Origin of the sequence: Gordonia sp. McavH-238-E, assembly GCF_022348225.1 — a bacterium.
GTDB lineage: Bacteria > Actinomycetota > Actinomycetes > Mycobacteriales > Mycobacteriaceae > Gordonia > Gordonia terrae.
Window position 1 is genome coordinate 1 of the sequence record NZ_JAKRFE010000026.1, and the last position, 48,293, is coordinate 48,293.

Below are 48,293 nucleotides of genomic sequence, written 5' to 3' on the forward strand. Positions count from 1 at the left end.
AGACTTGCATGTCAACCAACCAAGCCACCCCGTCTCCGAGGCAACTCTTCCAGCCTACCAGACCCAAACCGCAGTCCGCAACTCCGAAAAATTTCGGACTCAAGGAACCTGGCAACCCTCACCATCCCACCCGAGACACAAACAGTCCCAACCAGAACAAACAAGGGGCGGCCAACGACAAACCCGGTCTCCACTCCCCGCCATCAGACCCTCTCAGGCCCTCCGGGGCGGCGCCGTGGCTCGCTGACTCGACATAAGTTACGCACCGCGCCCCTCGGCGTCAAATCGCCTGGTCAGCAGGGGTCGTGAGCAACCAACCGAGGTTCGTCTGCGCAGACTCCATCGGTTCTGCCGGCGGCCCTGGTCCGGGTCGACTCCCGGGATGCCGGCCGGGCATTTACGCGCCGTCGACTCTCCCCCGTCCCCACCTCCGCACGCATGGTGCCGGCGGCTCTGAAAACCAGGCTTCGAATATTGACGGTGTGAGATCACGCGGATCGGGGACCGACGATGTGAAGAGCTGACAGCTCGAGGACCGACGCCGACCCGGCCGGCGGCTCTTCCTCGCCGGCGGTCGTTCGCCGAGAGGCGCCCTCGGTCACCGGCCCCGACACAAAGCAAGAACCCCCGCCCGGGCATCCCGGGCGGGGGTTCTTGGTGTTGGTAGCGGGGACAGGATTTGAACCTGCGACCTCTGGGTTATGAGCCCAGCGAGCTACCGAGCTGCTCCACCCCGCGTTGGTGAACACAACGTTACACACCGGTTCGTCAGCGATGCAAATCGATACCCCAACCCGCTGCGACCTGGGCAAATGGCAGTGACGGCGGTCACTCGCACACGTGTAGCCGCAGGTCGGCGGTGGCCCACTGACCGATGCCCCATCACCTGTCGATATGTGATGCCCATCACATCCGGCGTACACTCGGCACACGAGAAGCCACCGCCGAGGAGGAACCATGAACACTCACCGCTTCCACCACGAGAGTCACGGCAACCACCCGATGAGCTTCGTCGGTTTCATCCTGGCTCTCGGCGGATTCGCGATGGCCGCACTCTGGCTGGTCCACATGGCGGTCGGCAATGTCGGTCCCGCCATTCTGTGCGGCCTGCTGATGGTGGCCGCCTTCGCCACCGCGGTGTCGATCTTCTTCTCGCTCGGCCATCGCCATCACCACAGCCCCGTCCTCCCCGACAACACCCCCAACGAAACCGAGCGCTACCTGCGGAAATACCGCGGATAGCGGCACTTCGCGCAGACAGCGCTCGGTGTTCGGGCAGCCCGTGACTAGTTCGGGGCGGCCAGCGACTCGTACCTGGCAACCGCCTGACTCAACTGGTCGAGCGCCTGACCGTACGCGGCGAAGTCGCCACCCTGCTGGGCCTCACGCAGGGCCGTGATCGCATCGCCGATGGCCTTGGCAGCGGCATCGCGCTCAGGCGAATCACCCTGCTGCGGAGGTTCATTCGGCGTCGGCGTGTTGGTGTCCGGCGTCCCGGCCTGGTCCGGCTCGGTCGGCTGCTGATCGTCGGGCACCACGCCGGCGGCGGGCGTGATGCCGACCTGCCGAAGTGCCTCGCCGGTCGTCGGCGCATACCCGATCCGGGCCTCCCGCTCGGCGGGCTCATACCGGGTGATCACGCGGAAGAGTCGGGGGAACGCTTCCTCACCCTGGGCCTGCGCGTACATCGGGACGACGTACAGGATGCCGTTGTCCCCCACGGGCAGCGTCAAGAGGTTTCCGAAGGTCACCGTCGCCGTGTTCTCCAGCGACTTCAGTGATTCGGCGACACGTCCGTCGGTCCGCATCGGGTTGAAGGCCTGCTTCGGACCCGATCGTTGGGCATTGCCGGGCAATTGTTTGACCGTCATCTGCCCGTAGTTCTCAGGGTTCGACGAGACCGTCACGTACGCACCCAGGATCGGCCGGTTGAGGCGGGTGAGCACCGAGGTCAGCTGGAACGTCGGTTGTCCGCTCTCCGGATCGGACGCCACGAAGTAGTACGGCGGCTGATCGAGACCGCGCTGGTCGGCATCGGGATCGGTCGGGTCCGAGGGAACCGACCAGAAGTCGCTCGCCTGGAAGAACGTCTGCGGCGAATCGACGTGGTAGCGCGTCAGGAGTTGCCGCTGGATCTTGAAGATGTCCTCGGGGTAGCGGACGTGATCCCGCAGCGAGGTCTGCGCGTCGAAGTCGGCACGCGACTTCACCGTTCCGGGGAAGACGTCCATCCAGGTCTTCAGTACCGGGTCCTCGGTGTCGAACTCATAGAGCTCCACCTCACCGGTGTACGCGTCGACAGTCGCCTTGACCGAGTTGCGCACGTACGACACGGTCTTGTTGATCTGCGTGCGTCCGGTCTGCCCCGGGTTGAGGTCCTGGGCGTCGGCGGTCGCGCTCTGCAGCGAGGTGGGCTGCGAGTACGGGTAGTTGTCGAGGGTCGTGTATCCGTCGACGATCCACTTGATCGAGCCGTCCTCCATGACCGCGGGATACGTCTTCGAGTCCACGGTCAGCCACGGTGCCACCTGTTCGACACGGTCGCGGGGGTCGCGGTTGTAGATGATCTTCGACGCCGAGTTGATCTCACCCGACAGCAGGAAGTTGCGCTCGGCGTACTTGCCCGCATAGAGCACCCGGTTGAACCAGTTGCCCAGGGACACCCCGGCCGGCCCCTGATAGGTGTACTTGTCGTCACCGATGTCGTGCTCACGTGCCTGACCGTCGTCGGAGCCGACGATCGCGTAGTCGGGGTCGATCTTCGCGAGCAGCTCGCCGAAGTAGATGCGGGGCTGGCTCACCTGGATCGGTGCGTCGCGCTTGTACTCCTCGGACTGGTAGTTCGAGGTGTCGCTGACGTAGTAGAACGGGTCGCCACCGCCGTCGATGTCGTTGACGTCGCGCGACTCGTTGACCCGGTTGGCCGGAGCTGCGACGAACCCGTCGCCGTGGGTGTAGACGAGGTGCTTGTTCAGCCAGTTCTGCTGGTTCTCGAGGTAGCGGCTGGGGTCGAGTTCACGGACCGCGACCACGAAGTCGCGCAGTTCACCGTCGATGCGGTAGCGGTCGACCGCCAGCTGCGTGGGGAAGCCGTAGAAGTTCTGCCGCTGCTGCTGCTGGATGAACGTCGGCGACACGACGTTCGGGTCGAGGATGCGTACGTTCGACAGCGTCGGTACGTCGCTGTTGACCAACGCAGGCGTTGCCGGCCGGGCGGTCCAGTCGTTCTGGGTGACGACCTTGTCCGGCCCGATCCCATACGCCTCACGTGTCGACGTGATGGCGCGGTCTATGTACTCGGCTTCCTTCTGCGCGGCATTCGGCTTCACCGAGAACTGCTCCATCGTGAGCGGCCAGCCGACACCGATGAGCAACGCGGAGAACAGCATCAAGACGGTGGCGAGTGCCGGCACCCGTAGGTCGCGCAGCACGATCCCGGCGAAGAACGCGACCGCACAGATGATCGCGATCGCCATCAGGATGAGCTTCGACGGCAGCACCGCGTTGATGTCGGTGTAACTGGCACCGGGGAAGATCTCGGCTTTCCGCTGACTCGAGAGCAGCGAGTACCGGTCGAGCCAGTAGGCGGCCGCCTTCAGCAGGAGGAAGGTCCCGGCCAGGACCGCGAGCTGGATACGTGCCGCGGTGGTCACCGAACCGCCGCCCTGCCCCAGCCGGATACCGCCGAAGAGATAGTGGGTGACGAGGTTCGACAGGAAGGCGACCACGACGACCACGAACAGCAGGTTCAGCACGAACCGGTAGAACGGCAGGTCGAAGGCATAGAAGCCGATGTCGAGATTGAACTGGGGATCGGTCCGCCCGAACGACTGCCCGTGCAGGAACATCTGGACGGTCGCCCACGAACCCTGCGCGACGAGGCCGGCCAGCGCGCCGATGATCACCGCGGGGACGATCGCGAACCAGCGGACCTTGCCCATGATGGCGGTGCGGTAGCGCGCGAGCGGATCATTCGGGCCCGCGGTCGGGACGAACACCGGACGGCTGCGGTATGCCAGGGCCACCGCGCCGAAGATGATGGCACCGACGACGACCGTCGTGATCAGGAACAGGATCACGCGCGTCCAGATCACCTTGGTGAAGACGCCCGAATACCCGACGTCGGAGAACCAGAGCCAGTCGGTCGCGAGACCGATCAGGCGCGGTCCGACGAGCAACAGCACCAGGACGGCCACACCGAGCCCGATGATGATCTTGCTCCTGCGTGACAGTGTCGGCATTCCCGCCGGCCCTCGGACGCCCACCAGACCCACTCTCCAAAGCTCTCAATCCGGACACCGCCCGCACACGACTGCCTGCTGGGCGTGGTGCCCACTGTACTGGCACCACCCGGGTGACCTTCTCACTCGGGGCGCCCGCTCAACGATCGCGACACGTCTGCGGTTCCCCACCGGCACCGCGGACTCGTCGTCGTACCGCGCCCCGGGGCAGGATGAGCACGTGGCCGACCAATCGAATGCCCCGCGTGTCTACTCAGCCGACGACCTCGGCAGCGCCCTGAGCGAGATCATGGAACATGTCGACACGCGCGGTTGGGGACAACAACCCTCGGTGTTCGCGCTGGCACCCACGGACCTGCTCGCCGAACGGCTCCCCGACGTGATCTCCGCGGACGGCCCGGCCCTCACGCCCGTGGAAGAGGACGTCGACGACCTCGACGAGTTCCTGGCGTCGGCGGTCTGGCCGCGAGACGTCGTCGGCGCGGCGGTCGCGATCGAGATCCTCGTCGTGGAGCCCGAAGACGACGACCACACGCCTCGCTACGTCGTCACCGAGACCGGCGACCAGCATGCGGACGAGGAGGTCGCCCGCCTGGTGGTCGGGGTGCTGCGCAGCGGCGCGGACCTGGCGTTGATGCGATTGCGTCCGGGACCCGACGAGGAACGCGAGCTGCTGACCCATCCTCAACTGGCCCTCGAACTGCGTGCCGCGCTCCGCGGCACCTTCGCTCCCGACGTGCCCGAGGAGTCTGCGCGGGGCTGACCCCACGCGTCCGGGACCGCGTCAGCAGGTCGGCGCCGGACGTCCGGCGCCGATCGCACCCAGCGCGTCGACGGCGCCGTCGAGGGTGTCGACCTTGACCAGCTCGAGCCCGTCCGGTCGCTCGGAAACAGCTTCGGCACAGTTGCGGGCAGGCACGAGAAACACGGTCGCACCGGCGTCGCGCGCGGCTCGGGTCTTGTGGGTGATGCCGCCGATCGGGCCGACCGCGCCCTCGTCGGTGATGGTGCCGGTGCCGGCGATGAACTTCCCGGAGGTCAGCTCGCCGGGACTCAGCTGGTCGATGACCGCCAATGCCAGCATCATCCCGGCCGACGGCCCGCCGATGTCGCCCACCGTGTAGGTGACCTCGAGCCGGGGATCGGCGTTCACGACCTCCGGGACGACGCCGAGATAGCCGGCCTCGGGGTCCGCGGGATGCTTGCCGAGCGTGACCGACACCGTCTGCTGTGCGCCGGCCCGGACGATCTCGAGCGGCAGCACCGTTCCGGGCGGATTGTCACCGACGACCTTCCGGAGCTGTTCGCCCGTCTCCACCGGTACGCCTCCGGCCCGCACGACCTCGTCGCCGGCGCGCACCACCCCGACGGCCGGTCCGTCGGGTCCGACGCTCGCGATGCGCAGGGCCGTCGGACGGTCCAGGTAGCGGAGTGCGGCGACCGTCGCGTTCTCCTCCGAACCCGTCATCTGCTGGGCGTTCTCCTGCTGTACCTGTTCGGTGGTGCGATCCGGCGGATAGACCTGATCACGGGGAGTGAGCGAGTAGGTGCCCGACAACCACATCCCCAGGGCGTCGAAGAGCGACAGCCCATCTCGGACGGAGACGGTGGTGAGATTGAGGTGGCCGGTCGTCGGATCGGTTGCCGCACCGTCGATCTGCACGACCTTGCGCTCGACGACCGCGCCGTCGTCCTCCACCTTCGTGGTGCCGAGGGTGTTCAGCGTCGGTCCGGGTCCGAGCGCGGCGTAGGGCACCTGCACCTGTGTGCCCAGGACCAGCAACGCCAGCAGGACCACGGTGGAGACCGCGGCCGCGGCGATTCTACGGAAGCGGGGGCTCGAACTCATTCCGCACACGATAGTGCCCCGCGGCGGGGCCGAGCGGGTGCGCCGAGGACGCCGGCGGCCACGCCGGGCAAACCATGAGCCGACTACGCGCAGGGCGAACAGTCGTCGCCGTTCACGTACCTCACCGGGCGGTACGGTGGAACCCATGAGTGATCTGCCCTTCGGCTTCTCGTCGTCCGGTGACGGCGACGACGACCGCGACAAGAACAGCGGTGACAAGAACAAGCCGGGCGACAATCCCGGTGGCAACCCGTTCGGCGGGTCCAACCCGTTCGGATTCGGGGGCGCCCAGGGATTCGGGGGCGGCCCGGGCGGCGACTTCGACCCGTCGAAGTTCGATCCCAACATGATCGGTCAGATGTTCTCGCAACTGGGCAACATGTTCAGCGGGATGGGCGCCGGTATGGCCGGTGGCGGGCAAGGCCCGGTGAACTACTCGGTGGCCACCAACCTCGCCCGGCAGCAGATCGGTTCGTTCACCCCGATCCTGGAGAAGGAGAACACCGCATCCGCCGACGCCGTCCGTCTCGCCGACGTCTGGCTCGATGACGCGACGAACTTCCCCAGCGGGGTCACCCAGACGGTGGCGTGGACCCCTGTCCAATGGCTCGAGGAGTCGATGGACACGTGGAAGGGACTGTGCGATCCGGTTGCCGAGCAGCTCGCCCGGACCTGGCAGGACAACCTCCCCGCCGAGGCCGCGCAGTTCGCCGGCCCCATGATCGGGATGCTGACGCAGATGAGCGGCATGGCGTTCGGCACACAGCTCGGACAGGGCCTCGGCCAACTCGCCAAGGAAGTGCTGACATCGACCGACGTCGGCCTGCCGCTGGCACCCGAGGGCATCGCCGTCCTGCTTCCCGAGGCGATCGCGAAGTTCGCCGAGGGACTCGAACAGCCGGCGCAGGAGATCATCGTCTTCCTGGCCGCGCGTGAGGCCGCGCACGTGCGCCTGTTCACCCATGTCGGCTGGCTGCGTCAGCGGCTCCTCGCCACCGTCGAGGAGTACGCCCGCGGGATCAGTATCGACTTCAGCGGCATCACCGACGCCACGGCCGGGATCGACCCGACCCAATTGCTCTCCGACCCTTCGAAACTCGAAGAGCTCATCAGTTCGTCGACGACGTTCGAGCCGACGACGACGCCGGAACAGAAGGCAGCACTCGGCCGCCTCGAGACCCTGCTGGCGCTCATCGAGGGCTGGGTCGAGCAGGTCGTGACCCGAGCACTGGGCGATCGGATCCCGAGCACCGGGGCACTCACCGAGACGATGCGGCGCCGACGCGCCTCGGGCGGTCCGGCAGAGCAGACGTTCGCAACACTGGTCGGTCTCGAGTTGCGACCCCGCAAGGTCCGTGAGGCCTCGGAGTTGTGGCGTCGCGCGCTGGAGGCGACCGACGTCGCGACCAGGGACGGCGTGTGGGCTCACCCCGATCTGCTGCCGGATTCCGACGACCTCGACAACCCCGCCGGTTTCATCGACCGACTCCTGGGCGGCGACGAGCTCGACGACCCGATCGCGCAACTCGAGAAGACCATCGCCGACGAAAGGGCTCGCGGCAAGGGCGATGACCGCGAGAGCCCCGATGGCGAGGGTGACAGCGGTGACGGCTCCGCCCGAGGCGGATCGTAGAAGTCCACACCCCCGGTGGATCCGGCCATGTTGTGGATAACCCGCTCGCCGAGCGTCCGTGAGGGCGTCCGGCTGGCACAGTTGCCGCATGTCGCCAGTCCGGACGAGTGCCCGCGCCCTCTCGGCTCCCATCGTCGCGGGGAGTCCGTTCGCGGTGCCACGGCTGCGTCCGGGTACCCCGATTCTCGTCCAGCCCGGGAACTCGGTCCGCGTCGGGATAGATCCGGCCGACAGCCTGCTGCTCGATCTCGACGCCTCGGTGTCGGCGCATTCAGTTGCGGCGCTGCTGCGTTCGCTCGAGGACGCATGTACCTCGGACACGTTCTCTCGCCGAGCACGCCGGGCGGGTCTGCAGGACGACGATCTCGTCCTCGTCCTGAGCAGTCTGGTGTCCGCCGGTCGGGCGGTCGCCGAAGTCGTGCGCCGCAGCTCGGACTTCCACGTCCTGATCCACGGGCAGGGACCGCTCAGCGAGCATCTGACGAGTTCGCTGGCCGGATCGGGCACGTCGTCGGCCCGGCACACCATGCGTCGGCTCCCCGACGGCTCGCTCGACGCCATCGACACCGACCTGGTCATCCTGACCGACTTCGTCGTCCACGACCCGCAGGTGGTGTTCGCGCTGACCCGCGCCGGGATTCCGCACCTGCTGGTGCGAGTCCGAGACGGGGTCGGGATCGTCGGTCCGCTGGTGCTGCCCGGGCTGTCCGGTTGCCTGATGTGCGCCGATCGTCACCGCTCCGACGCAGACCCGGAATGGCCGGCGTTGGCTGCGCAGCTGATCCGCACGTCGGGACAGGCGAGCGCGACCGTTCAGGCGATGACGGCCGCCATCGCGTACTCCCAGATCGAGTGGCTGGTGGCCGCCGTGCACAGCCGTCGGTCCGGGTCGGACTCGCCTGCGGCCCCGCAACTGCTGGACCGAGTTCTGGAGGTGCGAGATGACCCGACTCGACTGGACATCAAGCGGTGGTCGCCGCACCCGGACTGTGATTGTCGTGCCGTACGAGATCAACGAGCCAGGTCGTCTATTGTGTGACGCGGAAAGGATGCTATGACCGACATCACCAAAGGACAGGGTCGCCGCAACGCGAAACTGGCTTCTCTTCCGATCGGTATGGCCGGTCGGGCCGCTGCCGGCTTCGGCAAGCGCATGGTCGGCAGAGACAAGGACGAGGTCAACCAGGAGCTCCTGGAGAAGTCCGCCGAACAGCTCTTCGCCGTCCTCGGCGAGCTGAAGGGCGGCGCCATGAAGGTCGGGCAGGCGCTCTCGATCATGGAAGCCGCCATCCCGGACGAGTTCGGTGAGCCCTTTCGCGAAGCCCTCACCAAATTGCAGGCCGACGCTCCCCCGATGCCGGCGGAGAAGGTCCACAAGGTGCTCGACCAGCAGCTCGGCACCCGCTGGCGCGAGCGTTTCCAGGAATTCTCCGACGTACCGGCCGCCTCTGCGTCCATCGGGCAGGTCCACAAGGGTGTCTGGTCCGACGGCCGTGAGGTCGCGGTCAAGGTGCAGTATCCCGGCGCGGACCACGCACTGAAAGCCGACCTGAAGACCCTGTCCCGCATGTCCGGACTCCTGCAGCGGCTGTCTCCCGGCACCGATGTCAAGGCGATGATGGACGAACTCATCGACCGGACCGAAGCCGAACTCGACTACCTCGGTGAAGCCGACAACCAGCGCGCTTTCGCCAAGGCCTACGACGGACATCCTGACTTCCTCATCCCGAAGGTCGTCGCGAGCGCCCCCAAGGTCGTCGTCTCGGAGTGGGTCGACGGCGTCCCGCTGTCGAAGATCATCACCACGGGCGATCAGAAGACGCGCGACGATGCGGCCGCGAAGATGGCCGAGTTCGAGGTCAGCTCCCCCTACCGGGTCGGACTCCTGCACGGCGACCCGCATCCGGGGAACTTCTTCGTGGCGACCGATGGACGTTTCGGCGTGCTCGACTTCGGCGCGGTGGGTCACTACCCGGAGGGGCTCCCGCCCGAGACCGGTCCGATCCTGCGGCTGGCGCGTGACAAGAAGTACGACGAACTCAAAGAGCTCATGATCTCGGCCGAGTTCATCCGCCCGTCCCACGCGAACAAGGTGACGAGTGCCGATCTCGAGGCCTACCTTCGTCCGTACGTCGATCCGCTCTACTCCGAGTCCTTCCACTTCACCCGGAAGTGGATGCAACGAGCCGCGGGCAAGGCCACCGATGTCCGCGGCGACGTGTACAAGACCTCACGAAACCTCAACGTGCCCAAGCGTTTCGTGATGGTGTTCCGTGTACTCGGGGGCTGCGTCGGCATCGCCTCGCAACTCGAGGCACACGCCCCCTACCGCGCCATCATGGAGGAGTGGGTTCCCGGCCTGGGCGACTGACACCACTCCACAGACACGACACCGACGCCGCGAGCATTTCTGCTCGCGGCGTCGGTGTTGTCGTCACGCAGCGTTCTTGCGCGGACGGCCGCGGGGACGCTTGCGCGCGATGACGGCGCCACGCTCGAGGATCTCGCCGCCCCAGACCCCCCAGGGTTCGGACCGGTCGAGCGCGGCCTGCAGGCACTGGGCCCGCAGCGGGCACTCGGCGCACATCGCCTTCGCACGCTCGAGGTCACGGGGGTCTTCGGCGAACCACAGATCTGCGTCGGCGACCTGGCAGGGCAGGTCGAGCCGGGCGGTCGCTGCGCGGTCCGCCGACATACAGGACTCGAGTACGCATTCGACAGTCATTGGGATTCTCCACATCTGCTCGTTTGGGGTGTTGAACCCGAGTCCTCGATGTGGCTCTGTGTCCGAGACCCCGGAACGGGGCGGAGATTCGGATGACAGAAAAAGAGGGCCACGGGTGTCGCCTCTGCGATTCGCCCGTGGCCCGGATTGTCTCGGAGATCTAACTCCGGGAACTTCGGAACAGAACGGGGAACCGACGCGGCGCGGGTGCTACTGCTGCTGCGGGCGGTGCGATTCGCGCTACGCGCGCTTCGGCTGCCAGGTGCAGAGCCGCCGGAGGGAGGGCGACCGGGCGTGCGAAGCTGGTGCACGCTCGGGCGACCGGCATCCAGGAGCGGGTGCGACCGGTACGCGCGATGGCGGGCTGATTGCGCTTCGTGCCATGCGATGTCGTCGCATGCGTGTTCGCCGCACTCAGTTTTGCCGCAGACTGGCAGGTGCCGGCCTGGCGCACGATGATTCCGTTCACTGATCCACTCCCTTCTGGTCTCGTGGCTTTCCGCGTTGTCGTCGGTCGTCGGTGACTGTGGGGCCGCGTGACGGACGCACTCGACCCATCCCCGTACTGACGGGAATCAGACTAGACGCTGGGCCGAAACCCGCACAACCTATTTTTGACCTGCAGTTTTGACGAGTTCGAGGATGTCGTCGCCGTAGTCGTCGACCTTCTTGGCGCCGATTCCCGAGATCGCCACCAGCGCAGCGGTATCGGTGGGTCGTTGCTCGGCGATCGCGGTGAGCGTCTTGTCGGAGAAGACGACGAACGCCGGCACCTTTTTCTCCTGCGCCCGCTCACGACGCCATTCCTTCAGCGAGACCAGCAGCCCTTCGTCGAGATCCGAGGGGCACCCCGCGCAGCGACCGAGCAGTGTCGCGGTCGAGTCCATCAGCCGCGAACCACAGACCCGGCACGTCGGCCCACGACGGGGTGCTCGCTCCTTCGCGATCGGCGAGGCCGGCGAGTCGTCGGGAACGAGATCGGCAAGGAAACGTGACCGCCGACGAGCGCGGCCACCCTCGTTGCGGGCCAGCGCCCACGACAGATGCAGATGCTCGCGGGCGCGGGTGACGCCGACATAGAAGAGGCGTCGCTCCTCCTCGACCTCTTCCCACGACCCCTTGATCGCCTGGCTGATGGGCAGGGACCCGTCGGTGAGTCCGACGAGGAACACCGCGTCCCACTCGAGTCCCTTGGCCGCGTGCAGCGACGACAGCGTGACACCCTGCACGGTCGGTGGGTGACGAGCCTCGGCGCGCGACGCGAGCTCGGCCGACAGCTGCGGCAGCGTCAGCTCGGGATTCTCGGCCACCATGTCCTCGGTCAGCTGGACCAGCGCTTTCAGCGACTCCCAGCGGCTCCGCGCCTGGGCGCCAGACGGCTCCTCCTCGGTGAGTCCGAGTTCGCCGAGGACCGCGCGCACGACGTCGAGGATCTCCACGTCGGGCCTGACCTCCCGGCCGGCGACCGTGGCGAGCTGCCGCATGGCCTGCCGAACCTCGGTGCGCGCGAAGAACGCCTCGCCCCCGCGGACCTGGTACGGGATACCCATCTCGGTGAGCGCCTGCTCATAGTTCTCCGACTGCGCGTTGACCCGGTACAGGATGGCGATCTCCGCGGGTGCGACCCCGGCGCGGAGGAGGTGCTTGATCTCGATGGCGACGGCAGTCGCCGCAGCGGGCTCGTCGTCGTACTCGGCGAACTGCGGCGCCGGACCGGCGGGGCGTTGTCCGACGAGGCGGAGCCGGGTTCCCGCGATCCGGCCGCGGGCCGCACCGATGACCCGGTTCGCGAGGTCGACCACCTCGGGGGTGGACCGGTAGTCCCGCTCCAGCCGGACGACCGTCGCCTCCGGGAACCGGCGACTGAAGTCCAGCAGGTGGTTGGGGGACGCGCCGGTGAAGGTGTAGATCGTCTGGTTGGCATCGCCGACGACCGTCAGATCGTCGCGCTCCCCCAGCCAGGCGTCGAGCAGACCCTGCTGCACGGGGGTCACGTCCTGGTATTCGTCGACGACGAAACACCGGTACCGCGAACGGAACTCATCCACCGCGCCGGGCTCGGCGGTGAGGATCTGGGTCATGTAGATGAGCATGTCGTCGAAGTCGAGCAACCGGTCACCATCGGGCGAGACCTTGGCGTCCTCGTAGTGTCCGTACACGGCGGCGACCTTCGCGGGCGGCGCCGGCGACTCCCGGCCGAGCCGGCCCACGGCCTCGACGTAGTTCTCCGGCGAGATGAGCGAGGCCTTGGCCCACTCGATCTCCGACGACAGGTCGCGCAGGGTGTCGGTGGCGGTGTCCAGACCGGAGCGTCGGGCCGCCCGCGAGATGAGCGGGAACTTGTTGTCGAGGAGTTCCCAGCGGGCGTCACCGAACGCGCGCGGCCAGAAGTACCGCAGCTGCCGCATGGCGGCGGCGTGGAAGGTCTGGGCCGCGACGCTGCCGCCCGAACCGCCGCCGACACCAAGACCGCGCAGTCGGGTCCGCATCTCCCCCGCGGCCCGGGCGGTGAACGTGACCGCGAGAACCTGACCGGGGTTGACCTGGCCGGTATCGATGAGGTGGGCGATCCGGCGGGTGATGGTCCGGGTCTTGCCCGTGCCCGCGCCGGCCAGTACGCACACCGGTCCGCGCGGCGCGAGGACGGCGGCGCTCTGTTCGGGATCGAGCCCCTCGACCGCGCCACGACTCACCGGCGCCGAGGCGCGACGCGAGGACTCGGGATTCGCGGCAGAAGTCGGGTGAGGCACGGCGTCCACTATGTCACCAACCACCGACGCCGCCCCCAGATGGGAACGGCACAGCAGCGAACAGCACAGCAGGGAACAGCTACGGGCGAGAACGATGTCGGCGGGAACAGCGGGCCCGGACATGGTGTTATGGGACCCATGAGCAACGTGATCGACGACGAGGCCGGCGCCCGCACCTCCGACACCGGCGAACTGACCATGTACACGACGTCGTGGTGCGGATTCTGCGCCCGCCTCAAGCGCGGCCTCAAGAGCAGCGGAATCACCTGGCAGGAGATCGACATCGAGCTGAACCCCGACGCCGCCGAGTTCGTGGGCAGTGTCAACGGCGGCAATCACGTCGTGCCCACCGTCCTCTACGCCGACGGCACCACAGCCACCAACCCGTCGATCGCCGACGTCAAGGCCAAGCTGGGCGTCTGAGACGCATCGGGTCTGCTCGGCGCGGGTTACCCGGCCGCCCAGGCCTCGATCATCGATCGCGCGATGGAGATCGACCCGGGAAGACGCAGACGATCCGCGTCGTCGGCGCCCGGCGCCTCGGCGCGTGACCAGCCGTCGCCGCGGGCAAGAGCCTCCCGGACCTCATCGCGGTGGAACCACTGCGCGTCGCCGATCTCGCCGTCGAGGAATGCCAGCTCGTCGGTCGGGTCGCCGATGGCCGCGAAACCCAGCATGAGCGACCGCGGGAACGGCCAGGGCTGGCTGCCCAGATAGCGCGGTTCGCGCACCACGATGCCGACTTCCTCGTGCACCTCGCGGAGCACGCACTGTTCGAGCGACTCCCCCGGCTCGACGAAACCGGCAAGCGTCGAATACCAGCCGTCCGGCCACACGGCCTGCCGACCGAGCAGGATGCGGTCGGCACCGTCGTGGACGACGGTGATGATCGCCGGGTCGGTACGCGGGAACTCGTCTCGTCCGGAGTCGACGCTGCGCCGGACCCACCCGCCGCGAGCGGGTTGGGTGGGCGAACCGTCGACCGGTGAATGACGGGCGGTCTCATGCCAGTTCAGGATCCCCAGTGCGGTGGCGAGCAGGCCCGCCTCGTCGGCGGACAGCCGCGTCGCACCACGCCGGGCGTCGTCGGTCGGGCCGTCGATGTGGTGCACACGACGCGTCCACAGGTCGGCGCCACCGTCGGCCGCGTCGAAGCCGAGGATGACCGCGTCGGCCGGTGGAGCCTCCGCGACAGTGGTGGCGGCGACCCAGTGCAACGCACCGGCATCGGTCACCGGGTACCGACCGGCCGCGTCGATCAGCAACACCTTCGCCGTCGGCCATCCGGCGGCCATCCGGTGCGCGTCGTCGCGGATGGCGTCCGCGCGGTCGAACACCGCACGCGACAGCAGGGGCGGTTCGGGCAGCTCGAAATGCACTGGCGCACAAGCCTTTCTCAGAAGCGGCGGATCGGTCAGTCGTCGTTGGGGCTCTTGCGGACATACAGCAGGCGGTCGCCGACCTCGATCTGTTCGACCTCGCTGTCGTCGACACGATGCAGTACGCCGTTGCGCACGACGCCGAGGACGATGTCGCGGGTGTGGGCGGGCGACCCGCCGGTCTCGGTCGGATCGACCTCACGTTCGGCGATGGCGTAACCGGCGTCCGGGGTGAGAAGGTCCTCGATCACCTCCACCACCGACGGGGTCATCGTCGCGATGCCGAGCAGGCGACCGGCGGTCTCCGACGACACCACCACCGAGTTCGCACCGGACTGCCGCATCAGGTGGGTGTTCTCCGATTCCCGGATCGACGCGACGATCTTCGCCCGCGGGTTGAGTTCGCGGGCGGTGAGTGTGGCGAGGACCGCGGTGTCGTCGCGGCTGGTGGCCACGACGATGCTCGCGGCGTGGGCCACGCCGGCCAGCCGCAGCACATCCGACTTCGTGGCGTCGCCGCGCACCGTGACCAGTCCGTCGGAGGCGGCCGCCTCGAGGACGGTGGCGTCGGCGTCGACGACGACGATCTCGGAAGGCTTGATGCCGTCACCGCGCATCGCGTCCACCGCGGTGCGGCCCTTGGTGCCGTAACCGATGACCACGGTGTGATTGCGCACGGTATTCCTCCAACGCTGGATCTTGAGCGCCTGTCGAGACCGTTCGGTGAGCACCTCGAGGGTGGTACCGATCAGCACGATCAGGAACAGCACGCGCAACGGCGTGATGATGACGAGGTTGATGAAACGGGCGAACGGCGTGATCGGCGTGATGTCGCCGTAGCCCGTCGTGGAGAGGGTCACCGCGGAGTAGTACAGCGCATCCAGGTACGACAGCTCGTTGTCCTGTGCGTCGCGGTAGCCGGCGCGATCCAACCAGACCACGACCGAGGTGAACAGCAGCGCCAGGGTCGCCCAGAAGACGCGTCGGCCGATCGCCCGGCTCGGACTCTGCTGGAGTTCGGGGATACGGACGACGCCGACCAGTGCATGGTCGGGCCGGTTGACCAGATCGGTACCGCCGAAGCGTCGGCGCAGGCGGTTAGCCACCGGCGCGCTCGCGCTCGTCGAGTTCGCTCACACGCTGCAATGTAGCCCACCACGGCGCCCCACAACTCATCTGGCGGGACTCCCCTCGCGTCACGGGCCGGCTCATCGGGCGAGCTTGGCGGCGAGGGTCGCCTCGTCGGGCAGGTCGTCGGCCTCCAGCGTGTGCCCGTCGCGCACATAGTGGAAGGCGGCCCGGACCTTCGTCGCCTCCACCCCGGCCAGCTGCGCCCACGCCAGGCGGTACGCGGCGAGCTGGATGAACAACGATTCCCGGCGGGCGGGTTCGGGGATGACACCGGTCTTCCAGTCGACGACCGTCCACGAGCCGTCCTTCTCGGCGAAGACCGCATCGATCCGTCCACGCACCACGATCCCGCCGATGACGGTCTCGAAGGGCACCTCCACCTCGGTGGGACTGCGATTCGCCCAGGGCGAGGAGAGGAACGCCGCCCGCAGTTCCTCGAGATCGGCGTCCGGGCTCGCGGTCGCGTCTGCGGCACCGGGCAATTCGTCGATGTCGAGGAGTCTGGTCGCGCCGAACCACCGTTCCACCCACGCGTGGAACGCGGTGCCGCGCCGAGCCATCGGGTTGGGCCGGAACGGCGTCGGGCGGCGCAACCGACGGGCGAACTCGGCTTCGTCGGCGTCGAGTTCGACCAGCTGGCTGACGGACAGGTGGGTCGGCAGCGATACCTCGACGAGCGCCTGATTCGCCTGGTGATGCTCGGCGAGCAGGGCCGACACCTCGGCCTCCCAGGCGCCGATCTCGTCCGCCGGATCGGCCGGAGGCGTGGTCGCGGTCTCCGAGTTGACGGCCGGTGCATCGAACAGCGCGGGTGCTGCGCGGGTGGCGATGGCGTCGGTGACCAGGTCGGCCGCTCGCTGGACCGAGTCGCGGCGGCCGCCGAGCGGATCGCGCGGCCACGGTGCTGCGATCGCACGCTCGGCCAACGGATTCGGGCTGTCCGGCTCCGGCGGCGGCGTGCGCACCGCGATCGACAGCCCGGTCGAGTCGACGCTCGGATCGGTGATCGCCTCGTCGATGCCGACCATCAGCTCGTCGAAGAAATCCGAGCCGCCGCGCGGTTTGTCGCCGGTCTCCGACCAGTGGTGCGCCGAGATGAGCAGATCGTGCCGAGCGCGGGTGAGCGCCACGTACAGCAGCCGCCGATCCTCTTCGAGGCGACGCTCGCCGATCGCGGCCTTGTGGTCGGTCAGGGCGTCCTCGAGTTGTTTGCGGTCGGCGACCGTGTCGATCGTCAGGATCGGAAACCCTTCCGGCGCACCGTCGGCCGCCTCGGCCGGGATGGCCAGATCACCGCGCAGGTCGGCCGGGAGCTCGCGTGCACTGCCCAGCCACGTGGTGTCGGCCTTGGCGCTGGGGAAGATCCCCTTCGCCAGGTGCGGTATCGCGACGACGTCCCATTCGAGTCCTTTGGCCGCATGCACGGTGAGGATCTGTACGCGCTGTTCGGCCACCTCGATGCGCCCCGGCTCCAGACCCTTCTCGATCGTCTCGGCGGCGTCGAGGAACGCCAACAGGCCGGGCAGGTTCGCGCCCGGGCGATCGGCGTAGTGGCTGACGTAGTCGGCGAAGGCGTCGAGATGCTCCCGGCCGGTGATCGCGCCCCGCATGCGGCGCGCCCGGATCTGGGCCTCGACGCCGACCCCGATCGTGTTCTCCACGTCGGCGACGAGTTCGGGGAGCGGCTGTCCGATCCGACGCCGCAAGGACTCCAGCTGCGCACCGAACGCCCGGATGCGCGCGTACCCCTCGGGGCTGTAGTCGGTGGGTTCGCCCGGATCGACGACGGCGTCGGCGATTCCCGCCCGGTCCACGATCTCGGTGGGCAGCACGGCGTCGAGTGCCGCGTCGAGCGCCTCTCGGCTGGTGACGACGCCGCCCGCCTCGGCGAAACTCTCCGCCGCGAGAGTGGTGGCCCGGCGCCACAGCGCGGCGAGGTCCTTGGCGCCCAGCCGCCAGCGGGCCCCGGTGAGCAGACGCATCACCGCGGTCCCGGCCATCGGGTCGGCCATCACGCGCAGGGTCGCGACGATGTCCTCGATCTCCGGGACGTGCAGCAGACCGCCGATGCCCACCACCTCGGTGGGGATGCCCCGGCTCTCGAGTTCGGCGGCCAGCGGTGCCGAATCCTCGTTGCGGCGCACCAGGATCGCGGTGGTCGGCGGTGCCTCGTCCGCGGCCTGGGCCGCACGGTAGCGTTCCTCGATCGCATCGGCGATGACGTTCCGTTCGTCGACGACGGTCTCGGTCAGCGCGATCGTCGCCGTGCCGTGGGGGGCGTCGGGACGGGGCCGGAGCACGCTGACCGGGATGCCGCGGCGTCGGAGCTCCTCGGAGATCTGATTGGCCAGCCGCAACCCCTGGGCCGCGTTCCGCCAGCTGGTGAGGAGCTCCAGGCGACGGGCGGGAGTCCCGTCGGGACGCGGGAAGTCGCGGGCGAACCGCGGCAGATTGGCCGCCGAGGCACCCCGCCACCCGTAGATGGACTGGATCGGGTCGCCGACCGAGGTGACCGCGACCGGGGCGCGCCCGTGCCCGCCGAACAGCGTCGACAGCAGCACCCGTTGCGAGTGACCGGTGTCCTGGTACTCGTCGAGCAGGACCGCGCGAAACGCGGTGCGTTCGGCGGTGACGACCTCGGGGTTGGACACCACCAGCCGTGCCGCGAGTGACATCTGGCTGCCGAAGTCGAGCGCGGACTGCGCCCGCATCGTCTCGCCCAGCGCGATCACCATCGGGATCAGCTCACGCCGTTCGTCGATGACCTCCTGCACCTTCAGCAGCGCCTGCGTCGGCTTGTCGCGCTGTTTGGGACCCTTCGGAAGGGTGTCGACGAGGTCGTACAGCGTCGAACCCGCCTGCGCGAGGTCGGTGATGTCGACCAGGTGCTCCGACATCTCGCCGTACAGCTTGAGCACCGCCTCGGTGACACTCGCCGGCACCTTCTTGGTGTTCAGTTCGCCCGGCCATGCCGAGACGAGTGAGAACGCCAGCTGCCAGAGCTCGGTCTCGGTGAGCAGCGTCGACGACGGTTCGACCGGCAGGAGCAGCCCGTAGTCGGCGATCAGCCGCCCGGCATAGGCGTGGTAGGTGCTCACCTCCGGATCCGCACCGCGTAGCCGGGCGGCCAACGCGCCGTCGGGATCCCAGTTCCGCAGCGCCGACGACCCGGCGAGCATCGAGAGGCGCCGCCGGATGCGGGCGCCGAGTTCGCTCGCGGCCTTGCGCGTGAACGTGAGTCCGAGGATCTCGTCGGGGGCCACGAGCTGGTTGGCCACCAGCCACACCACGCGCGAGGCCATCGTCTCGGTCTTGCCCGCACCCGCGCCGGCGACGACGAGCATCGGTTCCATCGGCGCCTCGATCACCGCGACCTGCTCGGGCGTGGGGTCGGGCAGTCCCAGCGCGGCCGCCAGCGACTTCGCCCCGACGATCGGCCGGTCGATCCGGTCCTGCAGATCAGTCATCGGTCACCGCCTTCCCCGGGATCTGTGCGGGACAACTCGTGGTGAGAGTGCAGTGCACACAACCGGGATTGGGTGTCGCGCTGTACGTCGGTCCGACGCTGGCCCGGGCCGCGCGGCGCACCACCCCGATCCACTCGTCGAGCAACTCCGGTGTCAGCGGCGACTGGACGCGTTCGGCCGCACCGGAATTGCGGTTCGCGGTCGACACGTAGACCAGTCGCGCACCGCCGGGCGGGGTGTCGCCGAACTGCGGCACCCCGCCGTGCGCCAGCGCCACCTGATAGGCCGCCATCTGGGCGTGCTCGTCGGCGTCGGCCTTGGTGATCGGCGTCTTGGAGGTCTTGACGTCGACCACGACCGGCCTGCCCTCGGCATCGGTCTCGAGTCGGTCGACGCGTCCGCGGAGGCGGACCTCGAGCTCGTCGGGGCCCGCGGCGGGGTCGGCGGGAATGGTTGCGTCGACGGGCAACTCGACGCCCACCTCCTCGAGTTCGGAGCGCGAGATGCGCAGCCACTCCCGGAAGTGCCCGAGCATGCCCTCGGCGCGCTCGAGTTCGCGGGCCGAATACCAGCCGGCCCCGGTGTCGACACGTTCCCAGATGTCGCGGAGCGCCGCGGTCACCTCGGCCGGATCGAGTTGGCCGGCGACCGCCTGGACGAGCGTGTGCACGAGGCTGCCGGTCAGTGCCGGGGTGCCGTCGCCGTCGCGCCCGCCGTTGCGTTCGAGAACCCACCGCAACGAACAGCGGGTCAGCGCATCGACATTCGACGGCGAGAGGGTCAGCGGACCCGACTCCGGCGTCCACAACGGAGCGTCGGTGCTGGGTGCGGCGAGCCCGAACCAGTCGCGCGGATGCGCACCCGGGATGTCGGAGTCGGCGAGTTCGGCCAGCAGACGCGCCGCGGCCCTCGTCCGGGGCGCATCGGGTTCGTCGGCGCCGGCGATCACCGCCGATCGCAGCGTCGCGACCAGTGAGGGCAACGAGAGCACCCGGTCGACGCCGGGGTCGAGCCGGACCTCGGCGCGGGCCGACTCCGCCGGATCGTCGGGATCGTTGACCAGATCCGCGAGTTCGGTGATGAAGCGCGACGGTGACGCGTCCCCGCTGCCGTCCTCGACCGCGGTCACGAGCAACCGGCTACGGGCCCGCGTGCAGGCGACGAGGAACAGCCTGCGCTCGTCGGCCAGTGCGGTCGCCCCGCGGGCGACGGTGTCCACGGCGTCGGCGTCCATGCCGTCGAGGATGTCGACGAGTTGTCCGGTGGCCAGAACGCCTCCGCGACTTCGCAGCGACGGCCACAGCCCGTCCTGGACGCCCGCGACGGCGACGACCTCCCATTCGCGTCCCACCGCGGCGTGTGCGGAGAGCACCGTCACCGATTCGGTTGCCGCCGTGGCCGTCCGGCTGTCGCGCGGGATCTGCAGCTGGGACAGGTAGTGCACGAACCCGGCCGGCCCGGCCGCGGGCAGCGTGTCGGTGAAGTCCGCGGCGGACTCGAACATCGCCATGACCGCGTCGAGGTCGCGGTCGGCCTGCTCGCCCGCCGGGCCGCCGCGAACGGCCGACGCCGCCCACCGCCGCTCGAGCCCGGTGGCCTGCCACGCCGCCCACAGGGTCTCCTCGATCCCGCGCCGCGCGTCGTGCACCCGTTGGGCCGCGCCGACGACGTCGAGCACGCGCGCCAGCGGCATCGCCTCGGTCTCGGTGAGTCGGCGACGGTAGCGCGCGCCGACCTCGGGGTCGAGGATCGCGCGGGTCAGGGACGTGAGCGAATCCGGTTGTCCCGCCGGGTCGTCGGCGTCGTCGAGGCGGCGCACACCGCGTCGTAACCGGCGCATCGATCCCGGATCGGCCGCACCGATCGGACCGGACAGCAGCGTGAGCGTGTCCTCGGTGGTGAAGTGGTCGGGCGTGTCGGTGGAGTGCGCGTCCGGCGAAGCCGGGCCCGCCGCGCGCGCGGCGACCGCGCGCAGCACCAGCATCAAACCGATGACGGCACGTTGCCGATGCAGCGGCAGGTCACTGGCGGGCGTCGTCAGGGGTACGCCCGCGGACCGGAAGGCCCGTCGCAGCGGCGGCAGCGCCAGCGACACCGACCGGACGACGACCGCCATCTGCGACCACGGCACCTCGTCGAAGAGATGGGCACGCCGCAGCAGGTCGGCGATGGCGGTGGCCTCCTTGGCCGCGGACCCGTACACCCGCACGGCGGCCGCGCCGCCCCCGTTCGCGGGGCCCGGCCCCTCCGACTCCGGCTCGGCGGCATCCACATCGGTGACCGGCCGGGGATAGGGATGCGGGCGGGCGCCGGGCAACCGGGCGGCGATCGCGCGTCCGAGCCGGGACAGCTCGGGCCGGGACCGGAAGTCGTCCTCGAGGAGGATGTCGAGCGGGCTGCCCGGTTCGGCCAGCCCGTCGGCGAAGCGCGGACTCGCACCCCGGAACCCGAACACGGACTGGTCGGTGTCGGCCGCGATGATCGTCGAGAGGGTTCCGGTCCCGACCAGCGTGATGAGCTGCGCCGCTTGCGGATCGAGATGTTGCGCATCGTCGACCAGCAGGTGCCGGATGCGGCGGCGCTCGCCGCTCAGCAGGTCGGGATCGGTGGCGAACGCCGACAGCGCCGAACCGATCAGCTCGGCCGCGTCGACCGCGGGCGCCGAGGCACCCGGCGTCTCGAGGCCGACCGCCCCGCGCAGCAGCATGTTCTGCTCGTACTGGGCGTACGCGCGAGCGGCCGCGGCCCACTCCGGCCGTTTGTGTGTACGTCCCAGTGCGGCAAGCTCTTCGGGGCCCACGCCGCGTTCGGCGGCACGCATCATCAGGTCGCGCAACGCCTGGGCGAAACCGTCGGTGCCCAGCGCGGGCCGCAGGTGAGCCGGCCAGTAACCCGCGCCGTCCTCGATGTCGCCGGCGAGGAGCTCGCGCAGGACGACGTCCTGTTCGGAACCCGTGATGAGCCGCGGCGGCGGATTGTTGTGGGCCTGGGCCTGCAGGCGCAGGATCGCAAAGGCGTAGGAGTGCACGGTCCGCACGAGCGGCTCGCGCAGCGCACCGCCGAGGACCCGGCGGCCGCTCGATCCGGCGGACAGGACGCGCCGGGTGATCTCCTCGCGCAGGGCGACGGCCGCGCGCCGGCTGGACGCCAGGACGAGAACGGACTCCGGATCGGTGGCCGGGTCGAGCAGTCGGGCCACCGCGGCGTCGACGATCAGCGCAGTCTTCCCGCTCCCCGGACCGCCGTGCACCCGTACCGGGCGCCAGGCCTGTTCCTCGTCGGCCGGGCGGCTCGTGGGCGGCTCGATGACCTCGGCCACCGCAGGCGGCCAGTGCCGGGGACGATCCGTGGAGTCGGGGGCCGCGACAAGTCGCGCGCGCAGCGCGCTGCGCGGGGTCTGGGCACCCGGTCTCCGACTCATGCACCCATCGAATCACGGCCCACCGACGCTCTCGGCGGGGCGCCGCCACCTGCGTCGGTTCCCGTCCGCCACCTGCATCGGTTTCCGCCGGGGGCCGTACGGCAGGATGGACGGGTGGCAGCTCTCAACACCCATGTCTTCGGCAGCGGTCCTGCGGTTCTCGCGATCCACGGGCTCACCGGCCACGGCCGTCGCTGGGCAGCGCTGGCCGACCACCTCCCCGGTGTCCGGCTCGTCGCACCGGACCTGATCGGTCATGGCCGGTCACCGTGGCGCCCGCCGTGGAGCATCGAACACCAGGTGCGGGCGCTGTCGGCGGTGATCGACGACCACATCCCCGCCGACGAGCAGCCGGTCGTCGTCGTGGGGCACTCGTTCGGCGGCGCGCTGGCGCTGCACCTGGCCAACCGCCGCCCGGACGCGGTCAAGGGCCTGGTGCTGCTCGATCCCGCGCAGGGCCTCGACCCCGAGTTCGCGCTCGAGGTGGCCACCGACAGTCTCGACAACTGGGACTACGCCGACGCCGACGCCGCGCGCTCGGCGAAACGTGCCGAGGGCTGGGCGGCCGTTCCCGACGCGCTCATGGAGAGCGAGCTCGCCGAGCACCTCGTCCCCCGGCCGCGAGGGCGGGTCGGCTGGCGGGTCAGCGCCCCGGCCGCCGCGGCGTCGTGGAGCGAGATGGCAAGACCCGCAGTGCTTCCGCCACCCGGCACACCAACCCATGTGGTGGTCGCCGATCAGGTCCAGCCGCCGTTCGTGCGGCCGGCCTTCCTGGATGCCTGCGCAAGCGAACGCGGCACCGAGGTCACCGTCCACCACGCCGACTGCGGTCACATGGTGCCGTTCCTCGAACCCGGGCTCAGCGCCACCCTGATCCGATCGCTGCTGTAGCGCGGATCATCCACGCGGCTCGCCGAGTCGGGCCCGACGAGAACGACGGGAGGTCTGCGCCGATGGCGGCCATCACCGAAGAGCAGGTGGAACGGGTCCGCGCACTGGTGTCGGCGATCCCGGTGGGGCAGGTGAGCACCTACGGCGACCTGGCCGTGGCAGCCGGATTGTCCAGTCCCCGGATCGTGGGCTGGATCATGCGGACCGACACCGCCGACCTGCCCTGGCACCGCGTGGTACCCGCCGGCGGCCGGCCGGCGCCTCACCTCGCGACCCGGCAGCTGGAACGCCTACGGGCGGAGGGTGTTCCGATCACCGACGGGCGGATCCGACTGCGGGAGTGCCGCTGGGACCCCTCCGCCTGAGGGGTTGCCTACCTCAGACGCGCCGCGGCGGTCCGCCGATACGGACTGATCGCCGCGCGCATCCGCGTCACGATCAGGTCGACGATCCGCGGGTCCGGCCCCAGCGGTGCGGCCACCGCGTCCGCACCGTAGGTGTTCAGCCGCTGATGGAACAGGCCCGGTGCGAGGAGGTGGCTCGCGATCACGACCCGGCGACCCGTTCGCCGCGCTCGTTCGACGGCGTCGGGCACGCTGGGCGTCGCTGTCGTGATGAACCCGACCTCGACCCGCCCGCCGATGAGCGATTCCAGCTGCCGGGCCGCGAGATGCACCTGGCCACAGGCACTCTCGTCCGACGAACCGGCAGCGGCGAGCACGACCGCGTCGCCCGGTTCCCAGCCCGCTTCGGCCAGGCGGAGTCGCGCGACCGCGGCGATGGCCGGGTCGGGTCCGAGCGCCCGGGTGACCACGGTGTCCTCCCGGCCGGCGGCCGCGACGTGTTCGGGTAGGTCCTTGCGGACGTGGTAGCCCGAGGCGAGGAACGCCGGGACCAGGACGGCGGGGCGATCCAGGTCGGCGATGACCTCGCTCGGTGTGGGCCCGAGGACGTCGACGAACGCGGTACGGGTGAGACCGATCCGGTCGCTGACGGCCTCGGCGATCTGGGCGATGACCGAGACCCCGTGGGGATTGCGGGTCCCGTGCGCGACCAGGACCGGGCTGTACCCCTGTAGACGGTCGCCGTGCGGAAGCCGTACATGGTTGTCGTGCATGTGTTCTCGCTCCTTCCTCACTCGTCTTCGGCGTCGTACTCGAGGTCGACGGCGAGTCGGTACCCCCGTTTGACCACGGTCTGCACCATCTTCGAATCCCCCAGCGCGGCACGGAGTCGCGCGACGGCGACCTCGACCGCATGGGTGTCGGAGCTGTCCCCGGGCAACCCCGCGAGCAGCTCCTGGCGGGAGACCACGCGGCCGGGATTGCGGGCCAGCAGCTTGAGCAGGAGAAGACTCGTCGCCGACATCTCGCGGAGCTCGCCGTCGACCACCACGGCCTGTCCGCGGATGGCGGTGTCGTGACCGGCGACCCGCAGCAGATGGCTGCGGCGCGGCAGTTCGTCGGTGATCAGCCGCGCCAGCGCACCGAGCCGGAACCGGCGCGGGTAGATCGTGGGGATCTGCAGTGCCTCCAGCGGACTGGCGGTCACCGAGCCCACACACATGACCGGCACCGCGGTCCGCAACGCATGGACGAACTGCTGCAGCTTGCCCAGCTCCTTGGCGCGGGTCAGGATCGATGCCGCCGCCGGCGCACTCGTGAAGGTGATCGCATCGAGATCGCCGCGGAGCACCGCCGCGATCATCTTGTCGATGCGCGCCACGTCGGGATGCATGTTCCAGCGGTACACCGGGATGGGCACCACCTCCGCACCGGCGGCGCGCAGAACCGTGCAGAAGTCCGGCAGTGGCTCCCATTCGCTGGTGGCGCCGTGCAACTGCACGGCGATCCGCACGCCCTCGACGCCCTCCTCCAGCAACCGGTCGAGCACCTCCGAGGAGGACTCGCTCTCCGGCGACCACTCCTCGCGCAGACCCGCCGCCCGGATCGCACCCTTGGCCTTCGGACCGCGGGCGATCAGCCGGCTCGCGGACAGCGCCCGCAACACGGCTTCGGCGTTGCCCCAGCCGTCGGCGGCCTCGACCCATCCGCGGAACCCGATGCCGGTCGTCGCGACCATCACCTCCGGCGGGTTCCCGATCAGTTCCTCGGTCACCCGCTCGAGCTCGGTGTCGTCGACCAGCGGCAGGATGCGGATGGTCGGGGCGTGCATCACCTCGGCACCGCGTCGTTCCAGCAACACCGCGAACTCTTCGGCGCGCCGGGCTGCGGTGATGCCGATGGTGAATCCGGCGAGCGGCAGCGGATCCGCTCCCGGGGGGCCTGAGCCGGCGGGGTCTGCACCGGTGGGGGTCATGGTGTTCACGCCGGGAAGTACACCTCGACGATGCGGTTGATCACGCGTACTCCGTAGCTCGGGACCGACACCGTCTCGTCGTCCAGGCAGAGTCCGGTCCGGAGCGCGAAGACCTGCTTGCCCAGCGGCGAGGCGACGGTGGGTTCTCCCCCGCGATCGCCGGTGAGCCCCCGCGACAGAACCGCGGCACGGCCGAACGGATCGATGTTGCCGATGGCGTACAACCGGGAGCGGCCCGGTGCCGCCTCGCGGTCCGACTCGGCGGCGGGCAGCCGGAACAGGGCGGCCTGGACGCCGTCGGGACCGAGCACGGCGACCCCGCGTCCGACGATCAGATCGTCGATGGAACAGGCGCGCACCCAACTCCCCTCGCGCACCCCGACGGCGGTACCGGTGGGTGTGGTCTCTGACATGGTGTCGGCCTCCCCTGGCGCGATGGTCATGTGGGCACTCCTTCTCTCACCGGTGCGGTGTTCGACGCCTCCGGGCTCGACACGTCCGCTCCCGGGCGGACCGACGGCATGTCGAGCAACACCGGCGCCTTCCGTTCGTGGTCGGCGAACCGGATGGTCGGGTCGACGACATCCGGCGCGTTCACGAACGAGACGAACCGCTTGAGCTTGTCCTCGTCGGCGAGTACCGCCGCCCACTCGTCCTGATAGCCGCCGACGTGGCGGGCCATCGCGTCCTCGAGTTCGGCGGCGAGGCCGAGGCTGTCCTCGCAGACGACGTCCTTCAGATGGTCGAGGCCACCTTCGAGCGACTCCAGCCACGGCGCTGTGCGCTGCAGTCGATCGGCGGTTCGGATGTAGAACATGAGGTACCGATCAATGTAGGCGACGAGGGTCTCGTCATCCACTCCGCTCGCGAGCAGGACCGCATGCTTCGGGCTCTGGCCGCCGTTGCCGCCCACGTACAGGTTCCAGCCGTGCTCGGTGGCGATCACGCCGACGTCCTTGCCCCGGGCCTCGGCGCATTCACGGGCACACCCCGACACCCCGAACTTGATCTTGTGAGGCGAGCGCAGACCCCGATATCGCTTCTCCAGCAGCACCGCCATGCCGACCGAGTCCTGCACGCCGTACCGGCACCACGTCGAACCGACGCAGCTCTTCACCGTCCGCAGACTCTTGCCGTACGCCTGGCCCGATTCCATCCCGGCGTCGACGAGGCGCCGCCAGATCTCGGGCAGCTGGTCGACGCGCGCCCCGAACAGGTCGATGCGCTGGCCACCGGTGACCTTTGTGTACAGCCCGAAGTCGCGGGCGATCTCGCCGATGACGATCAGCTGTTCGGGGGTGACCTCGCCGCCGGGCATCCGCGGCACCACCGAGTACGACCCGTTCTTCTGCATGTTCGCCAGGAAGTGGTCGTTGGTGTCCTGCAGCGCGGCCTGCTCGCCGTCGAGGATGTGCTCGCTGGAGGTCGACGCCAGGATCGACGCGACCGTCGGCTTGCAGATCTCACATCCCAGGCCGGTGCCGTATCGCTCGATGAGCTCGGAGAACGTCCGGATGCCCGTGACCGCGACGATCTCGAACAGTTCGGCGCGCGACTGGGCGAAATGATCGCACAGCGACTTGCTCAGTTCGACCCCCGACGCGGCGAGCAGCTGCTTGATGCTGGGCAGGCAGCCGCCGCACGTGGTGCCGGCCGAGGTACAGCCTTTGACCGCGGCGATGTCGCACGCCCCGTCGGCGATCGCCGAGCAGATCGAACCCTTGGAAACCCCGTTGCACGAGCAGATCTCCGCGTCGTCGGGCAGTGCGTCCATACCGACCGCCGCACCGCCCTCGGGTGCGATGAGCGCCGCCGGGTCGCCCGGGATCTCCCGGCCGACCATCGGCTTGAGCATGGCGTAGGCCGATGCGTCGCCGACGAGGATGCCGCCGAGAAGCGTCTTCGCGTCGTCGCTCACGACGATCTTGGCGTACTTGCCGGCGACGGCGTCGTGATAGGTGATCTCGAGCGCGTTCGCGGTGGCGCCGAATGCGTCCCCGAAGCTGGCGACATCGACGCCGAGGAGCTTGAGCTTGGTGGACAGGTCGGCACCGGGGAACTCCGACGTGCCGCCGAGCAGACGGTCGGCGACCACCTCGGCGGTCGAGTACCCGGGGGCGACGAGGCCGTAGCAGCGGCCCTCCACTGCCGCGACCTCGCCGATGGCATAGATGTTCTCGTCATCGGTGACACAACCGGTGTCGACGAGCACGCCGCCCCGCTCACCCACCGCCAGTCCCGATTCCCGCGCCAGCTGATCGCGCGGCCGGACACCCGCCGAGAAGACGACCAGCGAGGCGTCGATCGTGGACTCGTCGGACAGCGTCACCCGCAGGCCACCGCCTTCGGCGTCGGCGATCTCCGATGTCCCGACCCCGGTGTGGACCTCGAGTCCGAGATCGGTCACCAGGTTCTTCAGGATCGCGCCACCGCCCTCGTCGACCTGCATCGGCATCAGGCGCGGGGCGAACTCCACCACGTGCGGGGTCATCCCCATGAGCTTGAGGGCGTTGGCCGCCTCGAGCCCGAGCAGTCCACCGCCGACGACGACGCCGGTCGCCCCGGGACCGGCCGCCTCGGCCGCGGCCCGGATGTCGTCGAGGTCGTCGAGGGTGCGGTAGACGAAGCACCGGTCGTTGTCGTGCCCGGGAACCGGCGGGACGAAGGCGTAGGAACCGGTCGCGAGAACCACGGCGTCGTAGTCGATCTCCCGGCCGCCCGAGGTGACGACCCGCCGCGCCTCGCGGTCGATGCCGGTGACGGTCTCCCCGAGATGCGTCACCACGTGGTCGTCGCCGGCGTACGTGTTGCCCTCGAGTGCGAGTGAATCTCTCAGCCAGGCACCGACATACGAGGACAACCCCACCCGGTCGTACGCCGGGTCGATCTCCTCGCTGACGATCTCGATCCGCCACCGGTCGGTCGCGTCACGCGCGCGGAGCGCCTGCACGAAGCGGTGACCGACCATGCCGTGGCCCACCACCACCACTGTCTTGGTTGTGCGCGTTGCGGTTTCGCTGTTCACTGCTTTTGACTCCCTTGCCTCGCCGGACCCGTGCGGATCAGGCCAGCGCTTCGTTGGTTGCCTGCTTGTCGGTGCCCTCGGACGCGACACCGGTCGGTGCGCCCTCGTCGCCGGTGGAAGCCCCACCCTCCGGGGTGCCGGCCACCGACAGATCGGTGGTCTCCGCGAGGACGATCGGGCGTCGGGCGTAGAACCACCAGGTCACGACCGCCGCCAGGACGTAGAAGAGCATGAACACCCAGAAGGCCATCGTCGCCGACTTGTTGGTCTGGTAGCTGGCCCGCAGCACCAGGTTGATACCCACGCCGCCGAGACCTCCTGCTGCACCGGCGATCCCGATGAGAGCGCCGGACATGCTCCGCGACCACTTCGTCTTGCCGAGTGAGTTCAGTCCACTCTGCGTCCGCGCCTTGTGCTCCCAGATGGTCGGGATGATCTTGTACACCGACCCATTGGCCAGGCCCGACAGCAGGAACAGCAGGATGAAGCCGATGATGAAGGCCGTCAACGTGGCGCCGGTGATCGTCTTGCCGTTGTTGTCGGCGATCGTGCCGGCGACGACGAGGATCGCCGCGGAGAAGACCATCGCGATGAAGGTGTACAGCGTCACCTTGCCACCACCGACGCGATCGGCCAGCTTCCCGCCGTAGGGGCGGATGACCGACCCCAGCAGCGGGCCGATCCAGACGATCTGCGCTGCCGCCAGCGCCGGCTTCGCCACTCCGGCCTCGGTGAAACTGATGTTGAGGACCTGGCCGAAGGCGAACCCGAAGCCGATGAAGGAACCGAACGTGCCGATGTAGAGCAGGCAGATGAGCCACGTGTCGCGGTACTTGAGGCAGTCGATCATCGCCCGACCGCTGGCCGTCTGGTGGTCCAGGTTGTCCATGTAGATGGCGGCACCGATGCCGGCGACAGCCAGGGCGACGAGGTAGATGGCGCACACGATCTCCGGCTGGTCGGCGAAGAGCCAGATGACCAGCAGACCGATGACCTGGACGACCGGCACGCCGATGTTGCCGCCGCCCGCATTGAGGCCCAGGGCCCAACCCTTGAGCCGCTGCGGGTAGAAGGCGTTGATGTTGGTCATCGACGACGCGAAGTTGCCGCCACCGAAACCGGTGATGGCCGCGACGGCGAGGAACCAGCCGAACCCGAACTCGCCCGGGTTCATCATCAGCATCATCGTCAGCCCGGTGGGGATGAGCAGCACGACGGCGGAGAAGATCGCCCAGTTGCGCCCGCCGAACCGGGCGGTGGCCTGGGTGTAGGGGATCCGCAGGCAGGAACCGACCAGGGTCGCGGTGGCGGCGATGACGAACTTCTGGTCCATGCTGATGCCGTACTCGGGGCCCATGAACAGGGCCATCACCGAGAAGAGCGACCAGATCGAGAAGCCGACGTGCTCGCAGATCACCGACCAGATCAGATTGCGTTTGGCGATCGCGGCGTTGCCGTTGTCCCAGGCGACCCGATCCTCGGGATCCCAGTCGGTGATGGTGTGGTCGCGTTTCAGGTTGGCTGTGAGGTCTGCGAATGCCAAGGCTCCGCCTCCGATGGTTGCTGGTCTACGTGGTGTCACTGCCGTGCACGGGGCCGGACGCGCAGTGGTGGCTGTCGTGGAAGACGCCGACACCGATGTCGTGCGACTCGAGACCAAGTGTGGAGGGGGTGTGTTGCGCGGATTTTCCGCGAGGTGACCGCATGGTCACGTTGTCCTCACTCCGTCACAACGACGGTGTGAGAACCCTGTCAGCTCTCGATCAGGGCTGTGAACTGCGGTTATACGAGCAAACGTACATGTTCGACGACTCGCTGCAACCCGGGCAGTGCGCCCGAGGTCGACCGCGGGTGCAGGGCGTGGACGGCCAGCCGGAACATCGTCGCCCGCAGCATCATCTGCGGCCACTCGGGCTGATCGGACCAGCGCTGGATGAGCTCGGTGTCGGCACCGCCCCAGGCGAGGGCGTCGACCACCGCGACCGCCGCAGCCCACGGCGCGGGCCGCCAATACGGGACGATGTCGGTGATGCCGGGGGCCGCGGCCCCCGCGAACAGAACCGTGCCGAAGAGGTCACCGTGCACGACCTGAGACGGCAGATCCACCGGTTTGCGAAGCTTTGCAAGGGTTTTCAGCATGTCGACGCTCTGCACGCCGTCCGGCGCGGTCGGTTCGGCCATCCCCGCGGCACGGGCCGATCGCAGCGGCACCTCTTCCCACGCGGCGCGGTCGGCGGCGGTGAAGACATCGACATCGGTGTGCGGCGGGGCCGGCGGCTGGAGCAGGAACCGGGGCCGTTCGAGCGAGGCGGTCGCCTCGTGCAGGCGGTCGGCGACCAGCACGACCTCGTCGTGCCTGGGTTCGGGGGTCCCCGCGATGTAGGTGTCCGCCCGCCACCCGGACACCACGTACCGCCCGTCGGTGGCGCGGAAGGGACGCGCGATGCGCATGCCCTCGACGAACAGGGACTCCCGCACCGACGCCGACCACGCCGCACGCGCGTGGTCGGGAACCAGGGACAGCACGACTTCGCCGACACGCCACCCGCCGACCCACGATTCCCCCATCGCGATGGGCGGGTGGGCGGTGAGCCCGAACGTGTTCAACACATGTTCGGGCGGCTCGACGGTGTTCACGTTGGCCAGATTACCGAGCGCGGTTGCCCGGTCACGGAAGGCACGCGGCAGCCATCACGCGCAGACGGCCGAGATCAGTAGACCGGAAGCGTCTTGTCGACCTGGTTGGCCCATGCGGTCACGCCGCCCTGCAGGTGTGTCGCGTCGGCGAATCCGGCTCGCTTGAGCGCGGCCAGTGCCTCCGCGGAACGGATACCGGTCTTGCAGTACAGGACCGTGGGGCGGTCGTGGGGTACCTGCGCGAGCCCCTCACCGGAGAGGATGTCGCCCTTGGGCACGAGTGTGGCGCCGTCGATGCGGACGATGTCCCATTCGACGGGCTCCCGGACGTCGATGATCGCCAGCTTCTCTCCGGCGTCGATCTTCGACTTGAGTTCGACGGCGGTCAGCGTCGACCCCGCTGCGGCATCGGACGCCTCGGAGGAGACGACGCCGCAGAAGTCGTCGTAGTCGATGAGGCCGGCGATGCGTTCGTCTTCCGGGTCCTTGCGGATCTTGATGGTCCGGTAGGTCATGTCCAGCGCGTCGTACACCATGAGACGGCCGAGGAGGGGTTCGCCGATCCCGCAGATCAGCTTGATCGCCTCGGTGCCCATGATCGAGCCGATCGAGGCGCACAGGATGCCGAGGACGCCGCCCTCGGCGCACGACGGCACCATCCCGGGCGGCGGCGCCTGCGGGTAGAGATCGCGGTAGTTGAGCCCGCGACCGTCGGGGGCGTCCTCCCAGAAGACCGACGCCTGACCCTCGAATCGGTAGATCGACCCCCACACGTAGGGCTTGTGCGCGAGGACCGCGGCGTCGTTCACCAGGTACCGGGTCGCGAAGTTGTCGGTGCCGTCGAGGATGAGGTCGTACTGCGAGAACAGTTCGATCGCACCCTCGGGCTCGAGGCGCTGGTCATGCAGGTTGACGGTGACGAACGGATTGATCTCCAGGATGGAGTCCCGCGCGCTCTCGGCCTTGGGCCGCCCGATGTCGGACTGGCCGTGGATGACCTGGCGCTGCAGGTTCGATTCGTCGACGATGTCGAACTCGACGATGCCGATCGTGCCGACCCCGGCCGCGGCGAGATACAGCAGTGTCGGCGAGCCCAGTCCGCCGGCGCCGATCACCAGCACCTTGGCGTTCTTCAGACGCTTCTGACCGTCCATGCCCACGTCGGGGATGATCAGGTGACGGCTGTAGCGGGCCACCTCTTCGTTGCTCAGTTCCGCGGCCGGTTCCACCAGCGGCGGCAGCGACCCAGTGGGCGACCCTTGCGACGACACGAACGCCTCCATTGTTCAGGCTGACTACGGACTCCTGACACAACGGCAGAGCTCGCGGCCGCATTCCCTCAGCGGGTGGGGAACGGCCACGGGTTGGGGCGGCACACGAAGGTGCGGTTGGCCTTCATCTGCGGGTCGAGGGCCATGATCTCGGCGTTCGCGACGCCGAAGGACTGCTGCATCATGATCGGCGCGAGCGCGCCGTCCTCGCGGCACGCCTCATGGGATTCATAGCCGATGCCGTGCCCGACCTCGTGATTGATGAGGTACTGCCGGTAGGCGACGTCGTCGCCCTGATACGACAGGGCCCCGCGCACCCAGCGCGCCTCGTTGAGCGTGACCCGGGCCTGCGGCGGGTAGTAGCACGACGTCTCCAGCCGGATCTGGTAGCCGCAGAGCTCACGGGTGGTGCCGGTGGAGGTGAGGGTGATGCGCAGGTCGGGCTCGCCACGGTCGACCCTGCGGAAGGACACCCGTCCGTCGCCGATCCAGCTGCGCGGGTTGGCCAGCGTGGTGTCGACCATCTTCGCGAAGGTCGGGTCACCGCCGTAGTCCTGCGGGTCGAGACCGTTCTCGACCTCGACCGTGTAGGTGTAGACCTGACCGCCGGTACCGACGGGCGGACCGCCACCGCGCAGCACCCGGAAGGTCTTGCGGGCCCGCTCGGTGAACGGGCCACCCTGCGGCAGCGTGCCGGCCGGCAGCGCGGCCGCCTGGATGTCGCCGGTCGGCGCTCCGATCGGGCGGGTCTCCTTGCTGATGTCGGTGTTGCGCGCCGCGGAGTCGGGGCTGGCGGCAGCAGCCGGTTCGAGCGCATCGGTGCGGCCGTCCCGGACGGTGACGACGATGAGCGCGATCGTCAGGATCGAGAGCACCGGGATGGCGTACGCGCGCCAGCCGTAGGTCGAGACGAACCGCCCGAGAGCGGACTGCTTCTTGTATTCCGGCTGTGCATCGCGGTCGACGCGGGGACGTCCGCTGTCGTCGGTCGGATCCCAGCGCGCTCGAAGCGGCTGGTCCGGTCTGGGGCGTCCCGACGATCTCGGGCCGACGTCCTTGGCACGCACCCGGCCGCGTTCGGGCTCGGGGCCACCGTCCTCAGTGCGGCTCACCGGTCAACTTTCTCACAGCAGACCACCGATACTGCGCAGGAAGCTCCCCCGAGTACTCTCTTGGGCATGTCGACCGCAACCAATGCATCCGCCGTGCCTGGACGCAGCACCCGCCTGCCGCGCAGCGCACGACGTATGCAGTTGCTCGACGCGGCCAGTGAGATCTTCGTCGAACGCGGCTACCACGCCGCCGGCATGGATGAGATCGCAGTGCACGCGGGCGTGAGCAAACCCGTTCTGTATCAACACTTCCCATCCAAACTCGACCTGTACATCGCGGTCGTCGATTCGCACGCCGAGAAGCTGGTCAGCGACGTCAACACCGCTCTGCGGACGACGACGGACAACCGCCGGCGCGTGCGCGCAGCGGTCCAGGCGTTCTTCGATTTCATCGACCAGGACAACTCGGGTTACCGGCTGATCTTCTCCTCCGACGCCTCCGACCCCGCGGTCATCCGGCGGGTGGAGGGTGCCACCGAGGCGTGTGTCGACGCGGTCTACGGACTGGTCATGCACGACTCCGGTCTCGATCCCTATCGCTCACGCATGCTGGCGTCGGGACTCGTCGGCGCCAGTCAGGTCAACGCGCGCTACTGGCTCGAGGCCAAGCGGCCCGTCGACAAGCAGACCGCCGTCGACACCACGGTCGCGCTGCTGTGGGGCGGGTTGTCCCACTTCCCGCGTCAGACGGCTGCGGCCGAGGCGCAGCCTGCGGGCGCCGAGTCCGAGGGTGTGACCGGCGCCGGGAGCGAAGCGAGCGGGCCGACCATGACCGGCGCCGGGAGCGAAGCGAGCGGGCCGTCCATGACCGGCACTGCCTGAATCCACTCGAGCACAAGAGAAGGGGCCTGCACGCCATCGGCGTACAGGCCCCTTTCTCGTCGATCTACGCGCTCGGGTGTCTCGTCAGGAACCGAACCCGACGCGCCGGTTCTCCGATGCCCCCACCTCGACATAGGCGATCTTGGTGACGGGGATGAGGTAGCGCGCGCCCTTGTCGTCCACGAGGGACAGCAGTTGCTGCTTTCCACCCAATGCCGCCTCGACCTCGGCGAAGGCCTTGTCGCTGGTCAGGGTCGACGCGATGGTCAGCTCCCGCGGGCTGTCGGTGATGCCGATCTTCACTTCCACGGCCATGTGCCGCCCTCCTCGGTGTCTAACAACGCTTGCCGCACAAGGCTAGTGCAGCAGCTGCACGGCGGGACAGGCACTCCGCTGAGAGCGAAACGCGCCGGCGGCAATCGCGGAGGTCAGGTGCGACTCAAGCGAGTCCGAGGTCGGCCATCCGATCGGCGTGTTTGCCGGCGACGACGTCGAAGAATCCCGCGACACCGGTGAGCGAACTCGCGCCGGCGAAGAGCAGATCGGTGACCTCTTCCTCGGCGGCGAGGACCCACTGTGCATGTGTGATGGCCTCGCCGAGCAGCCGGCGGCCCCACAGCACGAGTGCCGACTTGATGGACGGATCGGCCTCGACCGCAGCCCGTACCTGGTCCCGGGCGAACTCCGAGTTGGCGGTTTCCGACATCACCTCGGCCATCACCGCTTGCGAGTCCGGGGGCAGCATGTCGGAGAGTTCCGCGTAGAAGTCGGCCGCCAGTCCGTCGCCGACGTACGCCTTGACGAGCGCTTCGTACCAGGTCTTCGGCGTGGTCGCGCGGTGGTACTGGTCGAACACCGAACGGTAGCGCTCGACGGCCTCTGCCGCCCCGAGGCCGGTCATCGCCTCCACGCGCTCGGCGAGGCGGTCGAAGTGGCCGACCTCCGAGGCGGCCATGCGGGCGATCGCGATCCGACTGGGCACGTCCGGCGCCATGGCCGACTCCTCGATGAGCCGGTGGAAGGCGGCGAACTCGCCGGCAAGCAGCACGGCGAACAGCTTCCCGATGGCCGAATCCTGCATCTCGGCCGACACCACCGTGGTGGACGTCGCAGCTGACGGGATCGACTCGGACGGGTCGGGTGCAGGCGCCATGAGGTGATGGTAGCGGGCCGCCGCCGGGCACCAAGTACACTCGACGGCGGTGCACTCCGACGGGACCCCCCGTCGCTTGCCCGCTGAGCTGCGCGGCCGCGCGTGCTCGCCGGCGCGAGCGTGTGGATGTGACGACGGCGGTGCTCGCGAGTGATCTCGCGGGACCTGCGAGTTCTTCGCGATACCCGGTCACATCCCCGGTGCCACTACGACATATGCGCGTGCACTTTCGAGCCTTCCTCGTGCGCGCACCGAAACACATCGCGCGCAGACCGGCCCAGAAAGGCATACAACCGCACATGAGCGATTCCGCCGTGCAGACGACCATCGTCGACGACACCCACACCGCGCCCACCTTCGCCGAACTCGGCGTCGACGAGCGTATCGTCTCGGCCCTCGCCGCAGACGGCAAGACCCACACCTTCGCGATCCAGGAACTGACCCTGCCGCTCGCGCTCGAAGGCCACGATCTCATCGGTCAGGCCCGCACCGGCATGGGCAAGACCTTCGGCTTCGGCATCCCGCTGCTGCATCGCCTCGCAAGTGCCGAGGAGACCGGGGTCCGTCCGCTGGACAACACCCCCCGCGCGCTGGTCATCGTGCCCACGCGTGAGCTGTGCGTGCAGGTGACCGGCGACCTCCAGGTGGCGGCGCCGTCGCTCGAGGTGACCTTGGCCGACGGGCGCAAGCGCCCGTTGAAGGTCACCTCGATCTATGGTGGCCGCCCCTACGAGTCCCAGATCGCCGAGCTGCAGTCCGGCGTCGACGTCGTGGTCGGCACCCCGGGTCGTCTCCTCGACCTCGCCCAGCAGGGCCATCTCGTCCTCGGCAAGGTGTCGATACTGGTCCTCGACGAGGCCGACGAGATGCTCGATCTCGGCTTCCTGCCCGACATCGAACGCATCATGTCCGCGCTGCCGACGCCTCGTCAGACGATGCTGTTCTCGGCGACCATGCCCGGCCCCATCGTCACCCTGGCCCGCACCTTTCTGAACCGGCCGACCCACATCCGGGCCGAGAACGCCAACGATTCAGCAGTCCACGATCGCACCAAGCAGTACGCCTACCGCGCACACGCGCTGGACAAGGCCGAACTCGTCGCCCGCATCCTCCAGGCCGACGGCCGCGGCGCGACGATGATCTTCACCCGCACCAAGCGCACCGCGCAGAAGGTCGCCGACGACCTCGCCGAGCGCGGCTTCAAGGTCGGCGCCGTCCACGGCGACCTCGGCCAGGTCGCCCGCGAGAAGGCACTCAAGCGGTTCCGCGACGGCACCATCGACGTGCTGGTCGCGACCGACGTGGCCGCCCGCGGCATCGACATCGACGACGTCACGCACGTCATCAACTACCAGTGCCCCGAGGACGACAAGACCTACGTGCACCGCATCGGTCGTACCGGTCGCGCGGGCCGCACGGGTATCGCGGTGACCCTCGTCGACTGGGACGAGCTGCACCGTTGGGAACTCATCGACAAGGCGCTGAACCTCGGCATCCCCGACCCGCCGGAGACCTACTCGACGTCGGAGCACCTCCGCTCGGATCTGTCGATCCCCGAGTCGAAGACCGGTCGTGTCGCCGCGCCCAAGCCGCCGCGTGATCCCGACGAGACCAGGGAGACGCGCGCGGACCGCGAGCCCCGCAAGCGCTCGACCCGCACCCGCCGGCGCACCCGAGGTGGGCAGACGGACGGCGACACGGCATCGGTGGCATCCGGTACCGAGTCCACCTCGACCGAGTCCGCCGACTCGGCCGACGCGGCACCCGCCGACGCCGGCAGCCCGGCCGGTGACGGCACCTCGAAGCCGCGCCGCCGCCGTCGTCGCCGCGGGGGCGCCAACCGCACGCCCGCCGGCGACCAGACCGCGTCGTCCGGCAGCGAGGCGAGCGCCGAGTCGTCAGCGGCCGTCGCCGACTGACCTGACCCACGTGGCACGAGTCCGGCCCGAACGGCGCCGCCCGATCGACCTCGCGGTCACCGCGGCCATCCTGGTCGTCGTCGCAGCCCTCTGCGTCTCCGCCTGGGCGCTGAGCCCGGTCCGTCACACGACCAGCGTGCAGGCCCAGGCCGAGCCCGCCGCGATCGAACCGGCGAAGGCCGTGCCGGAGCGCTTCGTCGCCCGCTGGCGGGCCGACTCCGACGCCACCACCGTCCCGGCCGTCGGTACTTCGGTCGTCGTCACCGGCAACGGTGGCCGGGTGGTCGGGCACGACCCGTCGACCGGACGCGAACTCTGGTCGTACAGTCGCGATCTCGATCTGTGCACCGTCGGCACCGCCTGGACCGCGAGCTCGGACCTGGCGCTGGCGGTGTACCGCAACAGCCGCGGATGCTCGGAGGTGACCGCACTGGACGCGGGCACCGGGGGGCGTGCGGGTGCCCGTACCAGCGACGCCGACCCACAGATCCGGCTCGTGACCGACTCGGGATATGCCGTCGCGCAAGGCTCCCGGCGGATGGAGACGTGGGGGTCCAACCTCGTCCGCGGCATCGAGTACGGACGGGTCGAGGCACCTGTTCGCCCGGAGGACGCGCCCGACCGTGCCGACTGCGAGTTGTTCTCGTCGGCGGTGTCCGGTGATCGCGTCGCCGTCGTCGAACGCTGCGCCGACGATCCCGGGTATCGGCTCACGGTCCTCGGCGCGGTGCTGGGGAACGACGAGAACGTCGAACAGTACGGGTCGTCACTCATCACCGGCGACGTGAGCGGCCCGCCACCGACACTGATCGCGATGTCGTCCTCGGGGATCGCCGTCTACGACGGCGGGGCGGCACCGGCCGAGCCCCCGACGATCGGCGCGGAGAGCGGCCCGGCGATCCGGCGCTTCGACACCGACGGCGTCGCGGCCGGGACCAACACCGTCGCCGGTGACGCCACACCCCCGGCGGGGAGTGTCCCGATCTCCTCCGACGGGGTGGTCACCTACTGGACCGGCAAGGCGACGGTCGTCCTGAACGCGCAGACGCTCAACCCGATCTATCAGGTTCCGGGCACTCTCGGACCCGGCCAGGTGATGGCGGGACAGCTCCTGTTGCCGAGCGCGACCGGGATCAGCGTCCGCGACGTGGCGACCGGCCGTGAGATCCGGTCGATCCCGTTGGCACGGAGCGCACCGGCCGCGCCGGTCGTGAGTCTGCGGGTACTGGGCGACGTCGTGGTCGAGCAGCACGGACCGCGCGTCGAGGCCTTCGGTCCGGGCTGACCGGCAACCGCAGACCGGCAAGCGCAGACCGCCGACCGCGGGCCTCAGACCTGGAAGGTGCCGACCTTCTCGCCGGCCTCCCAGTGCTTCCACAGATTCTCGGCCAGAGCGCGATATGCCGTGGCGCCCTTGTTCTTTCGACCCCTCATCACCGAGGTTCCGGATGCCGAGGCCTCCGCGAAACGCACGGTGCGCGGGATCGGCGGGTCGAGCACGGGCAGATCGTAACGATCGGAGACGTCGGCGAGCACGTCGCGGCTGTGCGTGGTGCGGGCGTCGAAGAGAGTGGCCACCGCGCCCAACATCGTCAGATTCGGGTTGGTGATCTGCTGGACCTCGCGCACGGTGCGCAACAGCTGCCCGACGCCACGATGGGCGAGCGTCTCGCACTGCAGCGGCACGATGACCTCGTCGGCCGCGGTCAGACCGTTCAGGGTGAGCACGCCGAGCGACGGCGGGCAGTCGACGATGACGACGTCGAAGTCCTCGGCCACCTCTGCGAGCGCCCGCTTGAGCGCGTACTCCCGACCCGGCCGCATCAGCAGCAATGCCTCGGCGCCGGCGAGATCGATGGTTGCCGGCAACAGCGTGACCTTGTCCTCGGTGTCGAGCAGGACGTCGGCGATCTCCTCGTCACCGAGCAGCACGTCGTGGACCGAGGAGCTGAGCTGGTCGGGATCGTGCCCGAGCGAAAAGGTGAGACAGCCCTGGGGGTCGAGGTCGACGACGAGCACCGAGACGTCGAGGTCGGCGAGGGCGGCCCCGAGGGACTCCACCGTGGTGGTCTTGGCGACCCCACCCTTCTGGTTGGCAATCGCGAGGATGCGCGTCATGCGCCCTACTGTACGACCGCCCGGGCCGGAACCGTCGGGTAAGACCCCCGGCGGTTCGACCCTCAGGCGCCGGGCTCGGGCCCCTCGGCGAGCCAGCGCACCGAGGGCGGACTGAAGAGCATCACGAGGGCGGCGAGGGCCGCCAACGCCAACGGGACCGCGAAGACGGCCCACCCGCTGGTGAAGATGTAGTAGGACACCGGCAGGAGCAGGATCTGCGCCATCATCGCGATCGTGCGACCCCACCGCCGGCCGGTGAGCAGTGCGAGCCCGCCGAGCAGGACCCCGCCGCCGATGATGCCGAACCATCCCGCGGTGCCGTACCCGCTGATCGCCGCCTCTTCGTGTCCGGCGAGGCCACGGACCACGAGAACCACCGCGACCAGGACCCCGGCCAGCCCTTCGATCGTCGTCACCGCACCGGCGATCTTGATCTGGCGCGGGGTCACCGACGGATCGGTGTCGGGTTCCGGACGGCCGCTGTCGGTGCTCACCGCCCCAGGATATTTGGTGGGCTCGCGCGCACCGCCGGGGGTCCACACACGAGCGCGATCACACCTGTCCGCACGAGCGCGATTACGCGCGGGCGGGCCCGACCCCATATCCTCGGGTGTCGTGCGCGTCATGCTCATCGTCAATCCGTTCGCCACCGCGACCAGTCCCGCTGGACGCGACGCACTGGCGCACACCCTGAGCGCGCACTTCCACCTCGACGTCGAGCTGACCACCCACCGCGGACACGCGTTCGAACTCGCCGCGCGCGCCGCTGCCGAGGACTTCGACACCGTGATCGTGCACGGCGGCGACGGATCGGTGAACGAGGCCGCCAACGGTCTCCTCGACCCGCCGTCGAGCAGCGACCCCGACCGGGACCGTCCCGCACTGGCCGTGATCCCCGGCGGCAGCGCCAACGTCTTCGCCCGCACGCTGGGAATCGACCCCGACCCGTTGCTCGCGACGCAGCAGATCATCTCGCTGCTCGACGCGGGCCAGAGCCGCCGGATCGGCCTCGGTCACACCGACGACCGGTGGTTCCTGTTCAACACCGGCATGGGCATGGACGCGGTGGTCGTCCACGCGATGGAGGACAAGCGCCACGCGGGCAAGACGGCGACCCCGGCCCGCTACCTGTGGACCACGATCACCAGCTTCCTGAAACAGTCCGGCTCGTCGGCCACCTTCGACGTCGAGATCCCCGGGCGTGACCGGATCATCGGCGCCCGTTTCGGTTTCGTCTCCAACACCAGTCCCTGGACCTACCTCGGACCGCGGGAGATCCGCACCAACCCCGACACCGGGTTCCATACCGGCCTCGGCGTGTTCGTCGCGACCTCCACCGGCGTCCTCCGCAACCTCCCACTGGCGACCAGACTCCTGTCCCAGGCAGATCCCAAGGCGCGCCATCTCTTTCGAGACGACGACGTCGACGAGGTGTGCTTCCACGCCGAGGCACCGATAGACGTGCAGATGGATGGCGATTACATCGGGGCGTTCCGCGACATACGCTTTCGCCATCGCCGCGACGCGCTGACCGTCATCGCACCGCCGATCAGCATCCCCGAGACCACGACGTAGGGCAGCGCGGCGACGACGAAGAGGCCGGCAGGCCCCAGCCACGCCGAGCCCAGCGCCCAGCCGGCGTACGCCAGGATCGCGACCACTTCCTCACCCATCCCGGCCAGCGACGTGACGGTGGCGCGCGAGGTCGAACTCAGCCGGTCCTGCAGTTCGGCGTCGGCGACGACCCGCGCCCAGCCCAGAACGCCGAATGCGACGGCGACGCCCAGCGCTGCCACCGGGTGCCCCCACAGCGCGGCTCCGATGAGCGCGATGGCGCCGAGGCCCACGGCGGGCCCGATCGCGGCAACCGACCGAAACCGGCCCGCGGCGAGCGCGCCCGCGATGTCGCCGACCGACACCACGATCATCAGCAGGGCGACCCCGCCCGGATCGGTGTGCCCCGACCCGCCCGCGTCGTCGCCCAGGAACGACCCGATCAGCAGCGGGAGGTATTCGTCGAGCGCCGCGACCCAGGTCAGGGCGACGCCCAGCAGCAACATCCGTCGCGCCACCGGTTGTGTCCGCAGCGACCGCCGGCCACTGCGGACGATCGCGTACCAGCCCGGGTCCGGTTCGCCGTCTGCGGACCCGAGGTCGTCGTGGTCCGGCCGGTTCCGGTCGGCGCGCGTCTCGGGCAGCGCCGACAGCAGCGAACACACCAGGCAGGCGACGACGCTGGCGACGCCAACCAGGCCATAACCACCCCAGGAGAACAGGGGCGCAGCCAGGGCGGTGCCGCCGATGACCCCGAGCGCCGCGGCCGCCCGCATGCGCCCGGACAACCGTGCGTAGTCGTGCGTGCGGCCCAGTCGAACCAGTTCGTCGTAGACCAGGGCCTGGGTCGTACCGGACCGCAGGGAACCCCCGAGTGCCCACAGCACGAATCCGGTGGCGAAGGAGAGGAACGACGGCGCCGCCGTCCAGAGCGCGAAACCCGAGGCAGTGATCATCGGACCGACGACGAGCAGCTTCCGCCGGGACAGGCGGTCGGCCAGCACTCCGGTGGGAACCTCGACGATCACCGACGACACCGACCAGATCACGAACAGGGCCGAGATCTCGGCGGGCCCGAGGCCGGCGCCCGGGACTCCGGGGTCGGCGAAGAGCACGGCGTAGAGCGGATAGAGCGGGATCAGGTCTTCGAGGAGGGCGGCACCCACTGCCGCGACGGTCAGCCTGCGGTGGGTCCGATCAAGCGGTGTGGATCAACATCGTCGGCGCATGTGGTGAAGAATACCCTCGCGCGTCCGGCCACGTCACGAGCTGTTTCATACAGGGTCGAGGTCGCGACCAGCAGAAAGTCGTCGACAGTACCGTCGCGAGACGAGTAGGCTACTACAAGGCCGTGAGACACACTGCCCGGACCCCCCTCCGGGGGTCGGCGACCGAAGTGCTAGGCGAGCGACGTGATGTTGCCCACGTGTTAAGCAAACCCATTGACTTCGGCTCGATTCGTGAAAGTATTCACAAGCAACAACGCGGAAACATTTGGTGCGCCGCGTGAACTGAGAGTTACAGCCAACAATCACCAGCACGACGATCGAGTGGTGCAAACGCGCCCGAAGGAGTAGAGGAATGGACTGGCGTCACAAGGCCATCTGTCGCGACGAGGATCCGGAACTGTTCTTCCCCGTGGGGACCAGCGGCCCGGCCATCGCGCAGGTCGCCGACGCGAAGCTCGTCTGCGCACGGTGCCCCGTCACCGCCGACTGCCTCTCGTGGGCTCTCGAGTCCGGCCAGGATGCCGGCGTCTGGGGCGGCATGAGCGAGGACGAGCGACGCGCCCTCAAGCGCCGTACCGCACGTACGCGTACCCGGAGCAGCGTCTAGGCCTTCACCGGCCGGCCCTGTTCCGGATTCGAAGAAACCCGGCCCCGGCCGGGTTTTTTCGTGCTCGCGCTCGTCGCCTCCGGCCGAAGCCTCTGCCGGCCAACCGGGTTCGCGACCGGGTCTCACGCGCGCAGCGGAATGTAGACACCCACTTCGGTTCCCACGCCACCAGGGTTGGCGCGGACCTCGAGCTCGCCGCCGAGCTCGATGGACACCAGCGTCTTCACGATCTGCAGGCCGAGGTTCTCCGAGGTCGTCAGATCGAACTGCTCAGGCAGCCCGGAACCGTTGTCGCGGACCGCTATTCGTAACCCACGCACATCCCGTTCGGCGACGACCGCGATCTCGGCGTCGTCGCGCGGAGCTCCGTCGAAGCCATGTTCGATCGCATTCTGGATGAGTTCGGTGAGGACCATCACCAGCGGCATCGCGAGTTCGGCGGTCAGCACACCCAACCGATCACGGTGGCGCACAGCCACCCTCGCCTCCCCCGACGCGACATCGACCAGGATCGGTACGAGCCGATCGACGACCTCGTCGAGATCGACCTCCTCGTCGACACTGCCCGACAACAGCTCGTGGACGAGTGCGATGGAGGCCACTCGGCGGACCGCCTCGTTGAGGGCCTCCCGCGCGTCCGAGTTGGACGTGCGCCGCGCCTGGAGCCGCAGCAGCGCCGACACCGACTGCAGATTGTTCTTCACCCGATGATGGATCTCGCGAATGGTGGCGTCTTTGCTGATCAGGGCGCGGTCGCGCCGCTTGACCTCGGTGACGTCGCGGATCAGGACCACGGTGCCGGTGATCTCCCCACGCGGACGGAGCGGCACCGCGCGGATCAGGGCCGTGGCCCGTCGCGCGTCGGCCTCCACCCGCATCCCGATGTCACGGTAGGGACCGGTGGGCACCTCGGTCACGCCGGCCGCGATGTCGAGCATCAGGGCGACGTCGTCGGCTTCGAACGGCTCGGTGATGAGTTGCTTCACGACGTCGGAGAGGTGCGTGTGATTGAGTTCGGCGGTCCATCCCATCCGGTGGAATGCCGACAGCGCATTCGGGCTGGTGTAGGTCACCATCCCCTGGCCGTCCAGACGCACGAAGCCGTCGCCCGCACGCGGTGTCGACAGTCCGCGCGGATTGCCCTCCTCGTGCGGGAAGGTCCCATCCGCGACCATCTGACACAGGTCGTCGGCCGAATCCTGGTACGCGAGCTCGAGCGGCGACGGCAGGCGCGGGTGGGTCAGATCGACCGCCCGGGTGGCCACCGCGATCACTGCGCCGTCGTGGCCGACCGGGACGGCTTCCTGCCGCATCGCCGTCGCGCCGAACCAGGTCGGATCCTCGTCACGGAGGATGCGGTCGGAGGTGAAGGCGCGCAACACCTGCGGATGGGCGTCCGTGTCGATGACCCGGCCGACCTCGTCGGTCGGGAAGACCGTCGACGCGGTGTTGGGACGGCACTGGGCGACGGTGACCACCGCCCCGGACTCCGTGCGCACCGACAGCAGGAGGTCGGCGAACGACAGATCGGCGAGCAACTGCCATTCGGCGACGAGCCGTTGCAGGTGGGCAGCTGCCGAGTCGGACAGCGTGGTGTGTTCGGCGAGGAGATCGGAGAGGGTCGACATCTCAGGACACGGGGCGTCGAGCGGCCGGCGCGGGGCGCCGCTACTCGAAGACGGCGATCACATCGCCGGCCTGGATGACATCGCCGACCTCGACCTTGACCTCGGCGAGCGTGCCCGGCTCCTCGGCCAGCACGGGGATCTCCATCTTCATCGACTCGAGCAGGACCAGCGTGTCGCCGACCTCGATCTGCTCGCCCGCAGCGACGCGCACCTCGAGGACACTCGCGACGATCTCTGCCACCACGTCTTCTGCCATGCACCCAAATTAGCCCACGGCGCCCCGCCCGGAAGCTCCGGTGCCGGGGCGTGAGCGGAGGTGTTTTTGGCGCATGGGAGAATCCCTGAGACACTGTGATGTCCCGATCAGCAGGGATGTCCTCCCCGGCCGATGTCAGGGTTGTCTCAGCACTCTGTGCGAACCAGCACACGGGGCGAACCAGTACACGGCGGGCCCGCTATCGGCGACGCCCGCCCCGCAATGAAGGAGATGCGTCATGGGAAAGCGCGGACGCAAGAAGCGTGCTCGTAAGAAGAACGCTGCCAACCACGGCAAGCGCCCCAACGCCTGATCACCGCTCACCGCGGTCTCGGCGAACGAGCAGCGAAAAACGCCCGGGTACGGCCATCAGGCCGCCCGGGCTTTTTCGTGTGCTCGTGGCGTCACCGTTCGGATTCGGTGACCTCGTGCACTATGACGGTCTTGCGGATCTCGATGCGCAGGCGATCCCGCAGACCCTGCGGGGCCTGATCGCCGCCGCACTTGCGGTTGACGAGCGCCTTGAGCTGCTGCTCGATGCCATAATGCGCCAGGCAGGACGGGCAGGAGTCGAGATGCCCCTGGAGGCGTTCGCGGGCGTTCTGGTCGCACTCGTTGTCGAGCAGGAGCCAGACGTCGGCGATGACGGCGGAGCAGTCGAGCTGGGTCAGCTCCGGATCGACGTCGCTCATCGGGCCACCTCCGCATCCGTCACGCGTGCGGAACGGTTGAAGCCGCGCTCGCGCGCGACGTCGGCCAGCAGCTCACGCAGCTGGCGACGTCCGCGATGCAGGCGGGACATGACGGTACCGATCGGGGTGTCCATGATCTCGGCGATCTCCTTGTACGGCAGGCCTTCCACATCGGCGTAGTACACGGCCATCCGGAAGTCCTCCGGCAACTCCTGCAGTGCGGCCTTGATCTCGTCGTCGGGAAGGGCGTCGAGCGCCTCGATCTCCGCCGACCGCAACCCCTGCGAGGTGTGCTCGGCGGTCGCGGCGATCTGCCAGTCGGTGATCTCGTCGGTCGGGTACTGCGCGGGCTGACGCTGCTTCTTGCGGTAGCCGTTGATGTAGGTGTTGGTGAGAATCCGGTAGAGCCAGGCCTTGAGGTTGGTGCCCTCCCGGAACGAGGCGAATGCGGTGAACGCCTTGATGTAGGTCTCCTGGACCAGGTCCTCGGCGTCGGCGGGATTGCGGGTCATCCGCAGCGCGGCACCGTACATCTGGTCGAGCAGCGGCAGCGCATCGCGCTCGAACCGCTCGGTCAGTTGCTCCGGCGACTCGTTCGGATCGGCCCGGCGGGGCGCCTTGGCGGTCCCGGTTCGGCCGGTCTCGGACGACTCTGTGTCGGATGCTTCTGTGTCGGACACTACGATCCCTTCGATGGGAGGCATCACGGAGATGTTGTCGATCAAGCTTACCGACCCGTCCCCCACCGAGAGCGACCTCGGTTCGGTGCGCTGCGGGAGTTCCATCACGGCCGCGGTACTCATCTGCCTCCCGACCTCCTTCGTGTCCGTGTGCGTACGTCCGTTGTCCGAACAGTCCCAACAGAGCACGACCGGCGGTTTGTTCCCGGGTCGCCGTCGTGATCGCCACGCCCGGCCCACGCCGGCGACGGGTCGCGTCCCCACGATGTCCCTGCCCACCACCACCAGGAGGTGACCGAACGATGGCGTCCACTCCGGCGATCGCCGCTCTCGAACGCGCTCGAATCGCCCACTCCGTGCATCGGTACGCACACGATCCCCGATCCGAGGCCTACGGTGCGGAGGCCGTCGCCGCACTCGCCGACGCCCTCGGCGTACGCGCCGAGCAGATCTTCAAGACGCTGGTCATCGAACTGTCCGGCGGTGAACGATCCGGTCTGGCGGTCGCGGTGGTCCCGGTGCCCGGCAAGCTCTCGCTGAAGTCGGCGGCGGCCGCGCTCGGGGCGTCGAAGGCGACGATGGCCGAGGCCAAGGCCGTCACCCGGACCACCGGTTATGTCCTCGGGGGCGTCTCCCCGGTCGGCCAGCGAACCCTGCTGCCCACCGTGATCGACTCCTCGGCGACGGCGTTCGACAAGGTGCTGTGCAGCGCGGGCAAACGCGGCCTCGAGATCGAACTGGCCCCGGCCGATCTGGTGACGATCACCGAGGCCGTTGTCGCCGACATCGCCGCACGCTAGTCGCCCGCTGTCGCACCATTAGGGCAGCATGGACACCATGTGCGGACGCTATGCGGTGACCACCGACCCGGCGAAGCTGGCGGCAGAGATCGACGCCGTGAACGAGGTACCCGACCCCGCGGGTGAGGATTCCACCGATCTCGATGCCACTCCCCGGTCGCCGGGCGTGAACTACAACGTCGCACCGACGACGACCGTGATGACCGTCGTCAAACGACACTCACCCGGGCAGCCCGACGACGATCCGTTGTTGCGCATCCGGGCGATGCGTTGGGGCCTGGTGCCGCCGTGGGCCAAAGAGGTCGGGAAGGGGCCGCTGCTGTTCAACGCGCGCGCCGAGAGCGCAGCGGAGAAGAGTTCGTTCCGCTCCTCGGTCAAGTCGCGGCGTTGCCTCGTACCGATGGACGGCTGGTACGAGTGGAAGAAGGGGCCCGCCGACAGCAAGGGCAAGCCGACCAAGATCCCGTTCTACATGTCCCCGCAAGACGGAACCCGGCTCTTCATGGCGGGCCTGTGGTCGGTGTGGCACCCCAGGACCGGCCCCGACTCACCCGATCAGCCCCCGCTGCTCAGCTGTTCCATCCTCACCACCGACGCGGTCGGCGAACTCCGCGATGTCCACGACCGGATGCCGCTGATCATGCCGTACGACAATTGGGATGCCTGGCTCGATCCCGACGGCCGCGCACCCGACGACCTGTTCGCCCCGCCGGCCGAGTCGCTGGTCGACGCCATCGCGATCCGCGAGGTCGCCCCACTCGTCAACCGGGTCGCCAACAACGGACCCGAGCTGCTGAACCCTTCGTGACGCTCGCAAGCTCGCTCCTCAGGGAACGGTGGACGCTCGCAAGCTCGCTCCTCAGCCTGAATCCGTGGATGAGGTTTCAGGCGGGTGGGTTTGCGGTGCGTGAGCGTCTGATTGTGTTGTGGGCGCGGGGTATTCGCTGACCTGTGTCAGCCTTTTCACTGGGGTTCCTTGGTGGT

General features: G+C 69.0%; 42 protein-coding genes and 1 tRNA gene. 17 read left to right on the forward strand and 26 right to left on the reverse strand.

Annotated features, from left to right (window positions below; genetic code table 11):
* Nucleotides 1-661 precede the first annotated feature (661 nt).
* A tRNA-Met gene (locus tag MHN80_RS24520) sits at nt 662-738 on the reverse strand.
* Nucleotides 739-957: 219 nt separating this feature from the next.
* Between MHN80_RS24520 and MHN80_RS24525 the strand changes: the two genes are divergently transcribed.
* Complete coding sequence (locus MHN80_RS24525) at nt 958-1,242, forward strand: hypothetical protein (protein ID WP_101820625.1); 285 nt, start codon at nt 958-960, stop codon at nt 1,240-1,242.
* 44 nt (nt 1,243-1,286) lie between these two features.
* Here the strand turns inward: MHN80_RS24525 and MHN80_RS24530 are convergent, their stop codons facing one another.
* Entirely contained in the window at nt 1,287-4,241 is a 2,955-nt protein-coding gene (locus tag MHN80_RS24530; protein ID WP_239404016.1) for a UPF0182 family protein, read from the reverse strand.
* A 220-nt stretch (nt 4,242-4,461) separates the two neighbouring features.
* On the opposite strand from MHN80_RS24530, the gene MHN80_RS24535 reads away from it, so the two are divergent.
* Nucleotides 4,462-5,004, forward strand: a complete 543-nt coding sequence (locus MHN80_RS24535; protein WP_239404017.1) for a PPA1309 family protein — start codon at nt 4,462-4,464, stop codon at nt 5,002-5,004.
* Nucleotides 5,005-5,025: 21 nt separating this feature from the next.
* Here MHN80_RS24535 and MHN80_RS24540 read toward each other — a convergent pair whose 3' ends face one another.
* The gene (locus MHN80_RS24540; RefSeq protein WP_239404018.1) at nt 5,026-6,090 is read right to left on the reverse strand and encodes a PDZ domain-containing protein; all 1,065 of its coding nucleotides are present in this window, start codon (nt 6,088-6,090) and stop codon (nt 5,026-5,028) included.
* 145 nt (nt 6,091-6,235) lie between these two features.
* Between MHN80_RS24540 and MHN80_RS24545 the strand changes: the two genes are divergently transcribed.
* The 3 genes from MHN80_RS24545 to MHN80_RS24555 all read left to right on the forward strand — a co-directional run bounded on the left by MHN80_RS24545 (nt 6,236) and on the right by MHN80_RS24555 (nt 10,094).
* Nucleotides 6,236-7,723 carry a zinc-dependent metalloprotease gene (locus tag MHN80_RS24545; RefSeq protein ID WP_004023419.1) on the forward strand — a complete coding sequence of 496 codons (1,488 nt, stop codon included), beginning with the start codon at nt 6,236-6,238 and terminating at the stop codon, nt 7,721-7,723.
* An 88-nt stretch (nt 7,724-7,811) separates the two neighbouring features.
* Nucleotides 7,812-8,762 (forward strand): hypothetical protein, encoded by a 951-nt coding sequence (locus tag MHN80_RS24550; RefSeq protein WP_239404019.1) that lies wholly within the window; start codon nt 7,812-7,814, stop codon nt 8,760-8,762.
* A 15-nt stretch (nt 8,763-8,777) separates the two neighbouring features.
* Nucleotides 8,778-10,094 carry an AarF/ABC1/UbiB kinase family protein gene (locus MHN80_RS24555; RefSeq protein WP_004023421.1) on the forward strand — a complete coding sequence of 439 codons (1,317 nt, stop codon included), beginning with the start codon at nt 8,778-8,780 and terminating at the stop codon, nt 10,092-10,094.
* Nucleotides 10,095-10,157: 63 nt separating this feature from the next.
* Here MHN80_RS24555 and MHN80_RS24560 read toward each other — a convergent pair whose 3' ends face one another.
* Together MHN80_RS24560 and MHN80_RS24565 are read right to left on the reverse strand one after the other, a co-directional pair.
* Nucleotides 10,158-10,448 (reverse strand): WhiB family transcriptional regulator, encoded by a 291-nt coding sequence (locus MHN80_RS24560; RefSeq protein ID WP_239404020.1) that lies wholly within the window; start codon nt 10,446-10,448, stop codon nt 10,158-10,160.
* A 608-nt stretch (nt 10,449-11,056) separates the two neighbouring features.
* Entirely contained in the window at nt 11,057-13,207 is a 2,151-nt protein-coding gene (locus tag MHN80_RS24565; protein ID WP_239404032.1) for an ATP-dependent helicase, read from the reverse strand.
* 129 nt (nt 13,208-13,336) lie between these two features.
* Between MHN80_RS24565 and MHN80_RS24570 the strand changes: the two genes are divergently transcribed.
* Entirely contained in the window at nt 13,337-13,621 is a 285-nt protein-coding gene (locus MHN80_RS24570) for a mycoredoxin (protein WP_004023425.1), read from the forward strand.
* Nucleotides 13,622-13,647: 26 nt separating this feature from the next.
* Here the strand turns inward: MHN80_RS24570 and nudC are convergent, their stop codons facing one another.
* From nudC to MHN80_RS24590, 4 genes are all read right to left on the reverse strand, one after another.
* Nucleotides 13,648-14,577, reverse strand: a complete 930-nt coding sequence (gene nudC, locus MHN80_RS24575; RefSeq protein ID WP_004023426.1) for an NAD(+) diphosphatase — start codon at nt 14,575-14,577, stop codon at nt 13,648-13,650.
* Nucleotides 14,578-14,612: 35 nt separating this feature from the next.
* Entirely contained in the window at nt 14,613-15,683 is a 1,071-nt protein-coding gene (locus tag MHN80_RS24580; RefSeq protein ID WP_004023427.1) for a TrkA family potassium uptake protein, read from the reverse strand.
* A gap of 102 nt (nt 15,684-15,785) precedes the next feature.
* Nucleotides 15,786-19,175 carry an ATP-dependent helicase gene (locus MHN80_RS24585; protein ID WP_239404021.1) on the reverse strand — a complete coding sequence of 1,130 codons (3,390 nt, stop codon included), beginning with the start codon at nt 19,173-19,175 and terminating at the stop codon, nt 15,786-15,788.
* Complete coding sequence (locus tag MHN80_RS24590) at nt 19,168-22,596, reverse strand: ATP-dependent DNA helicase (protein ID WP_239404022.1); 3,429 nt, start codon at nt 22,594-22,596, stop codon at nt 19,168-19,170. Before MHN80_RS24590 ends, MHN80_RS24585 begins: the two co-directional genes overlap by 8 nt.
* A gap of 114 nt (nt 22,597-22,710) precedes the next feature.
* Between MHN80_RS24590 and MHN80_RS24595 the strand changes: the two genes are divergently transcribed.
* Together MHN80_RS24595 and MHN80_RS24600 are read left to right on the forward strand one after the other, a co-directional pair.
* A complete protein-coding gene (locus tag MHN80_RS24595) occupies nt 22,711-23,487 on the forward strand; it encodes an alpha/beta fold hydrolase (RefSeq protein WP_033206056.1) in 777 nt (258 codons plus the stop codon).
* Nucleotides 23,488-23,549: 62 nt separating this feature from the next.
* The gene (locus MHN80_RS24600; protein ID WP_239404023.1) at nt 23,550-23,852 is read left to right on the forward strand and encodes an MGMT family protein; all 303 of its coding nucleotides are present in this window, start codon (nt 23,550-23,552) and stop codon (nt 23,850-23,852) included.
* 8 nt (nt 23,853-23,860) lie between these two features.
* Here the strand turns inward: MHN80_RS24600 and MHN80_RS24605 are convergent, their stop codons facing one another.
* The 8 genes from MHN80_RS24605 to MHN80_RS24640 form a co-directional block, all read right to left on the reverse strand.
* Complete coding sequence (locus tag MHN80_RS24605) at nt 23,861-24,604, reverse strand: sirohydrochlorin chelatase (protein ID WP_064570860.1); 744 nt, start codon at nt 24,602-24,604, stop codon at nt 23,861-23,863.
* A 17-nt stretch (nt 24,605-24,621) separates the two neighbouring features.
* On the reverse strand, nt 24,622-25,806 hold the full coding sequence (locus MHN80_RS24610) for a uroporphyrinogen-III synthase (protein ID WP_033206084.1): 1,185 nt from the start codon (nt 25,804-25,806) through the stop codon (nt 24,622-24,624).
* Between the two features lie 5 nt (nt 25,807-25,811).
* Complete coding sequence (nirD, locus tag MHN80_RS24615; RefSeq protein ID WP_374206415.1) at nt 25,812-26,249, reverse strand: nitrite reductase small subunit NirD; 438 nt, start codon at nt 26,247-26,249, stop codon at nt 25,812-25,814.
* Nucleotides 26,246-28,831 carry a nitrite reductase large subunit NirB gene (gene nirB, locus MHN80_RS24620; RefSeq protein WP_239404024.1) on the reverse strand — a complete coding sequence of 862 codons (2,586 nt, stop codon included), beginning with the start codon at nt 28,829-28,831 and terminating at the stop codon, nt 26,246-26,248. Before nirB ends, nirD begins: the two co-directional genes overlap by 4 nt.
* A gap of 37 nt (nt 28,832-28,868) precedes the next feature.
* The gene (locus MHN80_RS24625; protein WP_004023437.1) at nt 28,869-30,374 is read right to left on the reverse strand and encodes a NarK/NasA family nitrate transporter; all 1,506 of its coding nucleotides are present in this window, start codon (nt 30,372-30,374) and stop codon (nt 28,869-28,871) included.
* A 239-nt stretch (nt 30,375-30,613) separates the two neighbouring features.
* Complete coding sequence (locus tag MHN80_RS24630) at nt 30,614-31,468, reverse strand: TIGR02569 family protein (protein ID WP_004023438.1); 855 nt, start codon at nt 31,466-31,468, stop codon at nt 30,614-30,616.
* Nucleotides 31,469-31,542: 74 nt separating this feature from the next.
* The gene (moeZ, locus tag MHN80_RS24635; protein WP_239404025.1) at nt 31,543-32,751 is read right to left on the reverse strand and encodes an adenylyltransferase/sulfurtransferase MoeZ; all 1,209 of its coding nucleotides are present in this window, start codon (nt 32,749-32,751) and stop codon (nt 31,543-31,545) included.
* Nucleotides 32,752-32,807: 56 nt separating this feature from the next.
* Complete coding sequence (locus MHN80_RS24640; protein ID WP_064570863.1) at nt 32,808-33,851, reverse strand: DUF3152 domain-containing protein; 1,044 nt, start codon at nt 33,849-33,851, stop codon at nt 32,808-32,810.
* A gap of 66 nt (nt 33,852-33,917) precedes the next feature.
* Between MHN80_RS24640 and MHN80_RS24645 the strand changes: the two genes are divergently transcribed.
* Nucleotides 33,918-34,673: a TetR/AcrR family transcriptional regulator gene (locus MHN80_RS24645; protein WP_239404026.1), complete on the forward strand. Its 756-nt coding sequence runs from the start codon at nt 33,918-33,920 to the stop codon at nt 34,671-34,673.
* Between the two features lie 84 nt (nt 34,674-34,757).
* On the opposite strand, the gene MHN80_RS24650 is transcribed toward MHN80_RS24645, so the two are convergent.
* Together MHN80_RS24650 and MHN80_RS24655 are read right to left on the reverse strand one after the other, a co-directional pair.
* A complete protein-coding gene (locus MHN80_RS24650; protein WP_004023442.1) occupies nt 34,758-34,988 on the reverse strand; it encodes a DUF3107 domain-containing protein in 231 nt (76 codons plus the stop codon).
* Nucleotides 34,989-35,112: 124 nt separating this feature from the next.
* On the reverse strand, nt 35,113-35,826 hold the full coding sequence (locus MHN80_RS24655) for a ferritin-like fold-containing protein (RefSeq protein WP_064570864.1): 714 nt from the start codon (nt 35,824-35,826) through the stop codon (nt 35,113-35,115).
* A 299-nt stretch (nt 35,827-36,125) separates the two neighbouring features.
* Here MHN80_RS24655 and MHN80_RS24660 point away from each other — a divergent pair, with 299 nt between their 5' ends.
* Complete coding sequence (locus MHN80_RS24660; RefSeq protein ID WP_239404027.1) at nt 36,126-37,745, forward strand: DEAD/DEAH box helicase; 1,620 nt, start codon at nt 36,126-36,128, stop codon at nt 37,743-37,745.
* Nucleotides 37,746-37,755: 10 nt separating this feature from the next.
* A complete protein-coding gene (locus tag MHN80_RS24665; protein WP_239404028.1) occupies nt 37,756-39,030 on the forward strand; it encodes a hypothetical protein in 1,275 nt (424 codons plus the stop codon).
* A 44-nt stretch (nt 39,031-39,074) separates the two neighbouring features.
* On the opposite strand, the gene MHN80_RS24670 is transcribed toward MHN80_RS24665, so the two are convergent.
* On the reverse strand, nt 39,075-39,863 hold the full coding sequence (locus tag MHN80_RS24670) for a ParA family protein (protein ID WP_004023446.1): 789 nt from the start codon (nt 39,861-39,863) through the stop codon (nt 39,075-39,077).
* A gap of 62 nt (nt 39,864-39,925) precedes the next feature.
* Entirely contained in the window at nt 39,926-40,357 is a 432-nt protein-coding gene (locus tag MHN80_RS24675; protein ID WP_004023447.1) for a hypothetical protein, read from the reverse strand.
* A 130-nt stretch (nt 40,358-40,487) separates the two neighbouring features.
* Between MHN80_RS24675 and MHN80_RS24680 the strand changes: the two genes are divergently transcribed.
* Nucleotides 40,488-41,438, forward strand: coding sequence for a diacylglycerol kinase family protein (locus tag MHN80_RS24680; protein ID WP_180819381.1), 951 nt, complete (start codon nt 40,488-40,490; stop codon nt 41,436-41,438).
* On the opposite strand, the gene MHN80_RS24685 is transcribed toward MHN80_RS24680, so the two are convergent.
* A complete protein-coding gene (locus tag MHN80_RS24685) occupies nt 41,342-42,583 on the reverse strand; it encodes an MFS transporter (protein WP_239404029.1) in 1,242 nt (413 codons plus the stop codon). The genes MHN80_RS24680 and MHN80_RS24685 overlap by 97 nt on opposite strands.
* Nucleotides 42,584-42,998: 415 nt before the next feature.
* Between MHN80_RS24685 and MHN80_RS24690 the strand changes: the two genes are divergently transcribed.
* On the forward strand, nt 42,999-43,253 hold the full coding sequence (locus tag MHN80_RS24690; RefSeq protein WP_004023450.1) for a WhiB family transcriptional regulator: 255 nt from the start codon (nt 42,999-43,001) through the stop codon (nt 43,251-43,253).
* Between the two features lie 122 nt (nt 43,254-43,375).
* Here the strand turns inward: MHN80_RS24690 and MHN80_RS24695 are convergent, their stop codons facing one another.
* Nucleotides 43,376-44,881, reverse strand: a complete 1,506-nt coding sequence (locus MHN80_RS24695) for a sensor histidine kinase (RefSeq protein WP_064570867.1) — start codon at nt 44,879-44,881, stop codon at nt 43,376-43,378.
* Between the two features lie 40 nt (nt 44,882-44,921).
* Nucleotides 44,922-45,137: a biotin/lipoyl-binding carrier protein gene (locus MHN80_RS24700; protein WP_033206071.1), complete on the reverse strand. Its 216-nt coding sequence runs from the start codon at nt 45,135-45,137 to the stop codon at nt 44,922-44,924.
* A gap of 238 nt (nt 45,138-45,375) precedes the next feature.
* Here MHN80_RS24700 and MHN80_RS25960 point away from each other — a divergent pair, with 238 nt between their 5' ends.
* Nucleotides 45,376-45,450 carry a 50S ribosomal protein bL37 gene (locus MHN80_RS25960; protein ID WP_369758845.1) on the forward strand — a complete coding sequence of 25 codons (75 nt, stop codon included), beginning with the start codon at nt 45,376-45,378 and terminating at the stop codon, nt 45,448-45,450.
* 91 nt (nt 45,451-45,541) lie between these two features.
* Here the strand turns inward: MHN80_RS25960 and rsrA are convergent, their stop codons facing one another.
* Together rsrA and MHN80_RS24710 are read right to left on the reverse strand one after the other, a co-directional pair.
* Nucleotides 45,542-45,829, reverse strand: a complete 288-nt coding sequence (rsrA, locus tag MHN80_RS24705) for a mycothiol system anti-sigma-R factor (protein ID WP_004023453.1) — start codon at nt 45,827-45,829, stop codon at nt 45,542-45,544.
* On the reverse strand, nt 45,826-46,632 hold the full coding sequence (locus tag MHN80_RS24710; protein WP_033206094.1) for a sigma-70 family RNA polymerase sigma factor: 807 nt from the start codon (nt 46,630-46,632) through the stop codon (nt 45,826-45,828). Before MHN80_RS24710 ends, rsrA begins: the two co-directional genes overlap by 4 nt.
* On the opposite strand from MHN80_RS24710, the gene MHN80_RS24715 reads away from it, so the two are divergent.
* From MHN80_RS24715 to MHN80_RS24725, 3 genes are read left to right on the forward strand one after another with little or no spacing between them, the layout of a single operon-like run.
* Nucleotides 46,523-46,804, forward strand: coding sequence for a hypothetical protein (locus MHN80_RS24715; RefSeq protein ID WP_239404034.1), 282 nt, complete (start codon nt 46,523-46,525; stop codon nt 46,802-46,804). The two genes, MHN80_RS24710 and MHN80_RS24715, sit on opposite strands and share 110 nt — an antisense overlap.
* Nucleotides 46,805-46,811: 7 nt before the next feature.
* Nucleotides 46,812-47,309, forward strand: coding sequence for a Cys-tRNA(Pro) deacylase (gene ybaK / locus MHN80_RS24720; protein WP_239404030.1), 498 nt, complete (start codon nt 46,812-46,814; stop codon nt 47,307-47,309).
* A gap of 37 nt (nt 47,310-47,346) precedes the next feature.
* Nucleotides 47,347-48,117: an SOS response-associated peptidase gene (locus MHN80_RS24725; protein WP_239404031.1), complete on the forward strand. Its 771-nt coding sequence runs from the start codon at nt 47,347-47,349 to the stop codon at nt 48,115-48,117.
* Nucleotides 48,118-48,293: the final 176 nt, after the last annotated feature.

Coding starts and splice junctions, on each gene's coding strand:
- MHN80_RS24555 (WP_004023421.1), top strand. CDS start 8,778: ATGACCGACATCACCAAAGGACAGGGTCGCCGCAACGCGAAACTGGCT.
- MHN80_RS24715 (WP_239404034.1), top strand. CDS start 46,523: ATGGGAGGCATCACGGAGATGTTGTCGATCAAGCTTACCGACCCGTCC.
- MHN80_RS24585 (WP_239404021.1), bottom strand. CDS start 19,175: ATGACTGATCTGCAGGACCGGATCGACCGGCCGATCGTCGGGGCGAAG.
- MHN80_RS24660 (WP_239404027.1), top strand. CDS start 36,126: ATGAGCGATTCCGCCGTGCAGACGACCATCGTCGACGACACCCACACC.
- MHN80_RS24695 (WP_064570867.1), bottom strand. CDS start 44,881: ATGTCGACCCTCTCCGATCTCCTCGCCGAACACACCACGCTGTCCGAC.
- moeZ (WP_239404025.1), bottom strand. CDS start 32,751: ATGGAGGCGTTCGTGTCGTCGCAAGGGTCGCCCACTGGGTCGCTGCCG.
- MHN80_RS24605 (WP_064570860.1), bottom strand. CDS start 24,604: ATGCACGACAACCATGTACGGCTTCCGCACGGCGACCGTCTACAGGGG.
- rsrA (WP_004023453.1), bottom strand. CDS start 45,829: ATGAGCGACGTCGATCCGGAGCTGACCCAGCTCGACTGCTCCGCCGTC.
- MHN80_RS24650 (WP_004023442.1), bottom strand. CDS start 34,988: ATGGCCGTGGAAGTGAAGATCGGCATCACCGACAGCCCGCGGGAGCTG.
- ybaK (WP_239404030.1), top strand. CDS start 46,812: ATGGCGTCCACTCCGGCGATCGCCGCTCTCGAACGCGCTCGAATCGCC.
- MHN80_RS24670 (WP_004023446.1), bottom strand. CDS start 39,863: ATGACGCGCATCCTCGCGATTGCCAACCAGAAGGGTGGGGTCGCCAAG.
- MHN80_RS24655 (WP_064570864.1), bottom strand. CDS start 35,826: ATGGCGCCTGCACCCGACCCGTCCGAGTCGATCCCGTCAGCTGCGACG.
- MHN80_RS24710 (WP_033206094.1), bottom strand. CDS start 46,632: ATGAGTACCGCGGCCGTGATGGAACTCCCGCAGCGCACCGAACCGAGG.
- MHN80_RS24700 (WP_033206071.1), bottom strand. CDS start 45,137: ATGGCAGAAGACGTGGTGGCAGAGATCGTCGCGAGTGTCCTCGAGGTG.
- MHN80_RS24560 (WP_239404020.1), bottom strand. CDS start 10,448: ATGACTGTCGAATGCGTACTCGAGTCCTGTATGTCGGCGGACCGCGCA.
- MHN80_RS24525 (WP_101820625.1), top strand. CDS start 958: ATGAACACTCACCGCTTCCACCACGAGAGTCACGGCAACCACCCGATG.
- MHN80_RS24600 (WP_239404023.1), top strand. CDS start 23,550: ATGGCGGCCATCACCGAAGAGCAGGTGGAACGGGTCCGCGCACTGGTG.
- MHN80_RS24610 (WP_033206084.1), bottom strand. CDS start 25,806: ATGACCCCCACCGGTGCAGACCCCGCCGGCTCAGGCCCCCCGGGAGCG.
- MHN80_RS24690 (WP_004023450.1), top strand. CDS start 42,999: ATGGACTGGCGTCACAAGGCCATCTGTCGCGACGAGGATCCGGAACTG.
- MHN80_RS24530 (WP_239404016.1), bottom strand. CDS start 4,241: ATGCCGACACTGTCACGCAGGAGCAAGATCATCATCGGGCTCGGTGTG.
- MHN80_RS24590 (WP_239404022.1), bottom strand. CDS start 22,596: ATGAGTCGGAGACCGGGTGCCCAGACCCCGCGCAGCGCGCTGCGCGCG.
- MHN80_RS24725 (WP_239404031.1), top strand. CDS start 47,347: ATGTGCGGACGCTATGCGGTGACCACCGACCCGGCGAAGCTGGCGGCA.
- MHN80_RS24545 (WP_004023419.1), top strand. CDS start 6,236: ATGAGTGATCTGCCCTTCGGCTTCTCGTCGTCCGGTGACGGCGACGAC.
- MHN80_RS24680 (WP_180819381.1), top strand. CDS start 40,488: ATGCTCATCGTCAATCCGTTCGCCACCGCGACCAGTCCCGCTGGACGC.
- MHN80_RS24645 (WP_239404026.1), top strand. CDS start 33,918: ATGTCGACCGCAACCAATGCATCCGCCGTGCCTGGACGCAGCACCCGC.
- nirD (WP_374206415.1), bottom strand. CDS start 26,249: ATGACCATCGCGCCAGGGGAGGCCGACACCATGTCAGAGACCACACCC.
- MHN80_RS24570 (WP_004023425.1), top strand. CDS start 13,337: ATGAGCAACGTGATCGACGACGAGGCCGGCGCCCGCACCTCCGACACC.
- MHN80_RS24550 (WP_239404019.1), top strand. CDS start 7,812: ATGTCGCCAGTCCGGACGAGTGCCCGCGCCCTCTCGGCTCCCATCGTC.
- MHN80_RS24540 (WP_239404018.1), bottom strand. CDS start 6,090: ATGAGTTCGAGCCCCCGCTTCCGTAGAATCGCCGCGGCCGCGGTCTCC.